The organism is Okeania hirsuta (genome assembly GCF_003838195.1).
Classification (GTDB): Bacteria; Cyanobacteriota; Cyanobacteriia; order Cyanobacteriales; family Microcoleaceae; genus Okeania; species Okeania hirsuta.
This window is the reverse complement of sequence record NZ_RCBY01000008.1, coordinates 1-57671: the sequence shown is the minus strand read 5'-3', so window position 1 is coordinate 57671 and position 57671 is coordinate 1. Positions and strand designations below refer to the sequence as shown.

Genomic DNA, 57671 nt, shown 5'->3' with positions numbered 1-57671 from the left:
GACAGGAAACAGGAGACAGGAGACAGGAGGTAAGAGGGAAGATGTGGGGAGAAATAATACAAAAAGCAAGGAGTCAGGAGGTAAGAGGGAAGATGTGGGGAGAAATAATACAAAAAATTCAACACTCCTTCAGATGATTTTTCCTCAAAATTGATGCGCGAAAAGAAAGGAATATCCAAAATTTATGCTCCGTTTCCAGTGTTCTATCTTGAATTTACACCTATGATCTAGCACCTAAGAACCGCTATTAAACGGACATGAAATAACGCACTATCTATATAGTAATGTGTGACGGCATCATTAATTGAGCTGTCACACGCCACTACTATGTAATAGAGTAAAAAGATTAAACGTTGGTGTATTCAGGAAATTTAAGAATTGGAACTACATCGTTTCATATATTCCCATCCACGTTGGGGAGAAACGCGATCGCGTCCAATAGTCTTCGCAATCCATTCTGCCACTTTCGGTCCAGTCCAGGTTTCTTGGTCTGTGGGTGGATTTTTGAGTGCTATGCGTAATTGTTCTTGTTGTTCTAGTGTCAGTAAAGCATGAGAAGGATAAAATTTCCTGGTTTTCCGTCGATTCAAAATGGCATTTGGTCCTTGTTGATTGTAATTTTTTACTATATCTTTAGCATAATCATAGTTAAGACCCAAAGCTTTAGCTGCTTCTTTAATCGTCCACTTTTGAGACACTAACCACAAAAGGTGCCAGCGCCGAGATTCTACTCTATCTCTAGTTTGGAGATAACGTGTTTTGATTTCTATTTCACTCAGGTGAGATTTTAGATAGGCTTTTTTAGGCATCTTTTTCTACTTTATCAGGGAGTAATAAATATTAGTAGCTCGACTCTGGGAAGCAATAGAACTCTGTTCTGCTCAACGCAATTGCTATCCCAGAAATAGATGACCCTGTAAAGTTTAAATCGACCGTTACAACTTGAGATGATTTCTTAGTTAAGGTAGTAAACCTTTTTGAGCAGTTTAACCGTAATTTTTAATTTACGGACTAACACTTAATGTTAGAAATATCTGTTGATTTTATTAACTTTGCAGTTGTATTGTTTACGGTTTAGTTACTTATCTACATATACTATATCATTTTATAATATCTGTGTAAATATATAAAAGACTTAATTCAGATAATTTTTTAACTTCACGAAATCTTTACTTTTTTTATGAAAATCTTTACAAAATCTTGATAATATTCAACTCAAATTATGATTAAAATAGAATTTTAAGCATTTGATATACAAATTTAGTTGAGTATATAAAATCTGATCCCTGTTGAGAATATGGATCGATTACGCTAGTTTTATGAAGTAATTTTATCTGCTGGAAGTAGCGGTTAGTGAGTAATTAATTTTCTGTCTTGCTCTTCTAATTCTGAAGTTATTTTTCAATTACGACGCAAATTTAAGATAATAACAGCCAGGTATTTTACCAAAACTGATTTGTTATTGGCAGTGCTTCTATTTTATGAATTGCCTATTGTTATATTCTGTCTCTACCTAAAATTTTCAATTTACTTAATAAAGGAAGAAGGCTTTAGTTATCTAGAACAGAAGACTTAAAAGTCCGAAAAAACTTAATTAAATTTTCTGTAGATATTCACGCTTGGGTTTACACAAACGATAAAGTGCGAACATGATATAAAGAGTGTGGGGAAGGTGAGGAAATGGAGAGATCGAGAAAGATTTGGCAATGGTGCTCAGATGGAACTTTTTTTGGCGTTGCTTAAATGTAATGATAATTAGACATCTACTCCACCCATAGGGAGTAGGGAGTGGGCAGCTTTGCTGTAAGGGTAAAGAATTGATAATTTCTTTGGGATATAGATATTGATTTTTGATTCTTGGAGATGTCTATTAGCTGAAGGTAAAATTGAAAAACTGATGTTTTGCGCCCAAAGTTAATCTCAAAATCATTACCATTCAGCAACGCCCTTTTTTTTACCGAAATCAGCAGATTTGATATTAGAGGAAGCTCTGCGAAGCACAAAACAGCGGTTAGTTTGCACACAACTATCGTTAACGATACGGGCAACAGAGAATAGAAAACAAGAAAAAGAACTCTACCTCAGCAATTTGAGAAACGCTATATCTATATATTCAGGACTTACGCATGAGTTACGAAAAACTAGGACTTGAGATTGCTATCTGTTCTGGACTGCTCCGCAAACCCTGTCGGTCGCAATGACGAAAATACGTTTTACTGCGTAAGTCCTAATTAATATTGATAAAAACACTATTTTATCATCTTTCTCTTTTCCCTTTTTTCTTGCTCCTTCTTAGTTTTTCAAGTTTAAAATATCATCATTATATTTTTTTCGGAGATATCTAATCTAATAAACATTTCTAACTTCTTTGCCTTCTCCAAATATTAAATTACAGCAGATTTCCATGTAAATGTGGCACAGTAGTTCAGAGTCCAAATAATGAAAGCTTATTGAACAAAATACTCAGGATGGAAAAAACTATATTCTTTCCTAACTCCTACTCTGTACGGACGTTGCATGCAACTTCATAAACCACCGAATACGCTGTAATTTTGCACAACTGCTTATAGCTTTCCTCAATCTAACCAAGAAAAGTTATGACTGTTAACTTAGTTAATAAATACATTCTTGCCATGAATAACTCAACACAAAAATCCTATTATCAAGTCGGTGGTTGTCTCCCCAGAAATTCACCCAACTACGTCAAGCGACAAGCAGATGAAGACCTATATAAAAATCTAAAAATAAGTGAGTTTTGTTATGTTCTCAACTCTCGTCAAATGGGAAAATCTAGCTTGCAAGTTAGAACGATTAAAAGATTACAACAAGAAGGTATTTCTTGTGTGGCAATAGATATTTCAGAAATAGGTAATCGGGGAGTTACTCCTGAACAATGGTACGCAGGTATTCTTCGCATCTTGGAAAATAATTTTAATCTCTCAGAATATGTGAATATTCGTACCTGGTGGCGAGAACGAAATTATCTCGCACCCGTACAACGATTAAGTGAATTTATTGAAACGATATTACTAACAAAAATCCAGAACAATATTGTGATTTTTATTGATGAAATTGATAGCATTCTAGCTCTGGATTTTCCGGTAGATGATTTTTTTGGATTTATTCGGTCTTGTTATAATAAACGTGCCAATAATCAAGAATATAATCGCTTAACTTTTGCTTTGTTAGGAGTTAGTACGCCTCAAGATTTATGTCAAGACAAAAATAGTACGCCTTTTAATATTGGTATAGCTATTGAGTTAACTGGTTTTAAATTTGATGAAGCCTTATCTTTGGTGGATGGATTAGTTGAAATTTGTCAGCAACCAGAGGAAGTTTTAAAAGAGATTTTATCGTGGACGAATGGACAACCATTTTTAACTCAAAAAGTGTGTAAAATTATCATTGAAAATGGGGTTTTTATTGTTAATCCTAAAATAGAATTAGAGGAGATGATTAAATCTCAAATTATTCATAATTGGGAGACAAAAGACATACCAGAACATTTGAAAACTATTCGCGAGCGCCTTTTCAGAAAAGATCAAAGAATAGTTAGAAGATTAGGGTTATATAAGCAAATTTTACAGAATGATTTGGCTGGAATAGTTGCCGATGATAGTCCTGAACAAATGGAACTTAGGTTATCTGGATTGGTAGTTAGACGAGATAATAAATTAACTGTAGCTAATTCTATATATGCTACAATTTTTCACGAAGAAATGATTAATGAAGAGTTAGAAAAGTTACCTCCTTATTCTACACAAATTAAAGCATGGCTTCATTCAAACTGTGAAGATAAATCTTATTTATTGCAAGGGGAAGATTTACAATATGCTTTAATTTGGGCAGCCGGAAAAAGTTTAAGAAATCAAGATTTTCAATTTTTGACTACTAGCCAAAGATTAGTATTAGATGCTCAAATAGAAGCCTTAGAATCAACAAAAATAGAAACTAAAAAAGCTCAAGCAGAAGTTGCAAAAGCACAACAAAAAGCTAAACGTTGGATTTCCATAGGTTCTGCTATCCTTGGCACATCTTTAGTTTTATCAATAGGTTTTTCCCTATTAGCTTATCAAAGATTTCGATTAGCACAATCTAGTCGAGAAATTGAACAAACTGGCACTGATGCTTTGTTATTAGCAATGTTCAAGAAGTCAACAACAAATCAAGCATTGTTGGAAGCTTTACCCAAGGCAATATCTGCGGGACAAAGATTAAAAGATTTGGTTAATAACAATATTCCTCTAGCGGAATATCCTGCGACTCGACCAATATTAGCACTACAAATGATTCTCGATAAACTTGACGAACAAAAACAATTTGAAGATAGTTTTCTTCAAAAAAGAAAGATTATTCTGCAAGGTCATCAAGGTGCTGTTACGAGTGTTAAATTTAGACCGAATCAAGATATTTTAGCTTCAGCAGGAGTAGATGGAAAAGTAATTATTTGGAATTTTGAGGGCGAAAAAATTACAGAATGGCAAACGGAGCAAAAATCAGTTAATAGTCTAATTTTTCATCCGAATGGTGAATATTTAGCAACTGCTGGTAGTGATGGTACGGTAAAAATATGGAATTTATTAGGGAAAAAATTATATGTATTAGAGATATCTCAAACTGAAGTTAATAGTATTAGTTTTAGTGTTGATGGTAAGTATTTAGCCACTTCTGGCATAGATATTCCTGTTCAAATTTGGAATGTATCATCGTCACCTATAACTATATTATCTGATTCAATTTTGAATGATAATGGTTTGATTAGAGCTGTTAGTTTTAGTCCCAATGGAAAATTTCTAGCAACATTAGATGGAAAGTCTACAATTAGATTATGGAATATATCTGAAAATCAATTCAAAACTCTAGATGTGCAAGCTATTAGTATGAATTTTAGCATTTCTCAACCCCAGCTTTTACTAACAGCAACATCAAATGGAGTCGTGGAATTGTGGCAGCTTTCTACAGGAAAATTAATGAATAATTTTCAAAGTTTACATCTGGATACTAAGTTAGTTAGTTTTAGTCCTGATGGAGAGTTAATAGCTACTGTTGGAATTGATAGTATTGTGCGACTTTGGAATTTATCAGGACGGCAGATTAGTCAATTTGAATTTATGGAGAATGTAATTAGTATTAGTTTTAGTTCGGATAGTAAAAAAATTGCTGTTGCTGGTAGTAATGGGAAGGTTTGGCTAAGGTCTGTGGAAAATTTAGATGAACTTTTAAGTAAAGGTTGTCGTTTTTTAGTAGGAAAACCTAACTATTTTATGAGAGTAGTAGAATTTTGTCAGAGCTAAAATAAAATACTAATACTAATGTCGGCAATAGAAATTACAAACTATTATTGCGGCTAGCTGTTGATATATAAATCACATAAATTGTGGATTTACTTCTATGATAAAGAAGAAAAAATAGTCGAAAATGAACTATGGAATTCATTAAGCTGGTCAGCATTCAAATCATCTATTCTAGAAACAGGAATAAAGAAGTAAAAAAAGTTAAGAAAAGAATGGGAAAGATGGATAGCTAATAGATTAGTAACTTACTCTGAAGACAAGACTAGAATTTCGATCATTCTTTACTATCTTATTGTTGAGATAATAATTATTAGACATCTCCAGAAAAGAGGGAGTAGGCAGCTTTGCTGTAGGCAGTAGGGAGAAATAATTGATATATCTAGTGTGAGAATTGATTTAATTTTTGATTTTTACCAGATGTCTATTTATCTTAAGCAGGAGTTTGTTATACCAAGCGTGAAAAAAGAATATTACGAATAGTAAGAGGAATAAAAAAACACGTGCAGGATATTCTCTTCGACAAAGCGGTGTGACCCCGCGACGACGCCAGTCGCACCTGGTAGCGCACCAAGAGAAAAGAATGATTTCCGACCTGAAAATGGTATTGAAGCTATTCCCGTGTGACTCGGTCCTCCTGACTTCCCCTCCTGGGAGGGGCAGGGGTGGGTTGACTCCTAAGAAATATCCTAGCTATTTGTAGCAAATATTTATCAAATTGGTATTAGACTTATTGCTAAATTAGAAAAGTTTGATAATAGGTCTATTTTTGCCTGGTATTTTTGCAAATGAAACTAATGGCTAATCATACTCACTTAACTCTTTACCTACTTCTAAAACTAATTTTTATCAATTTTACATATAGCACTACGCAAATATAGTGCAGACATTCCTCTATTCCCTACCCCCTACTCCCTTTTCAGTCAAATTTACTGTCCTCACTAAAGAACGTACTGCTATAGGAACAATAACTTTTCCATTTTATCCCCAATCTTGTCATCGCATTCAAACATTAATATCTTTATTTATTATGCTAATACCTAACTAATTTATTTAAGTTAAATATTATTGCTTTGGAGAGCTGATTTGATAATTTATAGAACACTTCATTTACAAGGATTTAAGTGTAAATTTAACACAAATAGTATTTTCCAGAACGAATCACACTAAGTATTACATGAGACTTAATATTATAACAATTTGCAAGCAAGTAAATTATGAAAATTACGAAACACTAATTATATACTACCAATTTGGAAAAATAATGTTACGAATAATAAGGGCAATTAAAAGACTTTATCAAAGATGTCCCTTGGACTAAAAATATAAATTCCGACCTAATAAATGGTATCAAAGCTATTTATTCTGTACGTCGCCAATCCGACAGCTCTCCTATCTGAGGACTGACTTCCCTTCCTGGGAGGAGTTAGGGGTGGGTTGACTCCTAAGAAATATCCTAGCTATTTGTAGCAAATATTTATCAAATTGGTATACAATCAACCAAGTTTGAGATGAGATACAATTAAATCAATGTCGAAAATATAAAATATTACAGGGAATAGGGAAAAGTAGGAAAAATATTTCCCTGTCTAAATATCTTGATCAATCTATGTCCTAACCTATCTGTCTACTGCTATACCTACAATCTAATATTATGAATCTGCTGAAAAAAATAATTCAAAAATAATCCGAATGGCGGATGTATAATCGGTAGAGAATGTGGTTAATAATAAATATTGTTAGTAAATATTGAATTGGTTAGTATATAGAGTGATGATGAATTGAATACAAGAAAACCTGTTCCCCACTGTTAAGTGTTTCCTGCTACAAACAAGTAAATCAAAAAGTTTCTGAGAAAACCCTGATATTTCAGTACAATTATTAAAAAAACTCAGTATAACAAGCGATGACATAATAAAGGAAATATGAAACAATAAAAACCATGTCTATATCATGCTGCTCTAGTGCTTAATACTGCAAAATTAAATATTACGATGATTTGAAAGGTTCAATAATTATGTCAGCACCCACTATTGGTTATATTAAGCTAGCAAATACCCTGAGTATAGTCAGCAAAAAGCAAGTTACCGGAAAGTTGAGCGTCGCTTATGGCAATCAAGAATGGCAACTTTATTTCCTATTTGGTCATCTTTTATATGCAAGTGGTGGGTTACACCCTACCAGACGTTGGTATAGAGCTGTCAAGAAACATTGTCCTAACTTTAAATTTGAACTTAATCAGTTAACAAATGTTCAACTATGGGAATATAAATTGTTGCAAATAGCTATTAGTGATAATCAAATAACTTTAAGTGAAGCTAAGGCAATTTTGCGTACTATCACTGAAGAAGTTTTCTTTGCTATTATTAGTCAAGCAGGTTTAACAAGAAGATGGCATCCACAGAAACATTCCACTTCTCAAAAAACTTTAAATTTACTGTTATCAAGGCGAGAAATTAAAGAAGTTCTTGCTTCAGCAAAAATACTTTTAAAATCTTTAAAAGATGAAGGTTTATTGCACATTAATCCCGAACTTGTGCCAATTATTAAAAATAGAAATAAGTTATTAAATCAAGAAAAATCAGAGTCTGTTTTGAAGCTCGATAAGTTACTCAATGGTAAACGAACAATTTGGGATATTACATTAGAAATGAAAATGTCATTAGAGGTAATTACCCATAGTTTATATAGCTTTGAAAAACTAGGCTTAATTAATTTTCTGAAGGTAGAAGATTGGCTTCCACCTTCAGAAAAATTTCACTTGCCAGCGATAGAAAAGAGTGTTGATAAAGTCAAAATTGCTTGTATTGATGATAGTTATAGTACTGGTTTCTTACTGGATAAAATTCTCAAGCCACTGGGATATGAAATTTTGCATATTCAAAATCCAATTAAAGGATTAGCTCTTTTGGAAGAATGTAAACCTGATTTAATTTTTTTGGATTTAATTATGCCTAAAGTTAGTGGTTATACAATATGTAAATTTTTACGAAAAACTACTACCTTTCAAGATATACCAATTGTATTTTTTTCAACTCAAGACAGTATTATCGACCGGACTAGAGCTAGAATTGTAGGTGCTAATGATTACCTGTATAAATCTTACGATCCAGAAAAAATTGTAGAAGTTTTGGAAAAGTATGTCAATCCTAAACATTCTACAAATGATTTGAAAAGCACTTTGGGGCAAACATATGATTTGACTTTTATGGCTGTAGGAAGCTAACACTAAATTGCGATCAATTATAAGTTAATTATTCATTAATGATAATTTTGATACACAATTTTGCACTTGTCAAATCTAGTGTTTCTATATAAACCACATCACGACTAGCCGCCTAATCTTTTTGTTATATCTCGTAAAATATATTAAAAAAGTAATCTTAATAAAATCATTAAATCAACATTATTAAAAAGTATTTCCTGATGGAATGCTCCGCAAACAGCGAGAGAGCGTTTAGTATTCAGCTTTTTAGAATGGGATTTCAACTCCTCATAAAATTAAACAACAAGCTAGAAGTCGGGGATTTTAACCCAAGCTTTTAGATGTCTTTTTTATATGGACTATCCCCGCTGACTGCTAGTAACTGATAGCTTACAGCTAGTTAATCTATATGTTTATAGTAAAATTTTCAGAAAAATTAATTTTTTAATAATTAATCGTGGATAAAATACTCCGTAGAGGGTTAAACCCTATAGAAAAAGTTTGATTGTATGATTAAACTAGAGATAAAATTAGATAGCAAATATAAAATAGAATAATTATGTTAATAACTAATATCAGGTGTAACAAAGTATGGAAAGTTTTGGCCGCACTTAGTCACAAGCAAGCAACAGGTAAACTAATATTAGACAATGGCGAACAAAAATGGCAGATTTACTTTTGTCGAGGACAAATGTTATATGCTACAGGGGGATTACATCAAACTAGACGTTGGTACAGAACAATTAGTCAACATTGTCAGCATCTAAAATTTAACGCTAATTTACTATCTACTGAAGAATTATGGGAATATAAGCTTCTTCAGCAAGGTCTTACTAAAGAACAAATAACTATAAAACAAGGTAAAGCAATTATCCGTAGTAGCAGCTATGAAATTTTCTTTGCTTTAGCAGGTCAGTCAATTTTAAATCTCAACTGGCAATCCGATGGGGAATTAACATCAGAAATTTGTTCCAACTTAGCATTATCTCCATTAGAATTAAAGCAAGTTATAGAGGCAGCACAAAAACTTTGGGAACGCTGGCAGAAAATAGGTATTAATGATATTTTCCCAGAACAAGCTCCGGTAGTTAAACAATCTATAAAATTACAAAGTCGTCTCAGTGAAGAATCTATACAGGTTCTTACTAATAAATTTAATGGTGAAAATACCTTGTGGGATATTACAGCTAAAAAAAGGCAATGTTTAACCTTAACAACTCGTACTATATATCATTTTTTAAAACAAGGTGTAATAGAAGTTCGAGCTATACCAGATTTACCTTCTCCATGGGAACAATTACACCTAGCTTACTGTTCAACAAATCGTTATAGACCTCTGATAGCTTGTATAGATTCTACACCAACAACAGGTAAATTTTTAGAGCAAATTTTGATGCCTAAAGGTTATAAAATTGAGAAAATTACTGACCCAATGCAAGGGGTAGGATTAATGGCTAAAAAAAATCCTGAATTAATATTTATAGATTTAGTTATGCCGGAAGTTGATAGTTATGCACTCTGTAATTTTTTGCGGAAAGCTTCAATTTATAAACAAACTCCTATTATTATTTATACTGGACAGGATAATTATCTAAATCGGGCTAGGGGATTATTAGCAGGAGCAACAGATTTTTTAAGAAAACCAGCAAATGCAAAAAAAATCTTAGACACAGTAGAAAAATATTTAAAGTTAAAAAAACAGAAATATCAAAATAAAAATAACCTTTCGCAATCTTTAGCTTTGGCACCTGAATGCTAAAGAGAATAAAAATAGTATAATCAGATAATTTTATGAGCATAAAATTCTTATAAATTAAAGACAAAAAAATAAAAATTTAACTAAGTCAGTGCCATAAAAGATAATGATGTAAGTAAATATAAAGATACACCATATCATCAAAATACTAATGACAGAATTAATGTCGTCTAAAATGCGCATTGAAAGCGATAGCATGGGAAAAATAGAAGTACCAGCAAATCGTTATTGGGGCGCTCAAACTCAGCGATCGCTCATCTACTTCTGTATTGGCCAAGACTACATCCCACCAGAAGTCATCAAAGCATTCGCCATTCTCAAAAAGGCAGTTGCTCAAACCAACCACGAACTCGGCAAACTCCCAGAAGATAAAACAAAATTAATTTCTCAAGCAGCAGAAGAAATAATTGCTGGGAAACTAGATGGTAACTTTCCGCTGCGAGTCTGGATGACAGGAAGTGGCACCCAGTGCAATATGAATGTCAACGAAGTCATTTCTAACCGGGCGATCGAAATTGCTGGTGGAGAAATGGGAAGCAAAATACCAATACATCCCAACGACCACGTTAATATGTCGCAGTCATCTAACGATACTTTTCCCACTGCTATGCACATCGCCTCAGCAATAGCATTACAGGAAAAGTTGTTGCCGAAAGTCAAGAAAATGCGCGATGCACTCCAGGAAAAATCAGAAGTATTTTCCGAAATTGTTAAAATAGGGCGTACCCACTTGCAAGATGCTGTACCGTTAACATTGGGGCAGGAATTTTCTGGATATGTGGCACAACTCGATGCAAATATACAACACATAACTAATGTTTTGCCAAGTTTGTATGAACTCGCTCTAGGTGGCACCGCAGTGGGAACGGGATTAAATACAGTTAGTGGTTTTGCCGAACTTGCTGCAAAATATATTAGTGAAATAACTGGGTTGCCATTTGTGTCTGCACCGAATAAATTTGCTGCTTTAGCTGCTCACGATCCAATAGTTATGGCGAGCGGCACTCTGAAGACTTTAGCTTGTTCGTTGTTGAAAATTGCTAATGATATTCGGTGGTTGGGAAGTGGTCCCCGGTGTGGGTTTGGGGAATTAATTTTGCCTGCAAATGAGCCAGGGTCTTCAATTATGCCAGGAAAAGTTAATCCTACTCAGTGTGAGGCAATGACGATGGTGGCGACTCAGGTAATGGGGTATGATGCAGCGATCGCTTTTGCTGGCGCTCAGGGAAGTTTTGAGTTAAATACTTATAAACCGATGATGATATTTAATTTAATTCAGTCGATTAATTTGATTGCTGATAGTTGTAATAATTTTACGGACTTTCTATTAGTTGATTTGCAGGCAAATCAGAAAAAAATTGAATTTTATTTGGAACAGTCTTTGATGTTAGTGACAGCTTTGAGTCCAAAAATTGGGTATGATAATGCTGCGAAAGTTGCTAAGGTTGCCCATGAGAAAGAGTTGACTTTGAAGGAAGCTTGTTTGGAGTTGGGTTATGTTTCAGCGGAGGAATTTGATGAGATTGTGATTCCTAAAAATATGACTCATCCTTCAGCTTAGTTTGATGAAAAGTAGGTCTAGTAGGGTGTGTTAGTGTCAGCGTAACACACCGAAAATTAACATTTATAGACTGGTACAGATAAAGAGTTAAATTCAGGTAGTGAGTTAAACAATTCCTAATAATAAAAAACAACCATTTCGTAGGTTGGGTAGAACGAAGTGAAACCCAACACATATTTTATTTCTATAGATATAGATTTTTGTTGGGTTGCGCTGTCGCTTAACCCAACCTACTAGACTGATAACTGATAACTGATAACTGAAAAAAGGGTATCAAAATCCTGAAATCAACAAAATTCGTAAAATTAAGTTCCTAAAACTTTTTTCTGTTGACGGCTGAAACGCTTATATGTTAAAGTCTACAAGTCTCTGCGCGAGAGAAGACCACAAACCGTTTGCCATTAATAAGCCTATTGCCATTAATAAGCACCCACATGGAAGGGAGGTTCCCCTTCAACATGGAAGGGAGGTTATCCTCCTCCCAAAGCTCATCGTAGCTCAACGATTCGTCTCCTTTTCTCCATCCTACTTGATCTCCAAAATTTTTCCATACCTCTGAATCATACTCTTTTGTTCCACCCAAACTCTGGTAAATTTTCTTCTGCACAGAAAAGCCAAATTTACGATCACTATATTCTACCCAAAGCTGGTCAATTGTGCGGAGGTCTGTACAAGGAAAATTTTCTACATCTTTTTCACTTAGATATCCTCGCTCCTCTCCCCCCGCAACTTTCAACATTAAACGAGAAGTTTCTATATCTGCCTCTTTCCACTCCTTTTCTTTTAGTAGATTTTCTAGCTTTGAATACTTTGAGTTTTGGTCTGTTGGTAGTGTTGTTGTTAACGATGGTAATGGTCTTGGTGGTGGTGCTGACTTTGGTAGTAAAGTAAAAAACGAAATACTTAGTAAAACTCCTGTACCTATTATTACAAAACACCCTACTTTGAGTTTAGGTTTGGGATTAGGTGGCTTTGGTAGCTGGGATATAATTTTTTCCTCAATAGGCGCAATATCCTCATCTCTCAACCCAAAAAGTGACTGAAATTTCTGGAGAGTTTTGCGATTATTTTCTGTTAAAGGATTACTTTCTTTAACTGCTAAAATTAAAGCGTCTTCATAACGCTTCAATTTATTTTTAAATAATTCATAAGGCTGTTTTTCTTCAGTTATAATAGCTTCAGATTCAGGCTGGGATAACCCAATTTATCTATAGAGTTCATCCAAAAAATTATGGTCTAGCAAACTAATTTCGCCATTGTTTTTAATCAGTATTTCTTTAACTTCTCGACGAAATTTTAAATTCGGTTCATCCTGTGGCGAACGTGCTAAAAAAATTCGATAACCTTCCTTGTGAGGTTCAAATTGAGGAGTCATTGCTGGAGATTCTTGGCGTACTTTTTCACTCACATATTGATGCAATTCATCGGCTGAAATTTTGCCATTATTATCGGTATCTGCTGCTCCAGTTTTAATACCTTCAACGAGATATTTTGTATAAATAGATAATTCAGAACCTTCCGACTCAAAAGAACTTTGAACAGCACTAGAAGACATCAAAATTGCCCTACCTTCTCCACCTAATTCAGTTTGAATATCTATATTTTCATCCCCTTTAGCAGTCATTCCTTTAGTAAATGCGCCACTATAACAACAGTCAAGAATCACAACCAGACGTTGAGAAAAACTATCATTCATTTGACTTTGTAAAAGACTAGCACCCACAGCAGTCGGCGTAACAATTCCCCTTTCACCTTTGCGAGTTTGAGGAGTAGCTAAAAATAAATTACCCTCTCTACTTTTAACTCCATGACCAGAAAAATAAAAAAGTAAAACATCATCCTTATTCCGGTCAGCAAACAAATCATAAATTGCCTCTTCTATCTGTTGACGATTGGAATTTTTCAAAACCTCAATATTATCAAAACCTCCCATTTCCGAATTACCTAAAACTTCCTTCATTGCCTCAACATCTTTCACCGCACTAGGCAAAGCCGGAAATTCTGGGAGGTATTCACTAACTCCAATTAATAGAGCTATTTTTGCCATGAAAAAATATCCTTAAGCATTCAAAAAATTATCTACTTCTCTCAAAACCTTATTCAAATCTTCCAGATTACGAACTTCAATATCTATCTTTCGACCATTACCTTCAGCTTTAATTTTCATAGTCTTACCATAGAGGCGATCGCCTAAATATCCAACCAAAGCTTTGAGATTTTTAGCATTAATTTCTGCGGTAAGAATTCCCACTAAAAAACCGCCGATACTTTTAGATATAGGTTCGGCAGTTTCTATTGGTATTAAATCTGCCTTTTGTACTCCATCAAATTCTTGAATTTCCGACAACATATTCTCGGTATCTGTTTGAAGCTGTTCCTCTTCTAATTGTTGGTCAGATAGAGTAATTGTTAGTTGAATATTTTCTAACCACATAATGTTTAATTGTTAGTTTTCAGGAATAAAATTACTAATTCAAAAGATAAATAAACTAGCACAGCAGTTTTCAGGTCAATGAACCACATTACAAAAATGATAATCCAGGACATTGTATGCAACTCCCTACTGTGTTCTACCCAAAATGAAAACCGCTGTAAACAGATAATCAGAATAATTATAACCTTAAATTAGTTCTTTAAGCAAAAATCGTAAATTATAGGGGTTATCCAAACCCCCACGATAAAATATTACAACATAATTTAGGATTACTATATTCTCTGATTAAGATTCTTGAAATTGAGACAATAGGGAAGCAATAACTTGATTTTGATTGATACTTCGACTCTGTTGTAAAGCCGCTTTTAAAACATCTATTACTAATCCTGGTAAAACTATAGATTCTGTAATCCTTTTACTGCCACCATCAACCATAGTAAAAGCAATAATATCTACATTTTTTACATCAACTATCCAATATTCTTTGATTTTTAAATCTTCATAGATCAACCTTTTCTCTCCTTTATCATCAGACAGTGAAGTATTGGCTATTTCTATAACTAAATCTGGGGGTGGATATGTACCTAAATCTACAATAGAAGTTCCCCAGGGAATAATATTGGCATTGTCACCTATATGGTAGGAAATATCTGGTTGTACTTCTTGAAATCCGATTTTTCTATAACTACAATTAGTTAGACCTTTATTGTCAATATTTTTGAGACTACAGAAAATACCAATAGCTATAGAAATAAGTGTATTATCGCTAGCATGGTCGTGACTTACTGGTGACATTTCTATTCTGAATTTTCCTTGATAATAATAAGATTTTGCTTTAGTATAAATGGGATTTTCAATAGTTTGGAGATATTCATCCCAAGTAGCTGAAATCCATGTATCTGTTGAAGTTTTTACTTGTAAATTTGTCATAAATTAAATTGATGTTAACTAATAGAGAGGGCGAATACCATTCGCCCCTACATATGGTGGTTTAAAAGTCAATTTGCGTAAGTCTAGTTAGCAAAATAAGCAACAGCAAAAATACTATTTATCTTAAACAAAACGACATTACATTTTAACTACTTCAGCTTGAGTATTCTCTGTTGATGATAATATTGAACTAACCTTAACCGCGCGGAACATTCCGAAACGACAAAGACCGCTCCCGAATGCCAAACGCATCAGTAACAAAGTAGGTACTTCTCGTATAGACTTAATTATCCCTGATAAACCAAAACGAATCATTCCTTGAGGTCTAATTACACCTTGCCAAATAGAATCTAACCAAGAAGGAATAGTCTCCTGTGTCCAATCTGTTGTCACTACTTCCCCTTCCACTAATCCAGTTTCTGCTATCAGTTCCGAAAAACCCTCAATACTAGAAAAAGCAGGATGAGACCACTGCTCTAATAACTGTTTCATTACAGGTTTTTCCCAGAAATTGAGTGGTTTTTGGCGATCGTCTCGCTGGTTCCAGTCAGCTACAACCAATATTCCACCAGGTTTTAATACCCGCATCATTTCTTCAGCATATTTAGCTTTATCTGGCATATGAGGTCCCGCTTCAATAGACCAAACGACATCAAAACTATTATCTGGAAAAGAAAGTGCTAGAGCATCATCTACCTGAAATTTAGCATCAACTCCTTCCGGGGTTAATTCCTGAGCGCGTTGTACTTGTTTAGGACTAATCGTAATTCCTGTAACGTCAAACCCATAATCTTTTGCTAAAATACGGGTGCTGCCACCAATGCCACAACCTACATCTAGAACAGTAGTACCGCGAGATAGTTTATCCAACCCTCCCCATTTCACCATTTCATGGACAAAGTCAGACTTTGCAGTCAAAAAATCTTTCTTCTGTGGTGGCGAACCATAGTGACCTAAGTGAATGTGTTCGCCCCAGTAAAATTCTAGGATACCGTCTTGAGTCCATTCATCGTAGGAATTAGCTACCGTCTCAGACGACTCATAACTGCGAGGGGTGACGAAATAAAGCGTAATACCTACTACTGATAGTAAAAGTAGAAATCCCAATAAGTAATATAAGAACATTTATCAAACCAGATTATTTATTTACCATTTTATTTATAGCAGGGAACAGGGAACAGTGGTGCGGCCTCGCGTCAGCATACCATGCTATAGAACCCAAATGAGTTCTATGCGACCGCCAATCTCTGAAGCATCAATCGGATCAAACACAGATTAATCTTAGCTGTAGTCTTTTTAAGAGTCCTTTTCCTGCGGAATGCTGCGCAAACAAAATTTTTGGTCAAGCTTTTACACCTGTCAAGTAAAATAGTAATTTTGTTATGGGTTAACAGGTTTGGACTTGAAGTAATCAATGTTATCTGACAAAATTTCTGTTCATCCCTAATCGTCAGATACATTGGCTTTGCTGCAATAAGTAAAAAAGCGCACCGCCCGCTCTGAGGTTTCCTCAGAGTAAGGACGGAGCAAGAAGGAAAACCGAGACTATCTAACGCGCTTATGTCGCTTAATTCCGTTCGTGGATTTGTAAAAACAAAATCATGATTGACTTGATACTAGCATTACAGGTATTTTTTACAGATAAGTGAATCAATGATGATTAAAGTTGTCCATCTGGCTTTTTTTACCTGTTGATGTACTTGAGAATGCAATACATCTCTAACCTTCTCAATTATCCCTGATGCTCGCCACTGAATGTAGCTGCCAAAACACTGTTGAATAAGGAGGTAAGTATGCAGGGTAAGTTACACCTGTTACAACCATTCTTAAGTTGATACAAGATACCATCTAAGATTTCTCTGTTGCTCCATTTTTGTGGCCGAGTTTTCTTCTTCTTAGGTAGTAGTGGTTCGATCAGAACCTATTCTTTGTCTGTTAAACTACTTGAAGGCTGGCATTTTCTCATGCTAGTTGGTGATCGCTCATTAGTATAACTTTATTCCTAAAAGATCCCACTCAGGGGTTCTATAAATACATTTTTCCTTTGTTTCGTCTGAAAATTATCTAATATTATCTTTTATACCTGGAGTTTATTAAACTTGAAAAGCTCTTGAGTATAGTCATTAATTCAAATATTTCTAGTCTATGCAACAATTCAACCGCCGACAAATTCCTATTTTATTTCTGATTTTTTTGCCAGTTTTATTCATGGGAATTTGCATCCTAAAATATAGCGTAAATTTTCCTTTTTCTGACCAATGGCCTCTAGCAGTAATGTTTGAGAAAATCTATGCTGGAAATTTATCTTTTAGCGATTTATTTGCTCAATTCCATGAAAGTAGAAAATTTTTTCCCAGGCTAATTTTTATCGGTTTAGCTTATTTGACTAATTGGGATGTCAGATATGAAATGTTGGTGATATTTTTGTTGACTTGTGTTGTTTCTTTCAATATTTATTGTTTAAATAGGTTGACTGTTAGGGCTAGTCTTTTTACTCAACTTTTGCTCTTGGCAATTTCTAATTTACTAATTTTTTCTCCTGCCCAATATGAAAATTGGCTTTGGGGAATTCAAATTGTTGTTTATATCCCTGTTGCTTGTTTGACTGGTTGTTTGGTTATTGCCCAGAAAAAACTGAATTTAAGAACTAAGTTTATTATTTGTTTTTGTCTCTGTACGGTTAGCACTTTTTCTTATGCCAATGGAATGTTAATTTGGGTATTAATTTTTCCAGCATTGGCAATTTTAGCTTCTGGAAAATTTGAGGAAGTTTTTACTAAGAATATTTGGATAATTATCGGTGGGTTGTTGGGTTTAGTTGCTAATTTAGTCGTATATTTTTATGATTATCAAAAGCCCGATAAACATCCAAGTTTTTTATCTGCTATAGCTCATCCAGTTGAGACAGTTCATTATTTTTTAGCTTTTTTAGGCGCTCCTTTAGGATTTGAAAATTTAACTGTGGCGACAATAGTTGGAGGTTTGGTATTTGGTTTTTGGCTGTTTTTAGGTTGGAAATTTTTTTGGTTAGTTAAAACAGATTTTTTATTGTTACATCGTTTAATTGGCTGGCTAATAATTGGGGTTTATGGAATTATTAGTGGTGCTGTAACTGCTGTAGGTAGAGTTGGTTTTGGTGTCGAACAATCTTTGGCTCCAAGATATACGGCTTTTTCTTTATATTTGATGGTTTCTTTGGTTTATTTGTTGGCTATTTTTTGGCAGTTAGCTAGTGAAAAAAATGTTCAGACAAAGTTGATTAAATATACTTCCTACTTTTTAGTTAGTATTTTGATTATCTTACATCTTAAGACTACTATTAATGCTTTGGAGAGGATGAGCGATCGCCGAGTAATTTTATTACAAAGTAAGGCTTGCCTGTTAATGATAAATGTTATTCCTCAAGATGAATGTTTAGTGACTAAAAGAAGTCCTGAACCTCTGAGAAATACAGCTAATATTCTGGATAAATTAGGTTTTTTACAACCTGGTTTAGTCAAGAGTAAGAATATTCAAGATATTGCTGGAGAGAGACAAACAGAATTAAATTATGGTTATTTTGATACAGTTAATCAAATTGATAATCGGACTTATTTTGCCAATGGTTGGGCAATTTTACCCGAAAGAAATGAAGTTGCTGATGGTGTGATTTTAACTTACGAAAATACCGAGGGAGAAGACATCATATTTAAGTTAATTAATCAGAGAATGCCGAGACCTAGTGTCAAGGAATATTTTGATAATTCAGCTTATTTAGATTCAGGTTGGCAAAAGTCTTTTACTGTGGAAGAAATTCCTCAAGGAAAGGTTAAACTTAAAGCTTGGGCGTTTGATACTGAAGCTGGCAAAGCTTTTTTATTGAATCAAACTCAAATAGTTAACGGGCGATCGGTAGTAATGGAACGAAAATATGCGCCAAGGCTGTAAATCATACCACGCAAGCTTTGTAGCAACATCTGACATGTATATAAACGCCCTCAACACTCACTCATCAGAGCAAGAGTATTGTCAATACTCTTGTGTTGTAAGAATTGCTCTCATAATAATATAAATTTAATTTCTACTTACAACTCCTCAGTTAATAAGATTTGCAAAGCGTTTTGAGCAACTTGTTTTGCCCTTATACCAATTTGAAAAAAGAATGTTACGAATAATAAGTGCAATAAAAAGATTTTGTAGGAAATGTCCCTTTGACAAAAAAGAGAATTTACGACCTGAAAATTGGTATTAAATCTATTCCCATACGACTCCTGAATTCTGGATTCTGTTTGCGGAGCATTCCGTAGGAAATTCTAATAAATACCCTAGCTATTTGTAGCAAACATTTATCAAATTGGTATTAATGATATGACTTTTTGATACTTTAAAGAATGTGAAAATGACCCATCAAGGCCCGCAGTTCCTCAATTCCCATTAAACCAACTCTTTCGGTGGCAAAAGTATGACGTAAATCATGGAGTCTTACTCCTGTTAATATGGGACTTTGATTGGTTACTTCTCTCCATAAGCTATAAACTCTATAAAATTTTTCTGAGGTAGAGATCAGACAATTTCATCTTGCCAAAGTCCGATATTTATTCATCCTAACTCCTCATAACGTCGCCGTTTGAACTCCAAGATTTTGGCAGATAATTATCACTAGAATACTGAAACATATTCGCCATCATCCACAAGACAAATAACGTTTATTAGGTATCAAATATAAACAACTAGAAAAATCATTAAAACAAAAATAAACCTAAACGGTTTCCTCCAAATTCACAATTCATATCCCATATTTTAGAATTACTTAATCTTTGACAAATTGTCTTTTGACAAAATATTTACTGAGAGATTAGGGTATTTCTCAAATTTATCAATTTGAGGATTTATCAAGATGAATTTAATCTTAAAAAAATCTACAGAATCAACAAAAATCAACCAAAAGTTGCAACAACTCCGACAGCATAAAAGATTGATGGTAATTGACACCAGAGTGGAAAATTATCGCCAGTTAGCCACCGGAGTTACTCCACAAACAAAAGTTGCTTTAATTGACCCTAATCGTGATGGCATAGAACAAATTACCGAACTTTTATCTAACTATCCAACTAATAGTTTGTATATAGTTTGTCATGGCGATCCTGGAATTTTATATCTAGGAAAAACACCCATAAATGAGCAATATCTTGCCGAATATAGTGGATATCTGCAAGAATGGGGCATTGTCGATATATTACTTTATAGTTGTAATATTGCCAGTCAATCAAATAACTTTATCAAACTTTTACATCAACTAACTGGAGCTAATATTGCTGCTTCAAAACATCAGGTGGGCAACCCATTAAAAGGTGGAACTTGGGATTTAGAAAGTCGCATTGGTTCAGTTACTTCAGAGATAGCTTTTTTACCACAAATTATTCAATATTATCCTGGAGTGTTTCACGGTTTACAATTCTATTTCGGTCAAGATGAAACAGGTCAAATCAGAGCCTATCTTGGCAAAGATGACAGCGTGAGTAATGGCTACACCAACCTATTTTCTGACGACTATCTCACTTTAGCACCAGTTGGGGTTTGGGATGACCGAGTAGTAGAAGAATCAGATACTGCCTTCGACTATCGCTATACTGATAACGCATCCTATTTTCCTGGCTTTACACCACAAATAGATATGTTCTACGATACTCCTGTAGACGGTAGTCCAGTGGATGATTCTTTCGATCGCGAACGCAATACTTATTTCCAAGTCAACTTTCTCGATGAGCTGAAGGTTTGGGATGGAGAAAGTTTTGTGACCACAGGTGGAGAAGTGATGACCTGGTATCAAGAAAACTGGTTAGTCAATGATGAAGGTGAATGGTATGTAGAATTCGTAAATGAAGTCACTACAGGGGAAGCTGTTGTAGAAGGACAACCCTACTATTATGCAGAATATGACCAGGCAGGTAATGACCACTGGCATTATGTCATGGAATTACAGGCAGGTACTTCACCTACTGGTATTGATGACGGACTTTACCTCTTGCCAGTGGAGGTTGAGACTAACATTCCTGGTAGCATTCCTTCCGATCCTGTTTATATTCTCTACAATCAAAATCTCTCTCCCGCCCCCGATGCAGACCAAGATACTATTCTGGCAGCTCAAAACTATCTGCTGGAAAACTTCGGCATGACCGAACCAGCTCAAGAATTTAAAGCCTTCTTAGACAGCAGTCAAAATGGAGTAGAGTCAGATGCTACAGGAGTTGCAACTTTTAGTCTCAATGCCGAACAGACAGAAATAGAATATACGATTCAATTCAATGGAATCGATCTAATTGAAGACCCCGCAGAACGTACCACCGATAATGCTGTTACCAAAATTCACTTTCACCACCGCGACTATGGCACTAATGGGAGTCATGTTTTGAATATCTTTGGGGCACCATCCGTAGATGATGATGACATTGAGATCGACTACGAAAGTGAAACAATTACAGGTAAATGGGATTGGTCTGATGCTGCTGCCAATTTTGCTCGCCATTCTGAACCCAAGTCTGATGGGGTTTATGGTGACTGGACAGCTCCCGAATTAGAAATTGAAGTTGTTGAAGCTTACGATGATGGCACTTTAGGTATCAAACTACTAGATGGGGAACCCCGAGACGAACTCAACATTTTTGAGGGAACTCAGCTCAACTTTGCCAACGGTGCAACAGTTGAGATAACAGAAAATATCACCATATCTACGGTAGAAGGCACTACAGTTGCAGCAAGTCTGCTAGAAGGAGGCGATCTTCCTACCGGGGAAATAGCCATTCTGCCTACCGCTCAAATGCCGGGAACTCAACCAGTGATAACTTCTCTAGTTAATCTATTTCATGGCAACCTCTACGTCCAGGTGCATACAAACGAAAATCCTGAACCTGGTGATATTCGAGGTCAAATATTACCTGTGAGAACTGTGGAGGATGCCGAAGATGGGGTACTTCATGGCAGTACGAGTAATGAATTATTTGAATTGAATGCTGCTGATGTTGGAGGTCTGGAGATTCAAGAAGTAGCTGGTCGCGAAACTTTGACTCTTGAAGGTATGGAAACTTCTATGTCAGACTTGCATCGAGAAGATACCGATCTAATCATAGATGTTAACCAAGATGGCAGTTTCCAAGCAGCAGACGATCTGACACTGAAAGACTTTTTTGCAGAGGAAGCAGGAGAAGTTGGCGTAGGTTATATTGAGTTAGTTGATGAGATTTCTGGTTCTGAAATTTTAACAAAAATATCATCTAGTTCTAACGACCTACTTAAGGGAACTTCAGGAAATGATATTAAGCAAGGCAAAGGTGGTAACGATATTATCTTTGGCTTTGCTGGTGATGACGAACTCTATGGCAACCGGGGTAACGATATTCTCAAAGGTGGTGATGGTGACGATATTCTCAAAGGTGGTTATGAAAACGATACTCTCAAGGGAAATAGTGGCAATGATACTTTAATTGGTTGGTTGGGTTTCGATGCTTTGCTTGGTGGCAGTGGAGAAGATAGTCTGAGTGGTGGTATCGGACGCGATCGCCTGAATGGAGGAGAGGATGACGATATTCTCAGTGGTGGAGCGAGTAAGGATAAATTTATTTTTGCTGCTAATAAAACATTTAGCGAAGCAAATTTAGGTGTGGATGAAATTACTGATTTTGTATCTGGCAAAGATCGAATCCTCTTGGATGTGACTGTATTCACTGCCATTGCAACTACTCCTGGAGAAAGTCTAGATAGTAGCGAATTTGCTGTGGTGGATGGTGAAGCTGATGTATTTACCGCTGATGCTACGATCGTTTATGACTCTGCTAATAGTACCTTATATTATAATCCTAATGGTATAGAGAATGGGTTGGGAGATGGCGATCGCTTTGCTATTTTCTCTAATGGAGTATCTTTGGAGGCAGATGATTTCTTAGTCAGAGCTTGACGCTCTTTCCTTTGATTTCATTAATATCATGTCCGGTTGAACAGTTATAAATAAATAACGACGGAGTCCTCAGGAGTCAGGAGTCAGGAGTCAGGAGGGAAGAAAGAAGAAGAACAAGAGAAGAAGGAGAAAGTTTTTTCTCACTAATTATCCGGACATAATATAACAACAGCGATCGATTGATAGCAGTTTTCATTAGAATAGAGTACAGAGATGTTGGCTTTAAGGCAGGAGCTATGTAGTCTACCAAAGCGAAAACGGCTCCGATCGCGGTTAGAAATTTATAATTATATCATCCGGACATGATATAACTAGGTTTTTTGCTACGGAATGCTACGCAAAAAGGTGGGTCCAATATTGCGATTAGTTACCGTAACCTTGGGGTTTTAATGCAGAAATGTAGTCTGGATTTACTTCTGCTGAAAAGTAAGCCATTAACTCCGTACAAGTTGATGTAGGTCGAAACCAATTCACTGCTATACACTCAGAATCATTTTCACATAAGTTAGAACATTCTTCTGGGCCAGAAACATCGGTAACAGCAAGCCCTCGCCCTCGGATAAATACATCAGGGGACAATGGCCCCATATCGTCTGCAAGAGCTGAAGTTACATTTGCCAGCATCGTACCGAAAAAAACCAATGCGACCAGCATGATTCCTGCGATAATTTTCCACAATCTTTCCATTTGTCTCTTCGTTTATCCTTATATTGGGTGCTTTTCAAAAGGAACTTTTCAGAACATTTTTACCTTTCCCTCAGATGAAGACCTTTTTCTCTAATATTTTCTTAATTTTTCCTTCTCAAACAACTACAGACAATAATTGACTTTTCATCAAGCAATATCTATAGAGATAATCTTGGACGAATCTTTCCAAGGATTTTAGTTGAAAACTATTTGGTATTATTCTGTAAGCATTTCCTACGGAATGCTGCGCAAACAGTTATTAGCTATCAACTCTCAGAAAAAGGACAGGGTTTTAATGAAAATAGACTGTTTTAGCCAGTTTTTGTAGTAAGATTTAATTCTGACTCAATTAGTAAAGCTTTTATCTAAAACTAAAAACAATACCTAATAGCTGATAGCTGATAGCTGACGGCTGAATGCTTACATTATTCTGCTCGAAAAACTTATTCCACAGTCAATTTTAATTCCGGAAAGATAGAAGATTGAATGAGTTGCTTTTCCTTAAATTGAGTAGATTTATACTCTCCATTTTCTAGGGTATTAACTGTAAAAGTTGGCTGTTTGGGATAACCGATAAATTTTCTTCCTCCTAATCCCAAATAATCCACAATCCAATATTCTTTAATGCCCATAATTTCATAAGCATCTAGTTTGAGAGGATAATCATCGCTCCAATTGCTACTGACAACTTCAATTACTAACTTAATTGACTGACTATTAATTAAAGTAGATTCTTTTTCCCAACGTGGTTCATTCTGAATAAAATCTCGGTTGACAACAATTACATCTGGTTCGTAACCTGATAAATTATCGGTTTTGAAAATACATTCTTTAGGGATAAAGTAAGGCGACCCTGAATGCCTAATTTCCAAGCTCAACTCAGCCATTAAAAAACCTGCAATTTGAGAATGTTGACCTCTAGGTTTAGGCATTTGAGTAACTACTCCGTTATGTAATTCATAGTGGTATTCCGACTGTTCTGGATACCAATTAATAAATTCATCAAAATCACTAAAACTTGTCCTATAAAGTACCTGGGTCATAATATCAAATCCGGTTGAATACTTATTATTATAGTTGGGAGTGAGGGAGTGAGGGAGTAGGGGAGTAGGGGAGTAGGGGAGATGAAATATTGAAGTAATTATAGAATTATAAACAGATATTAAACATCTCCTCCAAAAGAGGGAGTAGGGAGTAGGAAGTAGGGGGAAAGAATTGATAAATAAGAGTGCGGTAATCTAAGCATTCAGCAGTCAGTCATCAGCTATCAGCTATCAGCTATTGCTTTTAATTTAGGATAAAAGCTTTATTAATTGTTTTACTACAAAAGTTGGCTTCCTTACCCTTAAAGTCAGTTGTTAATTGTCAGCATTCAGCAGTCAGCTATCAGCTTTATTAATTTTAGTTGACAATTTAAGCTTGCTGTTCTTGTGCTTCAATTCTTTGTTTAAAAATGTTGTAGAAGTTAAGCAAATGCTTGCTTCATTTATTAAAAAGCTGTTTGCGCAGCATTCCGTAGGAAGAGCTGACAGCTAATAGCTGAATGCTTACCTGATAACTGATAACTGAAATGACTACTCCCTAAAAGTTGACAATTATAAACTAGATATGTATGATTTGGGCGAGTAGTGAGTAAAGACTATGAAAAATATAGATTATTCTGTAGTTATTCCCATCTTCAACGAAGAAGAAATCATCCCTGAACTATGGCGACAGTTATTAGATGTTTTACAGCGACTTGATGGTAATAGCGAAGTAATTTTTATCAATGATGGTAGTGTAGATTCTTCCTTTGAACTGTTAAAAAAAATAACTCAGCAACACCTAGAAGTAAAAATTATTAACTTTTCTAGAAATTTTGGGCATCAATCTGCTTTGTCTGCGGGAATAGATCATGCTGATGGAAAAGCAGTTATTTTAATGGATGGAGATTTGCAAGATTCTCCAGAAGCAATTATTAGTTTTTCACGACTTTGGCAACAGGGATATGATGTGGTTTATGCTATTAGAAAAAATCGTAAAGAAAAATTGTTGAAACGATTAGCATTTAAAAGTTTTTATTACATTCAAAGAAAGTTGTCAGGAATTATCACTCCAATGGATGCAGGTATCTTTTCATTAATGGATAGAAAAGTCATCTTAACTCTACGACAAATGCCAGAACGCAACAAATATTTAAGTGGTTTAAGAGCCTATGCCGGATTTAAACAAATAGGTATTTCTGTAGAACGTGGTCCTCGATATAGAGGTGAGCCTAAAGTTTCAGTTTCTAAGTTATTTAAGCTTGCTTTTGATGGCATATTTTCTTTTTCAACAATTCCTTTGAAAATGGCAACTATTTTAGGCTTAGTATCTGCAATTTTCTCTTTTATTATAGGATTAATTGGTCTTTACTTTAAATTTGTTTTAGGGCAAGAATTTTTATCCTGGGCTTATGGTTTAACTACAACATTTTTTATGGGGGGAATACAACTGCTGTCTCTAGGAATTATTGGAGAATATATTGGTCGTATTTACGATGAAGTTAGGCAAAGACCGTACTATATTATTAGAGAAAAAATTGGCTTTGAGAAAATAAGTTCAGATGAAAGTTAAAAATTTTAACAGTGGGTTGAACAAGAATATTTAAGTTATCTACTAAAAACTGTGGTACACAATTTTTCAGTATCTGGATAACAATTTATATTCAATTTTATTTATAAAATATTTTTTTCACTCAGCAGATTAATTTTATAGAGTTGAAGAAGGTTTTTAGTTATAGTTTTTAGGTTAATACTTCAGTCTAATTTTAAACCAGGGTTGCACAACAAGTTTCTCTTCAATCTACCACCTAAAATCTAATACCAATTTCATTAGGACTTACGCATAACTACCACTTATGCCTAGGGGTTAACGGCCAACCCCTAAAAATGCTGTATAATTTCGTCTTTTGCGTAAGTCCTGTTCATAAAATATTGCTACATTCATGGAAGAGTAAGCAGGGATTAGGTAGGGATATTGCATGCAATGTCCCTAGGTCGCAGAGGAAAAGAAGTATATGAAAAAAGAGAAAAAAAATTAAATATTTACAATATCTGCGAACGATCAAATTTTATACTTAAGGCCAAAAATTATCTTTTTCTTTTGGGTTTAATACCCCGCCGTCTACGCGGTATTTACAATTGGTTGGGGTTTGAGTCCCCATTCTCTTTTTCCTTTTTCGGTCTTTCCTTCTTACTTCTTCAAAGATTAAGATCTAACTACCTTTTTCAAATTGGTATAAAACCTTTAGAGCGTAATGAGGATAATGACAACAGAAAAAAAATCCCCAATTAGCAAAAAAATCTTCAAGAATAATTTCCAACTTTTAAATTGGATAAGTATAGTTTTAGTTATACTTCCAGCAGTTGCAATGGGAATATTAATTCTGACCTACAGCGTTAATATGCCTTATTGGGACCAATGGAATCTTATGCCTCAGTTATTCATAAAAATTTCCCAAAATTCCTTGTCCTGGCAAGACTTGATTGCTCAACATAATGAAAGTAGAAAACTATTTCCACGACTAATATTTCTCGGACTGGCATATTTAACTAACTGGGATGTTAGATATGAAATGCTAGTAATATTTATCTTAGCTTGTCTAGTTTCTGTTAATATTTATCGCCTCAATCGATTAACCGTAAATGCTAATTTGTTGACAACTTCACTCATAGCTTTCTTGACAAATATCCTGATTTTTTCTCCAATTCAATATGATAACTGGTTTTGGGGAATCCAATTAGTAGTTTTGATGCCGATCGCTTGTATTACTACAGGAATTTCAGTTGTCTACTCCCACTTTCATACTAGATATAAATTTTTAATTTGTATGATGCTTTGCATCATTAGTACTTTTTCCTATTCTAATGGGATGATAGCTTGGATAATAATTTTACCTGTATTAATATTAGTTACGGCAAAATCAACATCAGATTTACTGAAACAAAAATGGTTATTCTTAAGCTGGATAGCAGTTTTTATCAGCAATATAATTATTTATTTTTATGATTATCAAAAGCCTGAAGTTAGCCCTAGTCTTATACCAGCATTTCGGCATCCAGAGCAAACTTTACAGTTTTTCTTAGCCTTTTTGGGTTCTCCTTTGGGTTCTGGTTTTGAAATATCTCCTCTTACTTCTTCGATATTTATTGGTGGAGTAGAAATAGGAATATTTTGCTGTTTATTTATTTACCTACTCAAACATATTAAAAATTACCATATTTTAGAGAGAACTATTGGTTGGATGATGATTGCTATCTACTCAATAATTAGTGCTTTAATTACTGCCGTTGGTAGAGTTGGTTTTGGAGTAGAAAGTGCTTTACCTTCAAGGTATACAACATTTTCTATTTATTTAATAATCGCTATTATACATTTATTACCAATAGTTTTGAGCCATATTTATAGTCAGATAAATCCGATAAAATTGCAAGTATGGCTCTATAAAGTTACAGTGGCGATCGCCATGACTGGATTGATGATTTTACACTATAAATCGTTTACTTATAGCGTGAAAGAAATTAAATCTAGCTATCAATTGCGTATGGAAGGAAAAACTTGTTTATCATTCATTAATATCATTGAAAATAAGTTTTGTATTGAAGAAAATATTTTAGGAAATTATGATCATGTTAAAGATTTAGTCAAGGGACTTAATTACTTAGGTATGTTAAAACCTAATTTAGTTGCCAGCAATAATATCGAAGCGATCGCTGCTGAAAAATCTCCAGATCAAACTTACGGATCGTTAGATGGAATTATACCTTTAAATAGTTGGTACTTTGTTAATGGTTGGGCATTTTTACCAGAGCGTAACGAGCCTGCAGATGCAATTATTTTAACCTATAAAAATCAAGCAGTTGAAGAAGGAAGAAGCGGTGCTACCCCGCGTCGGCGACAGATCCAAGGGAATGCACACCAAGAGAGGAAGAAGGAAGAAGCGGTGCTACCCCGCGTCGGCGACAGACCCAAGGGAATGCGCACCAAGAGAGGAAGAAGGAAAAAGTGGATGGGGACTCAAACCCCAACCAATTATAAACACCCTGTAGATGGCGGGGTATTAAACCCAAAATCAAAAGATGATTGGATTATTTTTGATGTTTTGATGTCTGCTCAAACTCAAAGAGAAAATTTAGTTCAACTATTCAATAATCCTGCATACCTTAACGCAGGTTGGGAACAAACAATTTCTGGTAAATTACTCCCAGAAGGTAAGTTGAAAATTGCAGCTTGGGCATTTGATGCTAAATTAGGTAAAGCTTATAAATTAGATACAAATCACCTGATTACAAAAAATGGTAGTGGAGTAGGAGAGTAGGGGAGTGTGGAAAGTATTATTTAATCTTTCTATATAGGCAGTTAAACCAGTTTATTTTCCCACTGAGCTATGTCTACAATCAGAAAAAATCAAATCATAAGCTCACCAGAAATCTGTATAACAAATTGCACATTGCCTGTAAATATCCGGCAATCAATTCCACAACCCTAATACACCTTTTTCACGTCTTTCTCCTAACTAAAAAGAAACCCACAATTTCTTTGGTGTCTATGTCAATGGCTAGCCACAGCCATTGCTTGTAATATTTGCTCCCAACAAATGACCACATTTAATCACACTCAATAGTGAGTTTTCCAGTTTTTTTAGTAGATTTAATAGATTGATAAACCTCTGTATACTTACTATTAACGTAATGCGTGAAGCCATTTTTCAGATACACCTTTTACAGGAATAATGCCAGCTAAACTAATTTTTTCACTTTGATAATTTATCAATCAATTCTTTGGTTTGATCGTTGATGTATACTTTAGAGTTATTTGGGACAAATTGTATTTGACAGGTTTGACATTGATATTTCTATTTTTTGTTATGAATTGTGCCATTTTTCACAATATTGCCACTACCACAATTGGCACAGATTAAATCATTATTTGGCATAGGATTAGATATTGATGAAATATTTTTGAAATGTATATTATCAGATTTTTTTGTATTACATTTAAGGTTGAGTTATTTATAACGTACTGATTGATTATATCAAGTGTTAGCGGAGCTTTGTGTTAGCAATCGCCGACAAAATAAATTTTCAAATTTCAAGTAGATTGAAGTTCAATATTTGAGAGATTAATATCATAAATTGATCATTTATATTAACCTACCACTACATATATAGGACTACCCAGGATTTTTTCTTTTTTATCCTTAATACAATTATGCTTTAAACCTTAATTATTCGGTAAAATAGCTCTATAGTCAACTTCTTCACCTAATATAAAATGTTAATTAATTGGCAAGACTTAATAGCAGAAATAAATTTTAAACATAAACAATGCCAAGACGATCCGATAAATGCTATGGCATTTGCTTATTCTTTAGGGCAATTATTACTAGAAACTCAAGCTTTATTTTCTCCCACTGAATGGCAATCTTGGTTCAAAAAGAATTGCCATTTCTCAGAAAGTTGTGCTGAAACTTATCTGCAAATAGCTAAAAGCTGGCCTAGTTTCCGGACGCAATTAGATCCTTACAGAAAAGTGGATCTATCTGCTATGGAGAATATACCCCAGATGTCACTTATTTCCTCTAAGTCAAAGGATAGTTTTGAAGAAGATGTGGAGACAGAAGTTAAGCAAATTATTCCTTTATTGAGCAATGCTGAAAATTTTCCGACCTCCCTTCCAGACTCTGAAAAATCTGAAAATGCTACAATTATTAACTTTTATCTTCGTGGGAAAGTAGTTCCAAAAGCACGCCCACGAGTTACGACTAATGGTACTTATTTACCACCTCGATATCGTGCCTGGAGAAATCAAGCAGAAGTTGAAATTTACCGTCAAGTTTCTGACCTTAATTTAGAAGTAAATTTACCAATTCAAAGAGCAGCTATTTCTATCAGTTTTTGTGGTAAACATCGTACTAATTCTGATTTAGATAATTTAGCAGGGGCTTGTCTTGATGCTTTAACGTTAAACGGCGCGGGGGTGCTGCAGGACGACCGCTTGGCTTGTATTCCTAAACTTAATCTTGAATATATTCCTAATACTAAGGAAACGGGAGTTAAGATTACAATTGAAATACTTCCTGTGAGATAAATCGTTAAATAATAAGTTTTAATTTAGTATGTTATATGGCTTTGTTGCACAAAGAAAGGAAATAGGGTAAAAGTAACAGTGCGTGCCACAGCAAACCTACACCAACGTAGATATGAGTAAGTCCAAGTCTAAATGGTTTAAACAGGCAAGCCCAAAAGCTACAAAGTTGAAATCTAGTTAACTCCAATATTACCGCCACAACTTTAATGGATTTAACTCCGAAAACATAGATTAATCCTCTAGTATTAGCAGGTGCTTTAACAGAGGGAATTTATAATTTTCAAGTAGGCAAAAGAAAATTTGATTTTGAAGAATTACCTTTTGCTGGAAGTGAGTTTAGTCATCCTTATTATTGGGCACCATTTATTTTAATTGGTAATAGATTTTGAAGCATATCGTAGGTTTTAGGTAGTAGGTAGGTCTAATTAAACGTTAAAAAAATTGTAGGGGCGGATTTTCACCTAAAACCTTGACGTATGGTTTATATAATAGACATCTGGTGAAAATAAACTTACCCTTTATTTAACATAAGCTAGAGTTGTAAAAGTTAGTTCCCTAAATCATTTTTCGTACATTTTTCCTAAAAATCTATTCCCTGTTGCTTTCCGGAGCTGTTGCCTGTTACCTGTTATGTGTAAAAAGTCTATATCTTTTTCACGCCTATGTCTAATCATTGCCTACCCCATCATATTGAGTGGATACTTTTCTATCTTTCTGAGAACTTCTCTAATTAAGTTCCTAACATTTGTAATTTATACAAACTAGCATAAAGACCTTCTTTTTGTAATAATTCTTCGTGAGTACCAGATTCAATTAACTCTCCTCGCTTCAACACAAAAACCCGGTTAACATTTCTAATAGTCGAAAGTCGGTGAGCAATAATGATAGCTGTTCTTTCTGCTAAAAGTTTTTCTAATGCTGATTGAATTAAAGCTTCTGTTACCACATCTAAACTAGCAGTTGCTTCGTCAAGAACCAAAATTCTCGGTTTACGAATAGCAGCACGAGCAAATGCTAATAACTGCTTTTGACCACCAGAAAGATTAGCCCCTCTTTCTCGTAGTTGAGTATTATATCCTTGGGGTAATTCTGCAATAAATTTATCTATATTTGTGTTTTTTGCTGAGGTTTGAATCTCCTCTAATGAATAATCTTCTCCCAAAGTAATATTGCTTTTCACATCTCCAGCAAATAAAAAACCATCTTGTAAAATTACGCCAATATGTTTTCGTAATTCTGCTTGAGGTAAGTCTTTAATATTAATTCCATCAACTAAAATTCTGCCTTTATTGACATCATATAAACGACAAAGTAAGCGAATTACAGAACTTTTTCCTGCTCCAGTTGGCCCAACTAAAGCAACTTTTTCTCCTGGTTTAATAGTAAAGTTGAGATTTTTCAGAACATATTCATTTGGTTTATAGCCAAACCAGACATTTTCAAATCTAATTTCACCAATTTTAGAATTGTTAACTTCAACAGTAGGTAATTTTTTAATTTCTCCTTCTGGGTCTAGAATTTCAACTTCTTCATTGAGAAGATTAATAATACGTTCTACTGCAGTTAAACCTGCTTGAATAGCTGTAAATTTTTCGGCAAATTGTCGCAGAGGATCGAATAAACGTTGAGCATATAAAATGAAAGAAGATAAAGTGCCAAAATCTATATTTTCTGCTAAAACAAATTGCCCTCCCAGGAATAATACTACAGCGATCGCAACTAAAGAAATCCATTCTAAAATACCAGAGATAGCTGAGTCATAAAAAATAGTTTTATCTAGTGCTTTTACATAATCGATATTATTAACTCTAAATAACTCCGAATTAAATTTTTCTCGGCGAAATAATTGTACTACTCCTATACCAATTAAGTTTTCTTGTAATTGAGCATTTAAACCAGAAAGTTCATCTCTAGCTATATAATTAGCTTGCCTATATTTTTGCTGGAAATAGATAATAATTGTTGTTACTGGTAACATCATTAATATTAGCATTAAACCCAGTTGCCATTGCAAACTAAACATAGCAATAGCAATTATTAAAATCGAAAATAAATCGCTCAAAATACCAATAGCACCTGTAGAAAATACATCTCCTAAAGCTTCAACATCACTGGTAAGGCGAGTAATTAATTTTCCCACAGGGGTACTATCAAAAAATCTAACTCCTAAAGAAAGAACGTGTTTAAATAAGTCATCTCTAATATCAGCAGTAATTTTTTGTCCGACTTTTTGTACTAAAAAGCCTTGTAAAGATTGAAATATTAGTCGTATAATAATAGTCAACATTAATATAGTTCCTAAAATATTCAATCCTTGAGATAATGATATTTGTTGGAGAAATGACCAGGTTTTTTCTCCTAAAATTAGAGAAATTGCTTGCCCGATTAATAGTGGTTGAATTGCCCCAGAAATTGATAATGGTAACAATAATATCAGTGAGGCAAATACTAATTTTTTGTGGCGTAAACCATAGCCGATCATTCTTTTAATTAGTTGCCAGTCTGTTTCACTATTATTATTTCGCTCTTTGCTTCTATTGGTTTTCGGTGAGATGCTTCTCATAGATGTTTTTTTGGTTAAACTCTAGGTATTCTGATGTTTTTATAAGGTAGCATATCAGCTAAACATTCACAATTGATATTGATGGCTAATAGTAATTTGATAAATATTTGCTACAAATAACTAGGTTATTTATTAGGAGTCAGGAGTTAGATAGAGGAGCCGTCGGATTGGCGACGTACAGGAGTCAGAATAAATAACTTTAATACCATTTATTAGGTCATAATTTATCTTTTTAGTCTAAGAGATATCTCCTGCACGTGTCTTTTAAATGCCCTGATTATTCGTAACATTCTTTTTTTACGCTTGGTATAATAAATAATTCTAATTATCATGGCTGAAATTGAAAAAGAAAGATTAAAATTAAGACAATTTATCCTTGATGATTTGGATGAATTATACAATCTGTATCATAATCCAAAGGTAATGAAATATGTAGGAAAAGGCATCCTCACTAAGCCAGAAACAGAAGCAAGAATATTAAGCATAATTGAGAGTTGGAATCAAAATAATTTTGGAATGTGGGCGGTAGTTCATAAAATAGATAATAAAATGATTGGTCGTTGCGGACTTTGTTTTCTCGACAATACTCCAGAAATTGAGCTTGGTTATTTATTAAATCCTGCATATTGGTATCGAGGATTAGCAACAGAAGCAGCAAAAGCAAGTTTAAGATATGGATTTGAAGAGTTAAAGTTAGAGAAAATTGTCAACCCAAAAATATTGCCTCCCGACGAGTCATGGAAAAAGTAGGAATGAAATACGAAAAAGAGGCTAATTATTATCAGACTAACGTGATATACTATACTATCTTAAGCAAAGAATATCAGCCTAATAGTTAATTGTATGTTGTACTTATAAAATCTTGAAAAAATGATGAGTAAATTGACTCTAGTTATCGGTAATAAAAACTATTCTTCTTGGTCATTACGAGCGTGGTTAACGATGAAACAAGCAGGAGTGAAATTTACTGAAATTAAAATTCCTCTAGATACACATATTACCCACCAAGAAATTTTAAAATATTCTCCTACTGGTCTAGTACCAGTTTTGTTAGACGGGGATATTAAGGTATGGGAATCTCTTGCAATTTGTGAGTATGTAGCGGAGAAATTTGCCAATTTTTTGTGGCCTAAAGACCGCGAAGCACGAGCAGTAGCACGAGCAATTAGTGCCGAGATGCACGCAGGGTTCCCAAATTTACGCAAATATATGCCCATGGATTGTCGAGGTCGTTATCCAGAGGTAGGCATAATTCCGGAGGTGAGACCTGAAATTGAGAGGATCGGCAAAATGTGGCGAGAGTGTCGCGAAAAATTTGGAGCAGAAGGTGATATGTTGTTTGGTCAGTTTACAATTGCTGATGCTATGTATGCTCCGGTTGTCTCTCGCTTTGCCACTTATAAAGTGAAACTCGAACCAGTGGCACAAACTTATGCTGAAGCAGTTTGGGCATTAGCTGATATGCAAGAATGGTTAGCAGCAGCAGAAGTTGAGTCAGAAACTATTTTTGATTCAAAATTTTAACTGACGATCTTTTAAATTCATCAAATGCAAATTCTTTTAGTGGATGATGAACCAGAGTTAACTTCTCCTCTAAGTCGTGCTTTGAATCGAGAGGGGTATAGTGTTGATGTTGCCGATCATGGAAAAATTGGTAGTCAGATGGCAAGTCAGGGTAACTATGATTTGCTGATTTTAGATTGGATGTTACCTCACAAAACAGGATTGGAAATTTGCCAGGAGTTACGCTCGCGCCACGACTATACACCTGTTTTATTTCTTACTGCCAAAGATACAGTAGACGATCGCGTTGCTGGATTAGATGCTGGAGCAGATGATTATTTAGTTAAACCTTTTGAGTTGCGAGAGTTATTAGCAAGAGTTCGGGCATTATTACGTCGTCCCCAAAACATTGAAACAAGCACAACTGAGCAACATTTACAAGTAGCAAATTTAGAGCTAGACATAGAAAATCAAGTAGCTTATCGCGGTGGACAGATAATTAATTTATCAGAAAAAGAATGTAAATTGCTGGCATATTTTATGACCTACCCCGGTCAACTTCTAACTCATCAGCAAATCTATGAATATTTGTGGGGAGAAGGAGAAAAACCAAGCAGTAACGTTTTAGCAGCACAAGTACGTTTATTACGACGAAAAATAGAAGTAAATGGAGAGTTGCCACTCATTTATACTGTTTATCGAAAAGGTTATCGATTTGGAGAAAGTAATTACGATCACTGATCGCCGAATAATTGATAATTTCAGGTTTGAGACCTCTACTTTTAAGAAGAAAAATCATTCTTATCTCCTTTTGATCAATCTTCTGATTAAAAAGAAGAGGTAATTGTTAATGATGAATTGTTAACTGTTAATTTTTGAACTAGCATCATCTTGGGATGATTTTGTGCATCTGCATCTGGACTGTCAGCTTACATCTCCATCGCATCTGTCTCCATCATCCCTCTGAATAACGCCTTTGAATCAAACCAAAGTAAGTAAATAACTTACAAATCGCCTCCCCGAAGTGCCAGTAGCACAATAACTACAGGGCCAGCAATGACAACCATGGCCAACATTGTTAACTGGGCAATAGTTTCAAAGTTAATGTTGCTGAACAAATCAGTTAAAAACCCCATATTTCCCCTAAAAATAAATCAAATATATACTGAGCTGAAAAACCGTTTTTTATTCTACCAAGCTATCGCTACTTTAATTTAAGATACTTTACAAAACTCAATAATTTAGTCTGCTACAATCAGAAGGCCGTTAAGAAATAACTATTGGCTAAAAAAAAATGGCTAGTTGGTGTTGTGTAAAAAATTGTGGTGCTTGTTGTTACTTAGACCCAACAGAGCGTCCAGAATTAGAAGAATATTTATCTACAGAAGAGCTAAAGCATTATATGAGTTTAGTAGGAGCAGATGGATGGTGTATTAATTACGATAGTTTAACGCGAGAATGCCGTATTTACCCCGAAAGGCCCCATTTTTGTCGAGTCCAACCAGATACCTTTAGAGAATTGTACGGTATTGAACCAGAAGAACTTAATGAATTTGCCATTGACTGTTGTCAGCAGCACATTGGAGATATGTACGGCGATCGTAGTCTAGAAATGTTGCGCTTTAATCATGCAGTGGGTATTAACTCAGGTTTTCAGAGATAACGAACTCAGAACTCAGAAGTCAGAAGTTGTTTTTGTCAGGAGAATTTGAGCAACTCTCCAAAAACATTTTGCCTTAAAAGACGGGGTTGGGCGACCCAATTATTTTGATAAGTAGAGTAGAGTAGTTGACAGTAACATAATTATCTGAAACAATAAAGAAAATTTAAAGAATCTACATATACTCAGTAATTTAGTAAATTAGCCTGTGAAATCTTTTAGTGAAAATACACCTCAACCTAAAATAAATTTAGAACAAAAAGAATTTTCTGAGAGCTTACCTTTACAAGTTGCCTCAGAAATGGGTGAACTTTTACCCCCCAAAAATTCTCAATCAGAACAACAAGAAACGAAAGTAGAAAAAACAGGAGCATGGAAAGTATTTGCTTCTACTTTTGTCACAATATTTTTAGCAGAAATTGGCGATAAGACTCAGCTTACTACTCTGTTAATGACTGCCGAATCTCAATCTCCTTGGATAGTATTTTTAGGTGCAAGTAGCGCATTAGTAACTACAAGTTTGTTAGGGGTTTTGTTGGGAAAATGGTTAGCCAGTCGCCTCTCTCCTAAAACTATAGAAAGATCGGCAGGAATGATTTTATTACTAATATCTTTAACTTTAATAGTAGAGGCATTTTATAAAAATTTTTCCTAAGCATTTCCTGCAGAATGCAGCAAAAACAGCTATTAGCGGTCAGATATCAGCTTTTATTAGTTTAACTTCTACTACATTTTAAACCAAAGAATTGTATTTGATTAAAAAATTATTCTTTCTTCTTGATTTATTACTTTTTAATTTCTTCCTTCTTAACTACTATGGATTGGCAACTTTTAAGCTTAAGTTTTATCGCAGTTTTTTTATCTGAATTAGGAGATAAAAGTCAATTAGCAGCCATCGCCCTTGGTGGGTCTTCAAAATTTCCCCAGGCAGTATTTTTTGGTACTGCAACTGCTCTATTATTAACTAGCTTTTTAGGAGTTTTAGTAGGGGAAGGAGTAGCAGAAATTTTACCAACAAATATAGTAAAAATTACGGCTGCAACTGGATTTGCATTTATGGGTATTCGTCTTTTATTCTCTGGTGAAGAGGAAGTAGAAGAATCTGAAAATAATTGAGATTGAAAAAATCCCCATTTTCTAGAATATTTGAGAAAGCACTGTATGGAGTAAAAATAATTATGCTAACCTCTGTTGATTCACCCAAACAAATTACTCTCGAAGAATTTTTACAATTGCCATAAACAAAACCAGCAAGCGGATATATTAACAATAAAATTTATCAAAAACCAATGCCGCAAGGAGAGCATAGTAGAATTCAAACCTGTCTATCATCAGCAATTAATCAAGCAGGTGAACCACAAAAGTTAGCAATGGCATTGCCAGAATTAAGATGTACTTTTAACGGAGGTTCCATAGTTCCAGATATTTCAGTTTTTGCATGGCAACGTATTCCAAGAAAACCCAATGGTAGAATCGAAAATAGATTTTAAATAGCACCAGATTGGGTAATAGAAATTCTCTCGCCAGACCAAGGTGCTAATCAATTAATTAATTAATAAAATTCTTTTCTGTCTAAATAATGGTACTCAGTTGGGTTGGTTAATAGATTCTGAAGATGAATCTGTACTAATTTTCCAACCTAACCAGCAACCAGAAGTTAGATATGATTCTGATAATTTACCCATCCTCAATTTATTAACAGATTATTAACAGATTGGCAATTATCTGTTGCAGATTTATTTGGTTGGTTATATTAGATTTAGTGAGTAGGGAATAGGGAGTAGGGAGTAGGGAGTAGCTGAATGCTTAAATACTAACTAACAAAACTGGTTAATATTCCTAAAATTTGCGGTAAGTTTTTGATAGAATATTCCTCTAAATCTAATACTAGAGTTTGAGCTTCTAATTCTAAAAATTGCCAAGCTGTTCCTGTGGTAATAGCTCCATAAATTTTGCGAATATCATTCCCTTTATTTTGATTAAAAATCTGGGCAGCAACCATTTCGGCAATACATTTATCAAAGCCAGATTTAATATTATCATTCTTAGCTTCTACAAGAGTAACTATTGGTGCTTGAATTATCGTTTGTAATGTGGAATGACTAATAATAAAATCGCAAAAACCATTTAACTCTAGCTCTGGATTAACATTAAATTCGATGCCAGAAAATAAGCCTATTTGATTATTAGATATTTTTTTACTTCTGCTAATACTGGAGCAATAATAAATTCTGTTTGCGGAGCATTCCGTCAGGAAACGAGCTTTTTCCGAAGCGTTCGCGCTAGCGTTGCGGAGCAAATCGCCACTGCTAATGGTAGATAATATTCTAAAGCTTCTTGAAGAAATTGACTGGGAATAACATCTGGTAATTTATTAAATTTACCCAAGTTTTCGACCAGCTGAAGATTAAAATTAGTGAGAACTTCCTCTAAGGTAAATTTACTGTAAGGCATGAGTTTCTTTAGAGGTCATTTTCAGTTATCAGTTAGTCAGTTAAGGGTGGGCAAATATTAAATTAATTGAGATTAATTTTATCTCAACCAAAATGCACCTACCCTACTTTCTTCACCTACAACATTGTTATAGCGTTTATCTGGCTAGTGAGGTAGTTTTTTCTTTCTTCCCTGTTGCCTGTTCCCTGTTGCCTGTTGCCTGTTGCCTAAAGCAAACGAATTTTGTACCTCACGCTTTTTGGGAATTGCTATATTAGTTTTTTTGTTGATAACACCAACCAAGTAAAGTACCGCCAACAACTAATTTAATTACTTCTAATAACCAGTAACCGCCGTGCATTTGATTCATGGTCACAGGAACTTCTTTAACTGACTCAAACAGATTTAGATTTATACCCAAAGCACTCATTTGAGGAGTTAAACCGTAAGTATCAATTAAAGCGATCGCCAACAATGCTATAGAAAATATAATTGCTGTTTTAGTATTTTTAATTAAATTATTTGGTGTGGCACTTAATACTAATAAACCTGTTAAACCCAAGCTTGCACAAATTAATTCAAGTCGGTTAAACAACGAAAACATTATTGAACCTGCTGCTGTAAAATCTGATGTATTCATCATGCCAGAAGCATACATACTAGGCATAATTACCACGTCTAAAATTATGCAGGCACTTAACCAGAAACCTAAAGTTAAACAAACTATTGTTTGCCAACGTTTTTGATTAGATTCCAGATTTGAAGAAATAGTTGCCATATATTTTTACCTATTTAGAGTTATATATGAATTAGTTATCTTCAGCTTAACTAAAATTCGCCTCAATTAGTATTAAGTATTTTTACAATCTGATTTTGATAAGAAATGTAAAAATAACTAAAAATTCCCAAACAAAAAATCTAAGTTATAGCACTACGCAAATAGGGCGCGGACATTTATAAATGCTAAAACTCACTCAGGGATTATTTTTGACTTTTTACTTTTGACTTTTAACTTGCGCGTAGCGCTGTAGTAATTAAGTTGGTGGGCATAAATAGACGTTTCCGTTTGTCATGCTGCGCAAAAAAACGAAGAGTCTGAAAATGAAGCCAGAAGGCAGTTTTCAACCTAATTTTCAAAGTTTTGAATTTCTCTGGTTATTTTACGGATAATTAAACCGACCTACTTAGTAATTGGCACACTTTTCAAATAACTTGATACTAATTTAATATTGGGTTGCATAGAATTAAGGTTTCAAGAATAAATAATTGACTTTAGATCGAGGTTGATAACTTATAGAAGTTGATAATTTTGTGGAGTTTCACATAAAATTGGTATTACTATTTTAGAAATAAATTTCAAAACTTGAGGCGAATTTAGGTAGAGAAAGTTTCCCTAATTTGAGTATTAAAAATCTCAAATTATTTCAACTAGGGAATATATATTAAGGAATTATTTTCCCCTCAACTTTATCCCTAATACAAATTCGATCAACGTTTTTTACAAATAGTAGAAGTAATAAAGAAGGAAGAAGCAATAAGCAAGAAGGAAGGAGGAATAAATATTTAAAAAAAAGAGAAAACGATAGAAATTACCATATAAAATGAACTGAATAAGCTATTTTTAAGCATATCCGATCAAGATGCAATTTTTAATGTTCAGTTATGGCAAATTTAAATTGTGAATATATAGTCATTTAAAATAAGAATAAAACACTTTTTCGGCTGAAATTCTTTACAAGGCAAGAAACCTTTTTCTCAATCTAAGCTGAAATAACTATATAGCAATTCCCAAAAAGCGTGAGGTATAGCGCTGTGCGCAGGCAACAGGTAACAGGCAACAGCTCATCTGGGGGAATAAATTACTGATAATATAAGACTTTTAGCTATTTTGCCCCTCCTGCAATTTGTAAATATACCAGCGCTCATTGCTATACAAAATTTTAGGTTTGAGGGAACAAGGAACAGGGAACAGGGAATAAAAAGGTAAGCATTCAGCTATTAGCAGTCAGCTATCAGCAATTAATAATGAATAATTACTTCTCAGGTTTAGTCCGGAGATTTTGAAAGTAACTTTTTATTCTTTCCTAAATTTCAAAGGTTGCTTTTACCTTTCCCAACATTAATAGCTGATAGCTAATAGCTGACGGCTGAATGCTTACATAAAAAGACAAAAAGATAACTGTACCTCACGACCTTGGGAAACCCTATATAAGCTTAAAACATCTGTATATTCCCTATTTATTTCCATACCGGGTGTTCCTTCCATCCACAATTACATTATTTCCAAAATCAAAGCATATTAGCTTAAATCTATATTTTCTCCAAATACTTAAACCAAGTAAAATACAATCCAATCGACAATAAAATAAATATTAATAATAAAATACCAAAATTATCCCACTGCTTCATCATCAACATCATTCCCATCAAAAATAAAACCAACTGCCAAGGAATAGCAATAAAAGTTGCCATAATATCTCGTTTATTTTCTGCCTGAATTTTTGCCTGAATATTAGTTGGTAATTTTTTCCTCACTACTTCCCAAAAGCCAAAAGGTCTCGTCACCCGATAAAAATTATCAATTGTTTCTAAGTTAGTTGCTGGTGTAAAAAATGTCCCCAAAATACATCCTAAAAAAGAACAAATACTCGGCACCAAAAATAAAATATATTCCTGAGCTTGAGAATTATTCGCCACAGGTAAAATTACCGCTTTTGTCAAAATAGCTGCAACCAAACCCGCTCCAGTACCAATGGCAAACCCATAACCATTAAATCTCCACCAATACCATCTCAATACTAAAGGAATAAACAACCCAGTTCCTAATCCTAAAGTTAACCATCCCCAAATATCATTAATATTCGTGATATTAAAACTAAACATTAACCCTAAACCAACAATGACAATAGATGCTAAACGACCTTGATTAACTAATTGTTGATTAGAAGCTTCAGGTTTAAGATAAGCTTGATAAATATCCTTCACCCAATATGCAGCACTAGAATTAATAATAGAATCAAAAGTTGACATTGCTGCTGCAATAAAACAGGCAATTAATAAACCCTTAATACCTACCGGAATATATTCAGCAATTACAGTAGGTAAAACTAATTCAGGGTCAGAAATTACCTGATTTTTCAGACCATAATCTATCCCTAATACTGCAAAAGCTGTAACTAGAGGCCAGCGAAATGATAATAAGAAAATCCAGAATAAAGAAAGTAACCCAGCCTCACGATCGCTCTTCGCGGCAAAGTAACGTTGAGCTACATAACCACCCCCACCAGCAGCACCTTCGAGAAATACTTTAAAAGTATAAAATAACATCACTCCACCAAACAAATTAAAAATACTATAATCCCCTGGCAAATCAATAGTTATTGGTGGGGTGAGACTACTCCATTCTGCTAAATTCCATGTTTTTAATTGTTCTGTACCAGGAATGGAAATTGAAAAAGTTTCTGGTAGATTTACAGTTTTAAAAGCCATAAAACAGATATATAAAACTGCCACAAAAATCAAGATTCCTTGAAAAACATCTGTCAAAACTACTCCATAAAAACCACTAATAGCAGTATAAATTAAAGCTAATAAAATGAGTAAAACTCCAGCAACTCTATCATCAATTTCCAAAAAAATTCCTAAAAATTTGCCACCTCCAACGGCAAAATAGCTAATAGAAGCAATAGCAAAAATAATATTAGCAACTGCACTAATAATTCTGGCAATATTTCCTTCTCGACCCATACCAAAACGTAACTGCATCCATTCAGCAACAGTCATTACTTGAGCGCGACGATTCCACTTTCCAATAAATGTCATTAAACAGGCTAGATATAATACTATTCCACCCCTAATTTCAATAAAAAATCCCTTAGTCCCCAAAGCATAAACTAAAGCAGTTAATATCATAGTACCTGCAAGGTCAGTATTAGAAGCCATACCAGAAGCACCCAAAACCCACCAAGGCAAATTCCGATTTCCAAGAAAGTAAGATTCTATTCCTGTCGAAGCTTTTTTTTGTAGAAAAACCCCAAAACCCATAATAAATACCAAGTAAATTATTACAACTGTATAATCAATTATTTCCATAAAAGTAAATCTATAAATCAATTATCATTGATAATTTTATACCAAAGATAGCACTATAGCAATTATGAGATTCTCTGATAATTATGATGATAAAGCTGAGAAAATAAACTATCCGTTGATTCTGTTTTTTAATTAGAGTTAGTAGGCCGTATCTTCAACAGATATTATATTCGGGGAATAGTTTTAATTGATGCAGGTTATGGCAATAACACAACTTTCCTGAAAAGACTCGAAGAAAGGAAATTAAAATATCTAGGAGAAATCAGACAAAACAACAAAAAGTAGTAGTTAAATCAGAAGTAAAAATCAGAATAGATAAACCTCTTCAATAATTGATAATTGATCATGAATAATTGATAATTACTTCTCCCTAAAAGGAAGAGGATTGACCCTTAAGGAAAATTTTTTCTTGTTTCTCCTCTAAAGGAGAGGGTTTAAACCTTAATTATTAAATAATTATTCAATAAGGAGCTGACCATTAAATAAATTTGAATCAGTGGTATTAACTCTAGAAAAAAAAGTTTGAGTTAGTACATTTATCAAAATAATATGGGTCGCGCAACCCCGCCTTTTAAGGCGCAATATTTTTGGAGAGTTGCTCACGCATCTCCTACTTCCCCTCCTGGGAGGGGTTAGGGGTGGGTTAACTTATGACTTATGACTTATGACTTCTGACTTCGTTAAAGCTTCGGTTTCGCACTTCAAAGGAAAAATAACTTTTGCTATAGTTATAGCACTACAGGAATTGGTTAGAACATTTTTTAATTCTGTTTCCTGACGGATTCCGCACCGAAAACCATTTTACAGTTCGCTATTCCCAGATCCAGTTTTCCCTATTCCATAGCGCGTAGCGCTATATGAATGCTAGTTATGCGCGAAAAAAGAACAAAAATTGATTATTTGATTACCCATATTGAGAGGTTAAAAGTAACATCTGAGTGGATAATAGATATCTACTCAAACAGAAATTGGATAGAGGTGTTTGATCGAGAAGCTCTCATTATGTTTGGGGTTAAAAGAATATCAAGGAACGAGATAAATGGAGCTTGAAACGCCTTTTTGTATTGATATTTTGTGCTTATACTTTAATTATTTCGTATAAGTTAACTGAAGGACTAAAAAGGTAATAGGCAAATCAAACTTTGAAGACATTTACTGGTGCTGATAAAGCTTTTTTTGCAGTTATATATGCACTGTTTTATTGATTTTTTGACTAACAATATTGACCTGTTTACCTATCACAAGTAAAGTTTGGTCTATATTAAAGCTCTAAAAGTTATGTAAATCTCATTAGGAGAGAAGGAAGGACTGAAATTAAAAAAATCTGGGGTTGTCTGAGTTTTAAGCTTTTGATATATCCTAACTTTGATTTCGACTGCTATACATCTGTTTGATAACTAGAAAATAATTAGACATCTCCAGTAATAAAAAATAAAACCAATTATCCCACAGAAATTATCAATTCTTTCCGCCTACTCCCTATTCCCTAATCCCTCTTTTCCGGAGATGTCTATTGGAAAAACCTGGGGTTGTCTGAGTTTTAAGCTTTTGATGTGTCCTAACTTTGATTTCGACTGCTATATATCTGTTTCATAGCTAGAAAATAAATTGCCAAAATAAATGCTATTTTACCAGTACTAAGTAACTTGTTTCTCATCAATATACAATTTACCCAAATTTTTCCTTCTGAATAAAAACCTGATTCCTCAATTTTTTTTATCCTCTATTTTTATAAAATTTTTTAGCTGTCAATGAAGAAGTGATATAAACTTATTTATGTTTTTTCTGAATGACGACTTTTTCTAGAGTTTGTAGCAGTTTTGTACCCATACCTTGCTATATAAATTTTGTAGCAACAAATAAACTATAAATTTCTGCTTTGTCGACATGAATAAACCCAAAAGTAACGATTATCTTGGCCTAAGTTGCCACAAAAATCATCTATTATCGGAATCTTAACAATGCTTTTCTTCTAATTAAAGATTCTATTTATTGAGTTTTATAGTCTTTATAGCAAATTCATTTCTAAGTTACATAAAATAATATCTCGATCAGGGTTGACCATAGATCGAGATAGACAAGTTAATAAATTTCATAATTCTGTGCCACCTCACATAAAATTAAGTGGTGTAACACCATTTATCAAAAGTCCTACTACGCTCATAACCTTGATTTTGCCAACTTATAAAGCAACTTCTATTCCTCCATTCTTGAGCGATCGCTACCAACAAAATGAACAAATTTCATCCTACTTAGGTAAGGCCAAAAAATCACCTTCACCATCATCATAACTATTAAATACTCCCCACTAAATTCAAGAAATTCAACTACCCTTGCTGAAAAAAAAGAGAATTAACTCCAAATATTTTTTTCTTTTCTATCCTGGATGGGTAGAGACTTGAAATTTTAATTATTCAGTAATTCATTTCGTCATTTAGTCAGAACAAATCATCAAACATTTTATGATTTTCCTGTCAAAAAATATATTATCGTTATCTATCCAACTACTTATTGATGATTTTTATTCAAAAAATTCCTCCGATAATTTAGCCTTGATTTTATTCCTTCATTCTTGAGCGATCGCTACCAACAAAATGAACAAATTTCACCCTACCTAGCTAAGGCCAAAAAATCACCTTCACCATCATCATAACTATTAAATACTCCCCACTAAATTCAATAAATTCAACTACCCTTGCTGAAAAAAAAGAGAATTAACTCCAAATATTTTTGTTCTTTATTTAGTCAGAACAAATCATCAAACAGAGATATTACCGTTATCTATCCAACTACTTATTGATGATTTTTACTCAAAAAATTCCTCCGATAATTTAGCCTTGATTTTATTCCTTCATTCTTGAGCGATCGCTACCAACAAAATGAACAAATTTCATCCTATCCAGGCAAGGTCAAAAAATCACCATCACCATCATCATAACTATTAAATACTCCCCACTAACTTCAATAAATTCAGCAATAAATAAATAGTAGTTAAAAATTTAAGCCCAGCAAAGTTTGCCGTCATTGATATAACACTAAAAATTAGTTACTCTTACTGATTTTCAGAATTAATACGATTCATTTCCCAAGTAGTATAAGTACCAATTGGACTCCAAAATATATAAGGTAATAATAATATTCCAGCCCAACTATTAATTTGCCAGACAGTCAAAATTAGTATCAGATTTAATACAAAACCCGTTCCTCCAATAATTGTTCCTACCTTCAAATTTTGCATCCAAAACATCACAGGTGTATAGGCTATTGTCACAATTTCTAACAATAAATATAATGCCATTAATAACCAAGTTTTTTTAGTTCCTGGCTCCTGTTCCCAGATAATATATGCAGACCAAGCACCACAAATAAAAATTATCGTCCAAATGCTAGGAATTGCTCTTTCAAAAGTTAACCAATTAGGTCGTTGTAGATGTCTAAACCATTGGATACCTCTAGACGGCGTAAAAATACTACTACTGAATGCTATTAAGAAAGTAACCGCACCAATTATCATCCAAGATTTAATCATTTTTTTTATAGTTTATAATTCATAGCAATACAAAATCAAATTATCAGTATTCAGTATCTAGCTAGTTATAGTTTTTCTATTTTAGCCTTGATATTTTACTAAAGTTTGGGAGCCCTAACCAAGGAAGCATTAAGCCAGAGTCTAAGCTTTTATCTAATCAATTACTATTTTTAGGAATCCTAAATCATTCATAGTAATTTGATTGTTCTCAGTTCCCTCAAAGTCTAAAATCTTTCACAAATTGAAGAAGATTGCTATCTTCAATAAGATTGCTATCTTGATCAGAATAACACTCTATTCCTACTATTTATGAGGAGTATTAGGTTTAACAAAAGATGCAATCTAAACTCAAAAAACTCTGATGTAAAACCCACCCCCATAACAGTAAACTATTGCTAAACAAATTAACTAACCAAGTCGATGATTTTGTTCTAGTTCAATACTAGATTCATTCTCATTATCTTTAGGAACAAGAAAATTACCATTTTGAGGCTGTAAAACAGCTTTAATTGTTTTCAGAAAACGATTTGATGAAACTTTACCATTAAGTCTTTGACGCTCTTTTACCTTCTTAATAAGATGTCGCATTACAGATACATCTAATTCATCTATAAAATGGTCAGCTATTTTTTCTCCCATTAAATCAATTGCCTCAGAATACTGCTTTTTTAACATCTCTATGGCTGCATACTCTTCATTATTAATTTCCTCTGAAGTCTTATTTATTGCATCATAATCATTACAAACAAAATTTTCTGTTCCTTGATGTTTTTTTGCCGAATTACTTACATTTGTATAAATATTATTTTCCATCATATTTTCACCATTTTCCTGAGTAAACTTTTGTGTTGGAATTTGACGACGATCTATAAAACTTTGATAATCGATAATACTCATGCCAAGATTATAAATATGATGATGTACATGATCTATTAGATCCACTTCATCTGGATTGTAGTAACCACGATTATTGTCAATACCATGTAATTGTGCCCAACGTTTTAGAGTTATTTCATCGTCTAAATTGTATCTCTCTAACATTTGACTGGTAGTTAGCTCGCTTTGTGGTGTTACTTTAAAATCACTCATTAATTAATTCTCCTTAACATTATTTGATTCCTGTATATTATAGATTTTATATTAGCATCAAATATCGATTTCAACTATAATAGCTGGATTGCCACAAAAAAATAAATTAGTTTGATAGAACTTTATAAATACTCTTGAAAATAATAATTAAGCTTAATTAATTTACCAGATTAATCTTAGACAAAAAGTATAGAACCTCACATCTATGACTAAGGAAGAAGTAAGAGGGAAGTAGGAAGAAGTAATAAACAAATTTTGAAGAAGGCAGAAGGCAGGAGGGAAAATTAGACCAGGATCTCTTCTAAACGTCACTTCGTATCTTATAACCCCAACCAATTTTAAGCACCCCCCTTTCAACAATTAATAATTAATTATTAATTATTAACAATTACCTCTCCTTGAAAAGGATAGCATTGACGCGGTAGGGAAAATTTTTTCTTTTTTATCCTTTAAAGAAGAGGCTTTAAACCTTAATTATTCCGCAAGGCAAGGTATTAAACCCATGATAGAAAAGATCAAAGAAGAAAAAGCAATCGAAATAGGTTGCTTATAGGATTAGATAAGTTCTTTTTATGCCTAATTTACAGTCTTTTTTTTGTAGGATTCTTTTTTGAAATTGATATAACATATAGATAGTGTTTATAGATGAGTTGTAGATATTAGGCTATAATTTATTCCTACTAAAAACTCTCTTGATTCACGGTCACTATTCTTCATAATCTCTCAAAAAATTAATTTTCTGTTTATAACATCTGGAAACACTTTAACATCATCTATAATTAAAAACTAAGCCTTTTACTGCAATAACTATTACTATGCCTGTATACGATTATTTTTGTCCAACTAATCAGCAAAAACTAGAAGTTTGGCACAGTATAAATGAAAATATTACTACTTGGGGCCAGTTATGTAAATTAGCTAAATGCGACCTTGGTGACACCCCAGAAGACACTCCTGTTAAACGTATGATTAGTGCCCCTAGAATAATAGTAGAAACAGGCATCAGCGATTTAAAAAGTCAAGGATTTAGTAAATTAGTAAAAAGAGACCAAGGAATCTATGAAAATATCACAGCAACAGGCGATGAAAGTCCCATAGTAAATATCAACGACCATAGTACCTATCCAAATTTTAAGCAAAAACTAGGAGACTAAATATCACAAAAAGCTTTCTAATTTTTACTCCAATAATTTTATCCAAAAATAAAAATTAGAAAATCAAAATCATGGTTTATTACATCAACAAGCTACTGCTGTTATAAAAATTTTGATGGTTGCTTAATATTCATATATAGCAATTCCCAAGAACCGTGAAATACAAAATTCGCTTGTTTCAGGAAGTAATGAGTATTAATGCGGGAAACAGGGAATAACGATGCGACCCCGCGTCGGAGACAGACCACAGGGAATGCGCATCAAGACAGAAAAGAAGAAAAACAACAGTATCTCAGTAACTTGATAAGCACTATATATAGTCGAATAATGTATTAATAAGTAGAATATATTAACAAGTGTTTTTTTCTATATTAAACATCTCCAAAAATCAAAAATAAAATCAATTATCACACAGCAATTATCAATTATTTCCCCCTACTGCCTACTGCCTACTCCCTGCTCCCTCTTTTCTGGAGATGTCTATTGATTTATGACTAATTCAAATTCTAGTCTTTTATTCCTATTAAAAAAACACAATTTCCAGCCTTATCTACAACGTTTTTTGCAACTACCAATAGTCAATCTTACTATTGGTATCATCATAATTTTGTCCGTTATATTAACCATAGTAGAATTATCTATACCTGAAAAATAACCCTATCTATTAATATGTAATACATTTAGTAAAATATTCACTATATTATTTGTTATAGAATTAAGCTTCCGGTTTATAGTTGCCCCTAATAAAAAAGTTTATTTTCAAGAATACTGGTTAGATATAATAGCTATATTACCATTACTAAGAGTCTTCAGATCGATTAGAGCTTTACAACTATTACGCTTACTAAGAATACTCAGGTTACCTGGTTTTTTCAACCGTTATGCCAGCTCCTTTCTTTATATCTTACAAAGAGGAATTAAAGAATACCTAATCGTTGTTTGACTACTGCTACGAACTATTATGTTTGGTAGTGTTGCTATCCTAGTATTTGAAAGTAGTAGTAACCCAGACTTCACTTCCTTAGAAGAAAGATTTTGGTTTAGTGTTTATTCTCTATTTGCTGTCGAACCAATTCCGGCTTCACCATCCTCATTAGGAGGAAAAATAGTTGCAGTGTTTGTCATGTTTATGAATGTTACTATCTTTGCTATGTTGACTGGAAAAGTATCAGCATTTATGGTAGATAAAATCCGTATAGAGGATGATATTGTGGACTGGGGAAGCTTTAGTAATCATACAATTATTTGTGGTTGGAATCGCAAAGCTGAGATTATAGTTAGAGAATTTAAAGCTGCTGGTTAAAGCAAAGGAATACCAATTATTGTAATAGCTGAATTTAATGATGAACCTAATTTTATTGCCCCAGATTTAAAATTTCGGATACAATTTCTCAAAGACGATTTTACCAAATTTACTGCTTTAGAAAAAGCAGGTATACGTCAAGCTGAAACTTGTATTATTTTGTGTGATAAAACCCATGGTCGTAGCGATCAAGATGCAGATGCTCGGAAAATTTTAGCAGCTTTAACAGCAGAAAAATTAAATCCAAATGTTTATACCTGTGCTGAATTACTTAACCGTGAATATGGCTCTCACTTAGATATGGGTCATGTCAATGATTATATAGTTAGCCAGGAACAAAGTGGTTTTCTATTAGCTCAAGCTGCTTTGAATAGAGGGTTAATGGGTGTATTTTCAGAATTACTAACTTATGAAAGGGGAAGTCAGTTTTATCGGATAACTATTACTGCTAAATGGATAGGGAAAACTTTTTTAGACTTGTTTATTTATACATATTAAGCAAACTCATAACGCTATTTTAATAGCAGTTTCTCAGCCTCAAGGTAAGTTTTAAATTAATCCTGAACGCTATATTTTTCAGGAAAAATATAATTTAATTGTTATAGCTTCGAGAAAAATAAAATTATAAATTTGATTATTTTAAGCCATTGCTTTTAATTGTTTTTAGCATTAATAGCGGTTGGCGAAAAATAGCTAATATCATATAGCAATCCTAAATAGGTTGCGGGTAATCAAAAAGTAAATAAAAAAACTGAAACTCTTACCAGTTAAGTGTTCCCAGTTAAGTGTTCCCTAAAAAGCAGTAAGATTTTTGACACGAATAAAATAGGATTGCTATATCTCTTTAAATAGGGTTTGCTGAAAAAGTCTTATGGGTGAGGGTAGGAGGACCGAGTCAGGAGGACCGAGTCAGGAGAAATGGGAATTATAGAGGAGGTAGGAGGAAAAATAGTTCCTTGATTTTTCTGCGCAACTATGCGCCTAAAATGCTAATTTTTTGAACCTAAGCGACCTAAAAGCTGGGACTTTTTTCAACTAAAAAATGCTAATACCTTTATATGTAAATGCTTTTAGATTTAATCAGCAAACTCTAAATAACCACTTCGGAAAAATTTAGGGGGTAGGGAGCAGGGAACAATAGGAAATTTGTTTGCTCCCCATGACAAATGGAAAAAATATTCTCTCTCAAGATAAGAACATTTTTATTATGGCTAATTAATGAGACTTGATATAATAACTTAGTACAGCAATCCTGAATAGGTCAAAACCAAATAAAAAATACAGCAGATTTCATATAAGTTAAGGTACACCAATACTGAGCAAGATTCCTGCATTAAAAAAGTATTATTATTAATGTCTTTAACTGTATATATAACGCTACGCATTAAGGTTTTTGACATCAATAGAAGCTGAAACCCTTTTTATTTCCTTATTGCCTATTGCCTATTGCCTGTTGCCTTACGCGTAGCGCTATACTTGCAATTTACTGTAAATGGAAATAATTGCCATATTTTAAGAATTAATAACTTAAAACTTAACAGCTTTTTCTGGTGTAGCTAAAAACTCTCGCAAGCGAACTAAACTAAAAGTCTGACCTAAATTTAGAGGCAACATAGATATTCCTTCTAAACGAGATTGTATCCAACCATCTCCCCAATACCACTCGTGAAATCCATCAATACCTTGACTAAGTAACAACCTCAAACAATTTGACCCTACTACATCAACATAATGTTTAATTTCTACTAGGCCAACCATACTTTTAAACTCTAAACCCTGAGACAATTGTTCTGGTAGTCCAGGAGAAAAGCGTTGAGGCCACAACCATGTTTGTAACTGAGATGAACATAGTAAACTCTCTCTGATCGTAGCTTCAGTAGCTTCAATCTCAATCCGCAAATGGCTTTTTTGGAAAGTACCTAACATAATAATATAGTAATATAATATTTGAATTTATACTTGGTATCTCTTTCTCAAACAAAAATAGAAAATTACAAGCATCTAGGTTAACATTATTTCCCTATAATTAGGGATGAGTGAAGCCAAAATTTGCAGCAAATTTACTTATTTTTATAATTTATTACTAGATATTTTAGCAAAAAATTATTTCTCAAGATAATATTCATCGTAAGTTTTATAACTGAATAATACTATCTATAATATATCATTATATCTAACAACTTAGACTAACACAATAAGCATAAAACTAATACAAAAACTAGGGCATAAATTATGTATAACCATTACTTACATCTATAATAAATATCTGACAAACTTAACAGGAATATTCCAACAGAGTTATGATAAAAACAATTAGAATTATTAAGAAATGTAAGGACTTCAATGGCAGATCGACTAATTAGAGCGACAGCAGCAGAAGGTGGCATTCGTGTTGTTGGTGTAATTACCACCCGCTTAACTGAAGAAGCAAGACAACGACATCAACTTTCTTGGGTGGCCTCTGCTGCTCTTGGCCGCACAATGGCTGCTGGACTATTATTAGCTTCTAGCATGAAAACTCCCGAATCAAGAGTCAACATTCGTGTCCAAGGCAATGGTCCTTTAGGAGGAGTTCTTGTGGATGCAGGACTAGATGGAACAGTAAGAGGCTATGTAGACAATCCTACAATTGAGCTGTCACCAAATAAAATTGACAAATTGGACGTAGGAAAAGCAGTAGGCAACCAAGGCTTCTTATATATAGTAAAAGATGTAGGTTATGGCTACCCATATTCCAGTACGGTAGAGCTAGTATCTGGAGAAATTGGAGATGATATTGCTAATTACTTAGTTACATCAGAACAAACACCATCCGCTTTAGTACTAGGAGTATATGTAGATAAAGAGGGTATACAAGCAGCAGGAGGACTTTTGTTACAAGTTATGCCCAAAGCAGCTATAGATGAAGAATTAGTTCAAACCTTAGAATCTCGTATAGCTTCCTTATCAGGTTTCACTCCATTACTTAGAGCTGGCAAAACGTTACCAGAAATTTTTCAACAACTTTTGGGGGACATGGGGTTAAATATATTTCCTGAAAGTCAAATAGTTCGTTTTCACTGTGGTTGCTCTTTTGAAAAAGTTTTAGGAGCCTTAAAAATGTTTGGCGTTGATGAACTAAAAGATATGATTGAAAAAGACAATGGTGCCCAGGCAGTCTGTGAATTTTGTGGAGAAGTATATCAAGCTAGTAAACAAGACCTGATACAACTAATTGAGGACTTACAACAACCCTTCACAGAAATTCCTGTTGGACAACTACATAAATCATCTTCATAAGTTTATTCTAAGAATTCAGAACACATAGAAATTGATCGTTGTCTTCTGAATTCATAGCTTTATAGAACCAATTTGATACCTTGGTCACAAGAATAAGGGAGGCGTAGGTTCGGCAATGAAAATCAAATGTGAGGGCTAATTTTTCTGTAAAAATTGATGCTTCAGATAATTACGAAAGATAATTACGAATAATAATTATAAATTTATAAATGTTAAATAGGATACATGTTAAATAGGTTTCATATTATTAAATATGGGTTTTCCATATTAGCGATAAAACTAAGTTTTTGTTTTCATTTTTTCAACTGAAAAACTTGTAAAACCTCCTGGTATTAATTGTTTTCTCAAACAATTAATTTTCTGTTCATATTGAGGTTGCATCTTTTCCCAAAATAGTGTATAAATATAAACCGCAGATAATTGAAGCCTAAATTTAATATTTTAGATAAAGGCTTACCCACAGGCTAAACCAACCGGAAAGTCATTAAGCATGAAATATATCTGTTGCTTGCTGTTCGGGATAAGTAGTGTATATGAATGAAAAATACAAAACAATAGACCGTATACGGACACTACGCCAGATGAAGCAAAAAAAACAAACCCAATGGCAACTACCTGAACGTAGGAAAAACCGCGAAGAAAGACTGCAGCAACTTAGATCCAATGGCAGTCAGATACAAACATACAAACATCCGGCCAAACCTTCCACTCTGCAAAAATATTCAGTTTCTCCAATAGAAAAAACTAAGCAAAAAAGCCCAAAATCTGCAAACAATACTTGGCCGATAAAATGGCTATTTTGGATAGCACTATTGGTAATAGTTCCAGCTGGGGCAGGTATAACAGCCATATCAGCCTTATTCAAATTACCTTCTCAGGCAGATTGTGAAGCAAGTTACTGGCCAACCGCATCAGCAAGCAAACGTCTTTATTGTGCTCAGATATTAGCTACTTCTCCCACAGTAGATAGTTTACTTCAAGCAATTAATTTGGTAGATGTTTTATCAAATGACCATCCAATGCGTCCAAATATTGATGTTTACATTGAACAATGGTCTGAAAAAATATTGTCCCTGGGAGATTTAGCTTTTCAAGATGGAAAATTAGAAGAAGCTATTAAAATTGCCCAAAAAGTACCTCAGAAAGTTTCAGCTTATCCAGTTGTCAAAGAACAGATTCAAAATTGGCAACAAACTTGGACTAAAGCTGAAACAACTTATAAGAAAGCTCAAGAACATCTGCGTCAGGAAGAATGGAATCAAGCTTCCATGGAAGCTTCTCGTCTACTGTCAGTACCAAATGTACATTGGGAAACGAAAAAATACCAGGAACTAATTAACGACATCAAAAGAACTCGCCAAGAAGGTGGCAAATTAAACCAAGCACGAGAGATTGGCCAACAAGGTGGACTAGATAATCTCACCAATGCTGTCAAAAAAGCTCAAGCAATTGGGAAAAATAGCTATCTCTATCAGACCGCTCAAAAGTTGATACTAAATTTGGGCGAACAAATAGCAGATATAGCCTTAGTAGAACTAAATGAAGGAAATTGGCAAGAAGCACTCAAGATAGTTAATAAAGTTCCAGAAAATGATGTCCTAGAGGAAAAAGTAAAAGATATAGAATTATTAGCTCGTGCCCATTCTCCAGCTAATCTGGGTACAATAGTGGGACTAGAAGATGCTATTGCTCAAGCTCAAAAACTCAAAACTGAACGACCTCTTTACAGCAAAGCTCAACAGTTAATTAGTATTTGGCAACAAGAAATTGCAGATGTCAAGATTATAGAAGAAGGAAAAAAACTAGCCCAACCAGGAGGAATTAGCGATTTGAAAGCAGCGATCGCTAAATTGCAGACTGTTCCTCCTTATAACCCCCGTGGACAAGAAGCAACTACTTTGATAGGAAATTGGAGTAGACAACTACAGCAACAAGAAGACCGGCCTTATTTGGAAAAAGCAGAAAAATTAGCAAGTTTTGGCGATATTAGTTCTATACAAGCTGCCATTGATGAAGCAAGTCAAATTGGTAGGGGCAGAACTCTATATGAGGAAGCTCAACAGAAAATCCAAAGGTGGACACAAAGAGTTCAACGTTCTCAAGATCAACCAATTCTTGATAATGCAGAACGCCTAGCATCCTCAGGTAATTTAGAACAGGCAATTATTACAGCACAACAGATTCAACAAGGAAGGGTTCTATATCCCCAAGCTAACTCCAAAATACAACAGTGGCAATCTCAAAAAGAGGCAAAAGAAAGTTTAGAGAATGCTCGTCAAGCAGCAGCAGTAGGTACGGTAGATGGTTATGCTCAAGCTATCAGTTTAGCACAGAAAGTACCCACTTACAGTTCTAGGCAATTGGAAGCTTCCCAGTTGATTAATCAATGGGGTCAACAAATTTTATCGATCGCTATGGACGAAGTTAATCAAAATGTACCACTAGCTATTGAGATTGCTAGAAAAATCCCGGTAAATAGTGTTGCTTATAACTCAGCTCAGAGTCAAATTAGAATTTGGCAAACCTGGCTGAATCCAACTCCAGAATATCAGACTCCAACTCCAGAAGCTGTAGAGTATCAAACTATACCTATACCTCCAGACCAATCTCAACAATTGAGAGAAGAAAATCAAAAGACCATAACAGATGAGAGAGGTAAACCCCTAATATCTGCACCAAAGTTTATGAATAATAATTAACACGGAGGAAGTTCGAGAGCTTGGTAACGCCCTCAATTTAGGCGCGGGGGCGGAAAAACGAACGGCGGTTTCAACCCCCCTTAATCAGGCAGGGCTAATTCATTGTCGCCAGAGAAAAATATTGAGGAGTACAATGATTGGTGTCAAGTATTGAGTGAAGCCAAATATTCTCTATTTAGGGCTTAGATAGAAATGAACTTGTTACAAATCTTGGCCCAGTTACCAGATTTTCGAGCTGCCAGAGGGAGACGTTATCCATTATGGTTAGTATTACTGTTAGTAATTATGGGTACAATGAGCGGTTGTTTCTCCTATTGTGCCCTAGAAGATTTTGCTCGTCGTCATCACCTGGCCTTACACCAACAACTAGAGCTATCACCTTTGAGTTTTCACTCCAGAAGTCTACATTTCGGCGAATGATGACCAGAATTGATTTTGCTCAGTTGGCTCAAGTATTCAATCAATGGGCTAAACAGCAAATCACAATTCAAGAGGCCGAATGGTTAGCAGTAGATGGTAAGAGTATTAGGTCTACTGTGAGTGATTGTAATAGTTCTTACCAAAACTTTGTCAATGTTGTTTCTGTGTTCAGTAATTGTCAAGGAGTACCTGTACCTGTAGAGCAATTTCACAATCAAGAAAGTAGTGAAATTGCTGTTGTCCAAAGCATATTGACTAGCTTAAACCTCAAAGGAGTGGTTTTTACTTGTGATGCCTTACATGGTCAAAAAAAACAGTCAAGTTAATCATTGACAGTGACAATCATTACAAGGGTAGCACTCAAAGGTAATCAAAAAAAATTGTACCAACAGGTACAACTAACGACTAAACAAACACAACCAAGTAGTATTGATATATCAGAAGACAAATGCAGAAATCCTTTGGTTTGTAGAACAGTATCTGTGTTTAATCATCTGTTGGGAATTAGCTCTGAGTGGGAGGGAATTAAGTCTTTGATTAAAGTAGAGCGTCAGGGTAAACGAGCAGGTGTTGATTATGATCAAACAGCTTACTACATTAGTAGTCTAGAGTTGAGTGCTGCAGAATTTGCAGTAGGAATTCAGGGACATTGGGGAATTGAGAATCGACTACATTGGGTTAAAGATGTAGTGTTTGGAGAGGACAAGAGTCTAATTCGGCACTCTCAAGCTGCAGCTAATTTTTCTGTGATTCGTCAGTTGGCGATCGCTATCTGTCGCCTTCATGGCTATTCTTCCCTCACTACTGCTATTCGTACCATTGCTCACGATTTGGAGCAGATTTTTCTGCTGTTGTAAATCCAGAACTGAAGTCGCCCTCGAATTGAAATGGGTTCAGACAAGACCCTTGCTCTGAGCTAGTTTTCCATTTCAATCGTTCTGGTGTTTGTGATCGCTACTTTCATGCAACAAAGCCGTTTAAGAGTGATAATTTCGGGAAAAAACCATGAAATACTTGATAACATGGCCAAACTTGTACTCCTC

At 34.2% G+C, this 57671-nt stretch carries 41 protein-coding genes and 3 pseudogenes; 26 read left to right on the top strand and 18 right to left on the bottom strand.

The features are described from left to right. Nucleotides 1–371: 371 nt before the first annotated feature. Nucleotides 372–809, bottom strand: a complete 438-nt coding sequence (locus D5R40_RS02675) for a helix-turn-helix domain-containing protein (RefSeq protein ID WP_124144036.1) — start codon at nt 807–809, stop codon at nt 372–374. A gap of 1788 nt (nt 810–2597) precedes the next feature. Here D5R40_RS02675 and D5R40_RS02670 point away from each other — a divergent pair. The 4 genes from D5R40_RS02670 (at nt 2598) to fumC (ending at nt 11813) form a co-directional block, all read left to right on the top strand. Next, complete coding sequence (locus D5R40_RS02670; protein WP_240038851.1) at nt 2598–5294, top strand: AAA-like domain-containing protein; 2697 nt, start codon at nt 2598–2600, stop codon at nt 5292–5294. Nucleotides 5295–7308: 2014 nt separating this feature from the next. Continuing rightward, complete coding sequence (locus tag D5R40_RS02665) at nt 7309–8517, top strand: response regulator (protein ID WP_124144037.1); 1209 nt, start codon at nt 7309–7311, stop codon at nt 8515–8517. A gap of 538 nt (nt 8518–9055) precedes the next feature. Continuing rightward, nucleotides 9056–10255, top strand: coding sequence for a response regulator (locus D5R40_RS02660; RefSeq protein ID WP_124144038.1), 1200 nt, complete (start codon nt 9056–9058; stop codon nt 10253–10255). Nucleotides 10256–10415: 160 nt separating this feature from the next. Continuing rightward, nucleotides 10416–11813: a class II fumarate hydratase gene (gene fumC, locus D5R40_RS02655; RefSeq protein WP_240041530.1), complete on the top strand. Its 1398-nt coding sequence runs from the start codon at nt 10416–10418 to the stop codon at nt 11811–11813. A gap of 352 nt (nt 11814–12165) precedes the next feature. Here the strand turns inward: fumC and D5R40_RS02650 are convergent, their stop codons facing one another. From D5R40_RS02650 to D5R40_RS42355, 6 genes are all read right to left on the bottom strand, one after another. Continuing rightward, a complete protein-coding gene (locus D5R40_RS02650) occupies nt 12166–12942 on the bottom strand; it encodes a GUN4 domain-containing protein (RefSeq protein WP_240041529.1) in 777 nt (258 codons plus the stop codon). A 75-nt stretch (nt 12943–13017) separates the two neighbouring features. Further along, nucleotides 13018–13860, bottom strand: a complete 843-nt coding sequence (locus tag D5R40_RS02645) for a caspase family protein (protein ID WP_124154188.1) — start codon at nt 13858–13860, stop codon at nt 13018–13020. A 12-nt stretch (nt 13861–13872) separates the two neighbouring features. Then, nucleotides 13873–14247, bottom strand: coding sequence for a hypothetical protein (locus D5R40_RS02640; RefSeq protein WP_124144040.1), 375 nt, complete (start codon nt 14245–14247; stop codon nt 13873–13875). 285 nt (nt 14248–14532) lie between these two features. Then, the gene (locus tag D5R40_RS02635) at nt 14533–15177 is read right to left on the bottom strand and encodes a Uma2 family endonuclease (protein ID WP_124144041.1); all 645 of its coding nucleotides are present in this window, start codon (nt 15175–15177) and stop codon (nt 14533–14535) included. A 138-nt stretch (nt 15178–15315) separates the two neighbouring features. Then, entirely contained in the window at nt 15316–16302 is a 987-nt protein-coding gene (locus D5R40_RS02630) for a methyltransferase domain-containing protein (protein WP_124154187.1), read from the bottom strand. A 607-nt stretch (nt 16303–16909) separates the two neighbouring features. Then, nucleotides 16910–17092, bottom strand: a complete 183-nt coding sequence (locus D5R40_RS42355; protein WP_353734864.1) for a transposase — start codon at nt 17090–17092, stop codon at nt 16910–16912. A 230-nt stretch (nt 17093–17322) separates the two neighbouring features. On the opposite strand from D5R40_RS42355, the gene D5R40_RS02620 reads away from it, so the two are divergent. Beyond that, on the top strand, nt 17323–19104 hold the full coding sequence (locus tag D5R40_RS02620; RefSeq protein WP_124144043.1) for a hypothetical protein: 1782 nt from the start codon (nt 17323–17325) through the stop codon (nt 19102–19104). Nucleotides 19105–20053: 949 nt separating this feature from the next. Beyond that, the gene (locus D5R40_RS02610; RefSeq protein ID WP_124154186.1) at nt 20054–23107 is read left to right on the top strand and encodes a DUF4347 domain-containing protein; all 3054 of its coding nucleotides are present in this window, start codon (nt 20054–20056) and stop codon (nt 23105–23107) included. Nucleotides 23108–23470: 363 nt separating this feature from the next. Here D5R40_RS02610 and D5R40_RS02605 read toward each other — a convergent pair whose 3' ends face one another. Further along, complete coding sequence (locus D5R40_RS02605) at nt 23471–23785, bottom strand: PAN domain-containing protein (RefSeq protein ID WP_205127589.1); 315 nt, start codon at nt 23783–23785, stop codon at nt 23471–23473. A gap of 452 nt (nt 23786–24237) precedes the next feature. Next, nucleotides 24238–24837, bottom strand: a complete 600-nt coding sequence (locus tag D5R40_RS02600) for a Uma2 family endonuclease (RefSeq protein WP_124144046.1) — start codon at nt 24835–24837, stop codon at nt 24238–24240. 598 nt (nt 24838–25435) lie between these two features. On the opposite strand from D5R40_RS02600, the gene D5R40_RS02595 reads away from it, so the two are divergent. Continuing rightward, nucleotides 25436–26389, top strand: coding sequence for a glycosyltransferase family 2 protein (locus D5R40_RS02595; RefSeq protein WP_124144047.1), 954 nt, complete (start codon nt 25436–25438; stop codon nt 26387–26389). Nucleotides 26390–27080: 691 nt separating this feature from the next. Then, on the top strand, nt 27081–29132 hold the full coding sequence (locus tag D5R40_RS02590) for a hypothetical protein (protein WP_124144048.1): 2052 nt from the start codon (nt 27081–27083) through the stop codon (nt 29130–29132). Nucleotides 29133–29186: 54 nt separating this feature from the next. On the opposite strand, the pseudogene D5R40_RS39000 reads toward D5R40_RS02590, so the two are convergent. Next, a pseudogene (locus D5R40_RS39000) lies at nt 29187–29750 on the bottom strand (IS1 family transposase); the annotation flags it as partial. Nucleotides 29751–30088: 338 nt separating this feature from the next. On the opposite strand from D5R40_RS39000, the gene D5R40_RS02580 reads away from it, so the two are divergent. Further along, on the top strand, nt 30089–30904 hold the full coding sequence (locus D5R40_RS02580; protein WP_124144050.1) for a RusA family crossover junction endodeoxyribonuclease: 816 nt from the start codon (nt 30089–30091) through the stop codon (nt 30902–30904). Nucleotides 30905–31634: 730 nt separating this feature from the next. On the opposite strand, the gene D5R40_RS02575 is transcribed toward D5R40_RS02580, so the two are convergent. Next, a complete protein-coding gene (locus tag D5R40_RS02575) occupies nt 31635–33467 on the bottom strand; it encodes an ABC transporter ATP-binding protein (RefSeq protein ID WP_124154185.1) in 1833 nt (610 codons plus the stop codon). Nucleotides 33468–33797: 330 nt separating this feature from the next. Between D5R40_RS02575 and D5R40_RS02570 the strand changes: the two genes are divergently transcribed. From D5R40_RS02570 to rppA, 3 genes are all read left to right on the top strand, one after another. Next, a complete protein-coding gene (locus D5R40_RS02570; RefSeq protein ID WP_240038852.1) occupies nt 33798–34217 on the top strand; it encodes a GNAT family N-acetyltransferase in 420 nt (139 codons plus the stop codon). Nucleotides 34218–34337: 120 nt separating this feature from the next. Beyond that, on the top strand, nt 34338–34991 hold the full coding sequence (locus D5R40_RS02565) for a glutathione S-transferase family protein (protein WP_240038853.1): 654 nt from the start codon (nt 34338–34340) through the stop codon (nt 34989–34991). A gap of 24 nt (nt 34992–35015) precedes the next feature. After that, nucleotides 35016–35711 carry a two-component system response regulator RppA gene (gene rppA, locus D5R40_RS02560; protein ID WP_124144052.1) on the top strand — a complete coding sequence of 232 codons (696 nt, stop codon included), beginning with the start codon at nt 35016–35018 and terminating at the stop codon, nt 35709–35711. A gap of 263 nt (nt 35712–35974) precedes the next feature. Here rppA and psb30 read toward each other — a convergent pair whose 3' ends face one another. After that, nucleotides 35975–36106: a photosystem II reaction center protein Ycf12/Psb30 gene (psb30, locus tag D5R40_RS02555; RefSeq protein ID WP_124144053.1), complete on the bottom strand. Its 132-nt coding sequence runs from the start codon at nt 36104–36106 to the stop codon at nt 35975–35977. Nucleotides 36107–36264: 158 nt separating this feature from the next. Between psb30 and D5R40_RS02550 the strand changes: the two genes are divergently transcribed. From D5R40_RS02550 to D5R40_RS41820, 4 genes are all read left to right on the top strand, one after another. Next, on the top strand, nt 36265–36633 hold the full coding sequence (locus tag D5R40_RS02550) for a YkgJ family cysteine cluster protein (RefSeq protein ID WP_124144054.1): 369 nt from the start codon (nt 36265–36267) through the stop codon (nt 36631–36633). A gap of 205 nt (nt 36634–36838) precedes the next feature. Continuing rightward, nucleotides 36839–37285, top strand: coding sequence for a TMEM165/GDT1 family protein (locus tag D5R40_RS02545; protein ID WP_240038854.1), 447 nt, complete (start codon nt 36839–36841; stop codon nt 37283–37285). A 161-nt stretch (nt 37286–37446) separates the two neighbouring features. Then, nucleotides 37447–37746 carry a TMEM165/GDT1 family protein gene (locus D5R40_RS02540; RefSeq protein ID WP_124144055.1) on the top strand — a complete coding sequence of 100 codons (300 nt, stop codon included), beginning with the start codon at nt 37447–37449 and terminating at the stop codon, nt 37744–37746. A gap of 173 nt (nt 37747–37919) precedes the next feature. Next, entirely contained in the window at nt 37920–38120 is a 201-nt protein-coding gene (locus D5R40_RS41820) for a Uma2 family endonuclease (protein ID WP_338043141.1), read from the top strand. Between the two features lie 323 nt (nt 38121–38443). On the opposite strand, the gene D5R40_RS02530 is transcribed toward D5R40_RS41820, so the two are convergent. The 3 genes from D5R40_RS02530 to D5R40_RS02520 all read right to left on the bottom strand — a co-directional run bounded on the left by D5R40_RS02530 (nt 38444) and on the right by D5R40_RS02520 (nt 43155). After that, nucleotides 38444–38929, bottom strand: coding sequence for a hypothetical protein (locus D5R40_RS02530; protein ID WP_338043142.1), 486 nt, complete (start codon nt 38927–38929; stop codon nt 38444–38446). 408 nt (nt 38930–39337) lie between these two features. Beyond that, nucleotides 39338–39841: a DUF4149 domain-containing protein gene (locus tag D5R40_RS02525; RefSeq protein WP_124144056.1), complete on the bottom strand. Its 504-nt coding sequence runs from the start codon at nt 39839–39841 to the stop codon at nt 39338–39340. A 1532-nt stretch (nt 39842–41373) separates the two neighbouring features. Then, the gene (locus tag D5R40_RS02520; protein WP_124144057.1) at nt 41374–43155 is read right to left on the bottom strand and encodes a sodium:solute symporter family transporter; all 1782 of its coding nucleotides are present in this window, start codon (nt 43153–43155) and stop codon (nt 41374–41376) included. A gap of 132 nt (nt 43156–43287) precedes the next feature. Between D5R40_RS02520 and D5R40_RS40685 the strand changes: the two are divergent. Next, nucleotides 43288–43434: pseudogene (locus D5R40_RS40685) on the top strand (transposase); the annotation flags it as partial. 1778 nt (nt 43435–45212) lie between these two features. After that, nucleotides 45213–45446, top strand: a complete 234-nt coding sequence (locus D5R40_RS02515; protein ID WP_124144058.1) for a hypothetical protein — start codon at nt 45213–45215, stop codon at nt 45444–45446. Between the two features lie 761 nt (nt 45447–46207). Here D5R40_RS02515 and D5R40_RS02510 read toward each other — a convergent pair. Beyond that, nucleotides 46208–46684 carry a TspO/MBR family protein gene (locus D5R40_RS02510; RefSeq protein WP_124144059.1) on the bottom strand — a complete coding sequence of 159 codons (477 nt, stop codon included), beginning with the start codon at nt 46682–46684 and terminating at the stop codon, nt 46208–46210. Nucleotides 46685–47092: 408 nt separating this feature from the next. Then, on the bottom strand, nt 47093–47773 hold the full coding sequence (locus D5R40_RS02505; RefSeq protein WP_124144060.1) for a hypothetical protein: 681 nt from the start codon (nt 47771–47773) through the stop codon (nt 47093–47095). Nucleotides 47774–48588: 815 nt separating this feature from the next. Here D5R40_RS02505 and D5R40_RS02500 point away from each other — a divergent pair. The 4 genes from D5R40_RS02500 (at nt 48589) to D5R40_RS02485 (ending at nt 50728) form a co-directional block, all read left to right on the top strand. After that, the gene (locus D5R40_RS02500; protein ID WP_124144061.1) at nt 48589–48927 is read left to right on the top strand and encodes an FmdB family zinc ribbon protein; all 339 of its coding nucleotides are present in this window, start codon (nt 48589–48591) and stop codon (nt 48925–48927) included. A 667-nt stretch (nt 48928–49594) separates the two neighbouring features. After that, nucleotides 49595–49870 carry an ion transporter gene (locus D5R40_RS42350; protein ID WP_124144072.1) on the top strand — a complete coding sequence of 92 codons (276 nt, stop codon included), beginning with the start codon at nt 49595–49597 and terminating at the stop codon, nt 49868–49870. A gap of 18 nt (nt 49871–49888) precedes the next feature. Next, complete coding sequence (locus D5R40_RS02490) at nt 49889–50230, top strand: hypothetical protein (RefSeq protein WP_124144062.1); 342 nt, start codon at nt 49889–49891, stop codon at nt 50228–50230. Nucleotides 50231–50239: 9 nt separating this feature from the next. Further along, nucleotides 50240–50728, top strand: coding sequence for a TrkA-related ion transporter (locus D5R40_RS02485; RefSeq protein ID WP_124144063.1), 489 nt, complete (start codon nt 50240–50242; stop codon nt 50726–50728). Nucleotides 50729–51757: 1029 nt separating this feature from the next. Here D5R40_RS02485 and D5R40_RS02480 read toward each other — a convergent pair. Continuing rightward, nucleotides 51758–52156 (bottom strand): hypothetical protein, encoded by a 399-nt coding sequence (locus D5R40_RS02480; RefSeq protein WP_124144064.1) that lies wholly within the window; start codon nt 52154–52156, stop codon nt 51758–51760. Nucleotides 52157–52573: 417 nt separating this feature from the next. On the opposite strand from D5R40_RS02480, the gene hslO reads away from it, so the two are divergent. From hslO to D5R40_RS38995, 4 genes and pseudogenes are all read left to right on the top strand, one after another. Beyond that, nucleotides 52574–53509, top strand: coding sequence for an Hsp33 family molecular chaperone HslO (gene hslO / locus D5R40_RS02475; protein ID WP_124144065.1), 936 nt, complete (start codon nt 52574–52576; stop codon nt 53507–53509). A gap of 533 nt (nt 53510–54042) precedes the next feature. Next, on the top strand, nt 54043–56208 hold the full coding sequence (locus D5R40_RS02470) for a hypothetical protein (RefSeq protein ID WP_124144066.1): 2166 nt from the start codon (nt 54043–54045) through the stop codon (nt 56206–56208). 192 nt (nt 56209–56400) lie between these two features. Beyond that, nucleotides 56401–56628, top strand: a complete 228-nt coding sequence (locus D5R40_RS02465) for a transposase family protein (protein ID WP_124143838.1) — start codon at nt 56401–56403, stop codon at nt 56626–56628. Then, nucleotides 56625–57485, top strand: a pseudogene (locus D5R40_RS38995) (ISAs1 family transposase). Before D5R40_RS02465 ends, D5R40_RS38995 begins: the two are co-directional and overlap by 4 nt. Nucleotides 57486–57671 lie beyond the last annotated feature (186 nt).

Coding starts and splice junctions, on each gene's coding strand:
- hslO (WP_124144065.1), top strand. CDS start 52,574: ATGGCAGATCGACTAATTAGAGCGACAGCAGCAGAAGGTGGCATTCGT.
- D5R40_RS02640 (WP_124144040.1), bottom strand. CDS start 14,247: ATGTGGTTAGAAAATATTCAACTAACAATTACTCTATCTGACCAACAA.
- D5R40_RS02660 (WP_124144038.1), top strand. CDS start 9,056: ATGTTAATAACTAATATCAGGTGTAACAAAGTATGGAAAGTTTTGGCC.
- D5R40_RS02670 (WP_240038851.1), top strand. CDS start 2,598: ATGACTGTTAACTTAGTTAATAAATACATTCTTGCCATGAATAACTCA.
- D5R40_RS02675 (WP_124144036.1), bottom strand. CDS start 809: ATGCCTAAAAAAGCCTATCTAAAATCTCACCTGAGTGAAATAGAAATC.
- D5R40_RS02575 (WP_124154185.1), bottom strand. CDS start 33,467: ATGAGAAGCATCTCACCGAAAACCAATAGAAGCAAAGAGCGAAATAAT.
- D5R40_RS02565 (WP_240038853.1), top strand. CDS start 34,338: ATGATGAGTAAATTGACTCTAGTTATCGGTAATAAAAACTATTCTTCT.
- D5R40_RS02520 (WP_124144057.1), bottom strand. CDS start 43,155: ATGGAAATAATTGATTATACAGTTGTAATAATTTACTTGGTATTTATT.
- D5R40_RS41820 (WP_338043141.1), top strand. CDS start 37,920: ATGCCGCAAGGAGAGCATAGTAGAATTCAAACCTGTCTATCATCAGCA.
- D5R40_RS02610 (WP_124154186.1), top strand. CDS start 20,054: ATGAATTTAATCTTAAAAAAATCTACAGAATCAACAAAAATCAACCAA.
- D5R40_RS02470 (WP_124144066.1), top strand. CDS start 54,043: ATGAATGAAAAATACAAAACAATAGACCGTATACGGACACTACGCCAG.
- D5R40_RS02480 (WP_124144064.1), bottom strand. CDS start 52,156: ATGTTAGGTACTTTCCAAAAAAGCCATTTGCGGATTGAGATTGAAGCT.
- D5R40_RS02500 (WP_124144061.1), top strand. CDS start 48,589: ATGCCTGTATACGATTATTTTTGTCCAACTAATCAGCAAAAACTAGAA.
- D5R40_RS02590 (WP_124144048.1), top strand. CDS start 27,081: ATGACAACAGAAAAAAAATCCCCAATTAGCAAAAAAATCTTCAAGAAT.
- fumC (WP_240041530.1), top strand. CDS start 10,416: ATGTCGTCTAAAATGCGCATTGAAAGCGATAGCATGGGAAAAATAGAA.
- D5R40_RS02570 (WP_240038852.1), top strand. CDS start 33,798: ATGGCTGAAATTGAAAAAGAAAGATTAAAATTAAGACAATTTATCCTT.
- D5R40_RS02600 (WP_124144046.1), bottom strand. CDS start 24,837: ATGACCCAGGTACTTTATAGGACAAGTTTTAGTGATTTTGATGAATTT.
- D5R40_RS02505 (WP_124144060.1), bottom strand. CDS start 47,773: ATGAGTGATTTTAAAGTAACACCACAAAGCGAGCTAACTACCAGTCAA.
- D5R40_RS02645 (WP_124154188.1), bottom strand. CDS start 13,860: ATGGCAAAAATAGCTCTATTAATTGGAGTTAGTGAATACCTCCCAGAA.
- D5R40_RS02510 (WP_124144059.1), bottom strand. CDS start 46,684: ATGATTAAATCTTGGATGATAATTGGTGCGGTTACTTTCTTAATAGCA.
- D5R40_RS02525 (WP_124144056.1), bottom strand. CDS start 39,841: ATGGCAACTATTTCTTCAAATCTGGAATCTAATCAAAAACGTTGGCAA.
- D5R40_RS02490 (WP_124144062.1), top strand. CDS start 49,889: ATGTTTGGTAGTGTTGCTATCCTAGTATTTGAAAGTAGTAGTAACCCA.
- D5R40_RS02550 (WP_124144054.1), top strand. CDS start 36,265: ATGGCTAGTTGGTGTTGTGTAAAAAATTGTGGTGCTTGTTGTTACTTA.
- D5R40_RS02580 (WP_124144050.1), top strand. CDS start 30,089: ATGTTAATTAATTGGCAAGACTTAATAGCAGAAATAAATTTTAAACAT.
- D5R40_RS02635 (WP_124144041.1), bottom strand. CDS start 15,177: ATGACAAATTTACAAGTAAAAACTTCAACAGATACATGGATTTCAGCT.
- D5R40_RS02540 (WP_124144055.1), top strand. CDS start 37,447: ATGGATTGGCAACTTTTAAGCTTAAGTTTTATCGCAGTTTTTTTATCT.
- psb30 (WP_124144053.1), bottom strand. CDS start 36,106: ATGGGGTTTTTAACTGATTTGTTCAGCAACATTAACTTTGAAACTATT.
- D5R40_RS02595 (WP_124144047.1), top strand. CDS start 25,436: ATGAAAAATATAGATTATTCTGTAGTTATTCCCATCTTCAACGAAGAA.
- D5R40_RS02465 (WP_124143838.1), top strand. CDS start 56,401: ATGAACTTGTTACAAATCTTGGCCCAGTTACCAGATTTTCGAGCTGCC.
- rppA (WP_124144052.1), top strand. CDS start 35,016: ATGCAAATTCTTTTAGTGGATGATGAACCAGAGTTAACTTCTCCTCTA.
- D5R40_RS02620 (WP_124144043.1), top strand. CDS start 17,323: ATGCAACAATTCAACCGCCGACAAATTCCTATTTTATTTCTGATTTTT.
- D5R40_RS02665 (WP_124144037.1), top strand. CDS start 7,309: ATGTCAGCACCCACTATTGGTTATATTAAGCTAGCAAATACCCTGAGT.
- D5R40_RS02630 (WP_124154187.1), bottom strand. CDS start 16,302: ATGTTCTTATATTACTTATTGGGATTTCTACTTTTACTATCAGTAGTA.